Source organism: Nocardia sp. NPDC004260, assembly GCF_053603155.1.
Genome location: NZ_JBSGEZ010000027.1, coordinates 1 through 54,387 on the forward strand (window position 1 = coordinate 1; position 54,387 = coordinate 54,387).

Annotated in this window: 64 protein-coding genes, 1 tRNA gene and 1 pseudogene (1 of these 66 only partly in view); 24 read left to right on the top strand and 42 right to left on the bottom strand. The window is 67.1% G+C overall.

Annotated elements, in window-relative coordinates; translation table 11 throughout:
* The coding region (locus ACWEO7_RS17380) for a KUP/HAK/KT family potassium transporter (protein ID WP_452424406.1) at positions 1-1,143 on the top strand (1,143 nt) is incomplete at its 5' end.
* Positions 1,144-1,197: 54 nt separating this feature from the next.
* Here the strand turns inward: ACWEO7_RS17380 and ACWEO7_RS17385 are convergent.
* The gene (locus ACWEO7_RS17385) at positions 1,198-1,302 is read right to left on the bottom strand and encodes an SDR family oxidoreductase (protein ID WP_452424408.1); all 105 of its coding nucleotides are present in this window, start codon (positions 1,300-1,302) and stop codon (positions 1,198-1,200) included.
* On the opposite strand from ACWEO7_RS17385, the gene ACWEO7_RS17390 reads away from it, so the two are divergent.
* A complete protein-coding gene (locus tag ACWEO7_RS17390) occupies positions 1,301-1,651 on the top strand; it encodes a MarR family winged helix-turn-helix transcriptional regulator (RefSeq protein ID WP_452424409.1) in 351 nt (116 codons plus the stop codon). The genes ACWEO7_RS17385 and ACWEO7_RS17390 overlap by 2 nt on opposite strands.
* Before the next feature lie 202 nt (positions 1,652-1,853).
* Positions 1,854-3,710 carry a DNA/RNA non-specific endonuclease gene (locus ACWEO7_RS17395; RefSeq protein ID WP_452424411.1) on the top strand — a complete coding sequence of 619 codons (1,857 nt, stop codon included), beginning with the start codon at positions 1,854-1,856 and terminating at the stop codon, positions 3,708-3,710.
* Positions 3,711-3,721: 11 nt separating this feature from the next.
* Here ACWEO7_RS17395 and ACWEO7_RS17400 read toward each other — a convergent pair whose 3' ends face one another.
* The 3 genes from ACWEO7_RS17400 to ACWEO7_RS17410 form a co-directional block, all read right to left on the bottom strand.
* Positions 3,722-4,180 carry an SRPBCC family protein gene (locus ACWEO7_RS17400; protein ID WP_452424413.1) on the bottom strand — a complete coding sequence of 153 codons (459 nt, stop codon included), beginning with the start codon at positions 4,178-4,180 and terminating at the stop codon, positions 3,722-3,724.
* A gap of 490 nt (positions 4,181-4,670) precedes the next feature.
* On the bottom strand, positions 4,671-5,897 hold the full coding sequence (locus ACWEO7_RS17405; protein WP_452424415.1) for a cytochrome P450: 1,227 nt from the start codon (positions 5,895-5,897) through the stop codon (positions 4,671-4,673).
* A complete protein-coding gene (locus tag ACWEO7_RS17410) occupies positions 5,894-6,112 on the bottom strand; it encodes a ferredoxin (protein ID WP_452424417.1) in 219 nt (72 codons plus the stop codon). The genes ACWEO7_RS17405 and ACWEO7_RS17410 overlap by 4 nt, the downstream gene beginning before the upstream one ends.
* 455 nt (positions 6,113-6,567) lie before the next feature.
* Between ACWEO7_RS17410 and ACWEO7_RS17415 the strand changes: the two genes are divergently transcribed.
* Complete coding sequence (locus tag ACWEO7_RS17415; protein WP_452424419.1) at positions 6,568-9,729, top strand: BTAD domain-containing putative transcriptional regulator; 3,162 nt, start codon at positions 6,568-6,570, stop codon at positions 9,727-9,729.
* A 786-nt stretch (positions 9,730-10,515) separates the two neighbouring features.
* Here the strand turns inward: ACWEO7_RS17415 and ACWEO7_RS17420 are convergent.
* The 3 genes from ACWEO7_RS17420 to ACWEO7_RS17430 all read right to left on the bottom strand — a co-directional run bounded on the left by ACWEO7_RS17420 (position 10,516) and on the right by ACWEO7_RS17430 (position 13,159).
* Positions 10,516-11,277, bottom strand: coding sequence for an ABC transporter permease (locus ACWEO7_RS17420; RefSeq protein ID WP_452424421.1), 762 nt, complete (start codon positions 11,275-11,277; stop codon positions 10,516-10,518).
* Positions 11,274-12,218 (bottom strand): ATP-binding cassette domain-containing protein, encoded by a 945-nt coding sequence (locus ACWEO7_RS17425; protein WP_452424422.1) that lies wholly within the window; start codon positions 12,216-12,218, stop codon positions 11,274-11,276. Before ACWEO7_RS17425 ends, ACWEO7_RS17420 begins: the two co-directional genes overlap by 4 nt.
* 365 nt (positions 12,219-12,583) lie before the next feature.
* Positions 12,584-13,159, bottom strand: coding sequence for a dihydrofolate reductase family protein (locus tag ACWEO7_RS17430; protein ID WP_452424424.1), 576 nt, complete (start codon positions 13,157-13,159; stop codon positions 12,584-12,586).
* Between the two features lie 72 nt (positions 13,160-13,231).
* Here ACWEO7_RS17430 and ACWEO7_RS17435 point away from each other — a divergent pair, with 72 nt between their 5' ends.
* The 3 genes from ACWEO7_RS17435 (at position 13,232) to ACWEO7_RS17445 (ending at position 14,979) form a co-directional block, all read left to right on the top strand.
* On the top strand, positions 13,232-13,813 hold the full coding sequence (locus ACWEO7_RS17435) for a TetR/AcrR family transcriptional regulator (RefSeq protein ID WP_452424426.1): 582 nt from the start codon (positions 13,232-13,234) through the stop codon (positions 13,811-13,813).
* Between the two features lie 54 nt (positions 13,814-13,867).
* Entirely contained in the window at positions 13,868-14,671 is an 804-nt protein-coding gene (locus ACWEO7_RS17440; RefSeq protein ID WP_452424428.1) for an LLM class flavin-dependent oxidoreductase, read from the top strand.
* A gap of 71 nt (positions 14,672-14,742) precedes the next feature.
* Positions 14,743-14,979 carry a DUF6374 family protein gene (locus tag ACWEO7_RS17445; RefSeq protein ID WP_452424430.1) on the top strand — a complete coding sequence of 79 codons (237 nt, stop codon included), beginning with the start codon at positions 14,743-14,745 and terminating at the stop codon, positions 14,977-14,979.
* A gap of 122 nt (positions 14,980-15,101) precedes the next feature.
* Here ACWEO7_RS17445 and ACWEO7_RS17450 read toward each other — a convergent pair whose 3' ends face one another.
* Together ACWEO7_RS17450 and ACWEO7_RS17455 are read right to left on the bottom strand one after the other, a co-directional pair.
* Positions 15,102-15,761, bottom strand: a complete 660-nt coding sequence (locus ACWEO7_RS17450) for a chymotrypsin family serine protease (RefSeq protein WP_379252915.1) — start codon at positions 15,759-15,761, stop codon at positions 15,102-15,104.
* Between the two features lie 233 nt (positions 15,762-15,994).
* Entirely contained in the window at positions 15,995-16,240 is a 246-nt protein-coding gene (locus ACWEO7_RS17455; RefSeq protein ID WP_379252914.1) for a hypothetical protein, read from the bottom strand.
* Between the two features lie 614 nt (positions 16,241-16,854).
* Here ACWEO7_RS17455 and ACWEO7_RS17460 point away from each other — a divergent pair.
* From ACWEO7_RS17460 to ACWEO7_RS17480, 5 genes and pseudogenes are all read left to right on the top strand, one after another.
* Complete coding sequence (locus ACWEO7_RS17460) at positions 16,855-17,169, top strand: hypothetical protein (RefSeq protein ID WP_452424432.1); 315 nt, start codon at positions 16,855-16,857, stop codon at positions 17,167-17,169.
* A gap of 188 nt (positions 17,170-17,357) precedes the next feature.
* Positions 17,358-17,453, top strand: a pseudogene (locus ACWEO7_RS17465) (hypothetical protein); the annotation flags it as partial.
* Positions 17,454-17,505: 52 nt separating this feature from the next.
* Positions 17,506-17,763, top strand: a complete 258-nt coding sequence (locus tag ACWEO7_RS17470) for a hypothetical protein (RefSeq protein ID WP_452424566.1) — start codon at positions 17,506-17,508, stop codon at positions 17,761-17,763.
* Positions 17,764-17,857: 94 nt separating this feature from the next.
* On the top strand, positions 17,858-18,013 hold the full coding sequence (locus ACWEO7_RS17475; protein WP_452424434.1) for a hypothetical protein: 156 nt from the start codon (positions 17,858-17,860) through the stop codon (positions 18,011-18,013).
* 367 nt (positions 18,014-18,380) lie between these two features.
* Positions 18,381-20,177: a serine/threonine-protein kinase PknD gene (locus tag ACWEO7_RS17480; RefSeq protein WP_452424436.1), complete on the top strand. Its 1,797-nt coding sequence runs from the start codon at positions 18,381-18,383 to the stop codon at positions 20,175-20,177.
* Positions 20,178-20,940: 763 nt separating this feature from the next.
* Here ACWEO7_RS17480 and ACWEO7_RS17485 read toward each other — a convergent pair.
* A complete protein-coding gene (locus ACWEO7_RS17485; protein ID WP_452424438.1) occupies positions 20,941-21,663 on the bottom strand; it encodes a DUF998 domain-containing protein in 723 nt (240 codons plus the stop codon).
* Between the two features lie 574 nt (positions 21,664-22,237).
* On the opposite strand from ACWEO7_RS17485, the gene ACWEO7_RS17490 reads away from it, so the two are divergent.
* Entirely contained in the window at positions 22,238-22,927 is a 690-nt protein-coding gene (locus tag ACWEO7_RS17490; protein ID WP_452424440.1) for a hypothetical protein, read from the top strand.
* Positions 22,928-23,021: 94 nt separating this feature from the next.
* Positions 23,022-23,972, top strand: a complete 951-nt coding sequence (locus ACWEO7_RS17495) for a light-mediated development protein DET1 (RefSeq protein ID WP_452424442.1) — start codon at positions 23,022-23,024, stop codon at positions 23,970-23,972.
* A 624-nt stretch (positions 23,973-24,596) separates the two neighbouring features.
* Here the strand turns inward: ACWEO7_RS17495 and ACWEO7_RS17500 are convergent.
* The 20 genes from ACWEO7_RS17500 to ACWEO7_RS17595 are packed head-to-tail and all read right to left on the bottom strand — an operon-like array spanning position 24,597 to position 35,718.
* Positions 24,597-24,776: a hypothetical protein gene (locus tag ACWEO7_RS17500; RefSeq protein ID WP_452424444.1), complete on the bottom strand. Its 180-nt coding sequence runs from the start codon at positions 24,774-24,776 to the stop codon at positions 24,597-24,599.
* Between the two features lie 19 nt (positions 24,777-24,795).
* A complete protein-coding gene (locus ACWEO7_RS17505; protein WP_452424446.1) occupies positions 24,796-24,978 on the bottom strand; it encodes a hypothetical protein in 183 nt (60 codons plus the stop codon).
* Positions 24,975-25,895, bottom strand: coding sequence for a DUF2637 domain-containing protein (locus tag ACWEO7_RS17510; protein ID WP_452424448.1), 921 nt, complete (start codon positions 25,893-25,895; stop codon positions 24,975-24,977). Before ACWEO7_RS17510 ends, ACWEO7_RS17505 begins: the two co-directional genes overlap by 4 nt.
* 3 nt (positions 25,896-25,898) lie before the next feature.
* Positions 25,899-26,306, bottom strand: a complete 408-nt coding sequence (locus ACWEO7_RS17515) for a hypothetical protein (protein ID WP_452424450.1) — start codon at positions 26,304-26,306, stop codon at positions 25,899-25,901.
* A 29-nt stretch (positions 26,307-26,335) separates the two neighbouring features.
* Positions 26,336-27,370 (bottom strand): toprim domain-containing protein, encoded by a 1,035-nt coding sequence (locus ACWEO7_RS17520; protein WP_452424452.1) that lies wholly within the window; start codon positions 27,368-27,370, stop codon positions 26,336-26,338.
* Between the two features lie 6 nt (positions 27,371-27,376).
* Positions 27,377-27,712 (bottom strand): hypothetical protein, encoded by a 336-nt coding sequence (locus ACWEO7_RS17525; protein WP_452424454.1) that lies wholly within the window; start codon positions 27,710-27,712, stop codon positions 27,377-27,379.
* A gap of 1 nt (position 27,713) precedes the next feature.
* On the bottom strand, positions 27,714-29,219 hold the full coding sequence (locus tag ACWEO7_RS17530) for a hypothetical protein (RefSeq protein ID WP_452424455.1): 1,506 nt from the start codon (positions 29,217-29,219) through the stop codon (positions 27,714-27,716).
* A gap of 37 nt (positions 29,220-29,256) precedes the next feature.
* Positions 29,257-29,622: a hypothetical protein gene (locus tag ACWEO7_RS17535; protein WP_452424457.1), complete on the bottom strand. Its 366-nt coding sequence runs from the start codon at positions 29,620-29,622 to the stop codon at positions 29,257-29,259.
* Positions 29,623-29,645: 23 nt separating this feature from the next.
* Positions 29,646-30,254: a hypothetical protein gene (locus tag ACWEO7_RS17540; RefSeq protein ID WP_452424459.1), complete on the bottom strand. Its 609-nt coding sequence runs from the start codon at positions 30,252-30,254 to the stop codon at positions 29,646-29,648.
* Between the two features lie 34 nt (positions 30,255-30,288).
* Positions 30,289-30,435 carry a hypothetical protein gene (locus tag ACWEO7_RS17545; RefSeq protein WP_452424460.1) on the bottom strand — a complete coding sequence of 49 codons (147 nt, stop codon included), beginning with the start codon at positions 30,433-30,435 and terminating at the stop codon, positions 30,289-30,291.
* Entirely contained in the window at positions 30,432-30,680 is a 249-nt protein-coding gene (locus tag ACWEO7_RS17550; protein ID WP_452424461.1) for a hypothetical protein, read from the bottom strand. The genes ACWEO7_RS17545 and ACWEO7_RS17550 overlap by 4 nt, the downstream gene beginning before the upstream one ends.
* Before the next feature lie 51 nt (positions 30,681-30,731).
* Complete coding sequence (locus ACWEO7_RS17555) at positions 30,732-30,944, bottom strand: hypothetical protein (RefSeq protein ID WP_452424463.1); 213 nt, start codon at positions 30,942-30,944, stop codon at positions 30,732-30,734.
* Positions 30,941-32,959: a hypothetical protein gene (locus tag ACWEO7_RS17560; protein WP_452424464.1), complete on the bottom strand. Its 2,019-nt coding sequence runs from the start codon at positions 32,957-32,959 to the stop codon at positions 30,941-30,943. The genes ACWEO7_RS17555 and ACWEO7_RS17560 overlap by 4 nt, the downstream gene beginning before the upstream one ends.
* Positions 32,960-32,967: 8 nt before the next feature.
* On the bottom strand, positions 32,968-34,017 hold the full coding sequence (locus ACWEO7_RS17565; protein WP_452424466.1) for a hypothetical protein: 1,050 nt from the start codon (positions 34,015-34,017) through the stop codon (positions 32,968-32,970).
* Positions 34,014-34,424, bottom strand: coding sequence for a hypothetical protein (locus tag ACWEO7_RS17570; protein WP_452424468.1), 411 nt, complete (start codon positions 34,422-34,424; stop codon positions 34,014-34,016). Before ACWEO7_RS17570 ends, ACWEO7_RS17565 begins: the two co-directional genes overlap by 4 nt.
* Entirely contained in the window at positions 34,421-34,753 is a 333-nt protein-coding gene (locus ACWEO7_RS17575; protein ID WP_452424469.1) for a hypothetical protein, read from the bottom strand. The genes ACWEO7_RS17570 and ACWEO7_RS17575 overlap by 4 nt, the downstream gene beginning before the upstream one ends.
* On the bottom strand, positions 34,750-35,091 hold the full coding sequence (locus ACWEO7_RS17580) for a hypothetical protein (RefSeq protein WP_397280528.1): 342 nt from the start codon (positions 35,089-35,091) through the stop codon (positions 34,750-34,752). Before ACWEO7_RS17580 ends, ACWEO7_RS17575 begins: the two co-directional genes overlap by 4 nt.
* A complete protein-coding gene (locus tag ACWEO7_RS17585) occupies positions 35,088-35,243 on the bottom strand; it encodes a hypothetical protein (RefSeq protein ID WP_397280525.1) in 156 nt (51 codons plus the stop codon). The genes ACWEO7_RS17580 and ACWEO7_RS17585 overlap by 4 nt, the downstream gene beginning before the upstream one ends.
* Entirely contained in the window at positions 35,237-35,509 is a 273-nt protein-coding gene (locus ACWEO7_RS17590; protein WP_452424472.1) for a hypothetical protein, read from the bottom strand. The genes ACWEO7_RS17585 and ACWEO7_RS17590 overlap by 7 nt, the downstream gene beginning before the upstream one ends.
* Complete coding sequence (locus ACWEO7_RS17595; RefSeq protein ID WP_452424473.1) at positions 35,506-35,718, bottom strand: helix-turn-helix domain-containing protein; 213 nt, start codon at positions 35,716-35,718, stop codon at positions 35,506-35,508. Before ACWEO7_RS17595 ends, ACWEO7_RS17590 begins: the two co-directional genes overlap by 4 nt.
* A gap of 150 nt (positions 35,719-35,868) precedes the next feature.
* Here ACWEO7_RS17595 and ACWEO7_RS17600 point away from each other — a divergent pair, with 150 nt between their 5' ends.
* Entirely contained in the window at positions 35,869-36,609 is a 741-nt protein-coding gene (locus ACWEO7_RS17600) for a helix-turn-helix domain-containing protein (RefSeq protein ID WP_063049160.1), read from the top strand.
* Positions 36,610-36,615: 6 nt separating this feature from the next.
* Positions 36,616-37,086 (top strand): NUDIX hydrolase, encoded by a 471-nt coding sequence (locus ACWEO7_RS17605; RefSeq protein WP_452424475.1) that lies wholly within the window; start codon positions 36,616-36,618, stop codon positions 37,084-37,086.
* 18 nt (positions 37,087-37,104) lie between these two features.
* On the opposite strand, the gene ACWEO7_RS17610 is transcribed toward ACWEO7_RS17605, so the two are convergent.
* From ACWEO7_RS17610 to ACWEO7_RS17620, 3 genes are all read right to left on the bottom strand, one after another.
* A complete protein-coding gene (locus ACWEO7_RS17610) occupies positions 37,105-37,635 on the bottom strand; it encodes an HD domain-containing protein (RefSeq protein ID WP_452424477.1) in 531 nt (176 codons plus the stop codon).
* 65 nt (positions 37,636-37,700) lie between these two features.
* On the bottom strand, positions 37,701-38,633 hold the full coding sequence (locus ACWEO7_RS17615) for a tyrosine-type recombinase/integrase (RefSeq protein WP_452424479.1): 933 nt from the start codon (positions 38,631-38,633) through the stop codon (positions 37,701-37,703).
* A gap of 97 nt (positions 38,634-38,730) precedes the next feature.
* A tRNA-Ile gene (locus ACWEO7_RS17620) sits at positions 38,731-38,804 on the bottom strand.
* Between the two features lie 113 nt (positions 38,805-38,917).
* Here ACWEO7_RS17620 and ACWEO7_RS17625 point away from each other — a divergent pair.
* Entirely contained in the window at positions 38,918-39,346 is a 429-nt protein-coding gene (locus ACWEO7_RS17625) for a nitroreductase/quinone reductase family protein (RefSeq protein ID WP_452424480.1), read from the top strand.
* A gap of 4 nt (positions 39,347-39,350) precedes the next feature.
* Here ACWEO7_RS17625 and ACWEO7_RS17630 read toward each other — a convergent pair whose 3' ends face one another.
* Complete coding sequence (locus tag ACWEO7_RS17630) at positions 39,351-39,515, bottom strand: hypothetical protein (protein WP_452424482.1); 165 nt, start codon at positions 39,513-39,515, stop codon at positions 39,351-39,353.
* Between the two features lie 64 nt (positions 39,516-39,579).
* Positions 39,580-40,575: a zinc-binding dehydrogenase gene (locus ACWEO7_RS17635; RefSeq protein WP_452424484.1), complete on the bottom strand. Its 996-nt coding sequence runs from the start codon at positions 40,573-40,575 to the stop codon at positions 39,580-39,582.
* A 78-nt stretch (positions 40,576-40,653) separates the two neighbouring features.
* Here ACWEO7_RS17635 and ACWEO7_RS17640 point away from each other — a divergent pair, with 78 nt between their 5' ends.
* Together ACWEO7_RS17640 and ACWEO7_RS17645 are read left to right on the top strand one after the other, a co-directional pair.
* A complete protein-coding gene (locus ACWEO7_RS17640) occupies positions 40,654-40,806 on the top strand; it encodes a hypothetical protein (protein ID WP_174553193.1) in 153 nt (50 codons plus the stop codon).
* A gap of 315 nt (positions 40,807-41,121) precedes the next feature.
* The gene (locus tag ACWEO7_RS17645; RefSeq protein WP_452424486.1) at positions 41,122-41,634 is read left to right on the top strand and encodes a hypothetical protein; all 513 of its coding nucleotides are present in this window, start codon (positions 41,122-41,124) and stop codon (positions 41,632-41,634) included.
* A gap of 2 nt (positions 41,635-41,636) precedes the next feature.
* On the opposite strand, the gene ACWEO7_RS17650 is transcribed toward ACWEO7_RS17645, so the two are convergent.
* From ACWEO7_RS17650 to ACWEO7_RS17660, 3 genes are read right to left on the bottom strand one after another with little or no spacing between them, the layout of a single operon-like run.
* On the bottom strand, positions 41,637-43,418 hold the full coding sequence (locus ACWEO7_RS17650) for an SDR family oxidoreductase (protein WP_452424488.1): 1,782 nt from the start codon (positions 43,416-43,418) through the stop codon (positions 41,637-41,639).
* A gap of 29 nt (positions 43,419-43,447) precedes the next feature.
* Positions 43,448-44,515 carry a PDR/VanB family oxidoreductase gene (locus ACWEO7_RS17655; RefSeq protein ID WP_452424562.1) on the bottom strand — a complete coding sequence of 356 codons (1,068 nt, stop codon included), beginning with the start codon at positions 44,513-44,515 and terminating at the stop codon, positions 43,448-43,450.
* Between the two features lie 32 nt (positions 44,516-44,547).
* On the bottom strand, positions 44,548-45,450 hold the full coding sequence (locus ACWEO7_RS17660; protein WP_452424490.1) for a metal-dependent hydrolase: 903 nt from the start codon (positions 45,448-45,450) through the stop codon (positions 44,548-44,550).
* Between the two features lie 196 nt (positions 45,451-45,646).
* Between ACWEO7_RS17660 and ACWEO7_RS17665 the strand changes: the two genes are divergently transcribed.
* Positions 45,647-47,038, top strand: coding sequence for a WS/DGAT/MGAT family O-acyltransferase (locus tag ACWEO7_RS17665; RefSeq protein WP_452424492.1), 1,392 nt, complete (start codon positions 45,647-45,649; stop codon positions 47,036-47,038).
* Between the two features lie 46 nt (positions 47,039-47,084).
* Here the strand turns inward: ACWEO7_RS17665 and ACWEO7_RS17670 are convergent, their stop codons facing one another.
* The gene (locus ACWEO7_RS17670) at positions 47,085-47,981 is read right to left on the bottom strand and encodes an alpha/beta fold hydrolase (RefSeq protein ID WP_452424494.1); all 897 of its coding nucleotides are present in this window, start codon (positions 47,979-47,981) and stop codon (positions 47,085-47,087) included.
* A gap of 213 nt (positions 47,982-48,194) precedes the next feature.
* Between ACWEO7_RS17670 and ACWEO7_RS17675 the strand changes: the two genes are divergently transcribed.
* Complete coding sequence (locus ACWEO7_RS17675) at positions 48,195-48,935, top strand: glucose 1-dehydrogenase (RefSeq protein WP_452424496.1); 741 nt, start codon at positions 48,195-48,197, stop codon at positions 48,933-48,935.
* Position 48,936: 1 nt separating this feature from the next.
* Here ACWEO7_RS17675 and ACWEO7_RS17680 read toward each other — a convergent pair whose 3' ends face one another.
* Positions 48,937-49,938 (bottom strand): YdcF family protein, encoded by a 1,002-nt coding sequence (locus ACWEO7_RS17680; RefSeq protein WP_452424498.1) that lies wholly within the window; start codon positions 49,936-49,938, stop codon positions 48,937-48,939.
* A gap of 199 nt (positions 49,939-50,137) precedes the next feature.
* Between ACWEO7_RS17680 and ACWEO7_RS17685 the strand changes: the two genes are divergently transcribed.
* Positions 50,138-51,328: a lipase family protein gene (locus tag ACWEO7_RS17685; RefSeq protein WP_452424500.1), complete on the top strand. Its 1,191-nt coding sequence runs from the start codon at positions 50,138-50,140 to the stop codon at positions 51,326-51,328.
* Between the two features lie 77 nt (positions 51,329-51,405).
* Here the strand turns inward: ACWEO7_RS17685 and mbp1 are convergent, their stop codons facing one another.
* Complete coding sequence (gene mbp1 / locus ACWEO7_RS17690) at positions 51,406-51,657, bottom strand: microaggregate-binding protein 1 (protein WP_039804891.1); 252 nt, start codon at positions 51,655-51,657, stop codon at positions 51,406-51,408.
* Between the two features lie 227 nt (positions 51,658-51,884).
* Positions 51,885-52,271, bottom strand: a complete 387-nt coding sequence (locus ACWEO7_RS17695; RefSeq protein ID WP_452424502.1) for a hypothetical protein — start codon at positions 52,269-52,271, stop codon at positions 51,885-51,887.
* A gap of 141 nt (positions 52,272-52,412) precedes the next feature.
* Between ACWEO7_RS17695 and ACWEO7_RS17700 the strand changes: the two genes are divergently transcribed.
* Both ACWEO7_RS17700 and ACWEO7_RS17705 read left to right on the top strand, forming a co-directional pair.
* Complete coding sequence (locus ACWEO7_RS17700; RefSeq protein WP_452424503.1) at positions 52,413-53,297, top strand: SGNH/GDSL hydrolase family protein; 885 nt, start codon at positions 52,413-52,415, stop codon at positions 53,295-53,297.
* Between the two features lie 20 nt (positions 53,298-53,317).
* On the top strand, positions 53,318-54,387 hold the 5' portion of the coding sequence (locus ACWEO7_RS17705; RefSeq protein WP_452424505.1) for an acyltransferase family protein. The gene runs 184 nt beyond the window's last position; only the first 1,070 of its 1,254 coding nucleotides appear in the window; the start codon lies at positions 53,318-53,320; its stop codon lies off the right edge, out of view.

Here is a 54,387-nt window from a genome sequence, read left to right on the forward strand (position 1 = left end):
CTGGTGTTCCCGGCGTGCATCCTCAGCTATTTCGGCCAAGGCGCGCTGATCCTGGGCGACCCCGCCAACGTCAGCAGCCCGTTCTTCCTGCTCATGCCCGCCTGGGGCCGCCTGCCGCTGGTGCTACTGGCCACCGCGGCCACGGTGATCGCGTCGCAGGCGGTGATCACCGGCGCGTATTCGGTGGCATCCCAAGCCGCCCGGCTCGGCTACCTGCCCCGGCTGCGCATCGCGCACACCTCGGAGGCGACGGTCGGCCAGATCTACGTGCCGTGGATCAACTGGCTGCTGATGGTCTCGGTGCTCACCCTGGTGTTCGCCTTCCGCAGCTCGGCGGCGCTGGCCTACGCGTACGGCATGACGGTGACCGGCACGATCACCATCACCACGCTGCTGTTCTTCTACGTCGCCCGCGCCCGCTGGCACATCCCGCTGTGGCTGCTGGCCGTGGGCGCCGTCCCCCTACTGTCGGTGGACCTGCTGTTCGTCGCGGCCAACCTGACCAAGCTCGTGCACGGCGCGTGGCTGCCGCTGCTGATCGGTCTCACCGCGTTCACCATCATGACCACCTGGCAACGCGGGCGCGACATCGTCACCGCCGAACGCGAACGGCGGGAGGGGTCGCTGCGCGAGTTCGTCGACCACTTGCACGCGGGCGACCCGCCGGTACTCAGGGTCCCCGGCACGGCCGTCTTCCTCAACCGAGGCAAGCGAACCGCGCCGCTGGCCTTGCGGGCCAACGCCGAACACAACCACGTGCGCCACGCGCACGTCGTCATCATGTCGATCGAGACCGAACCCGTGCCGCGGGTTCCGGCGGACGAACGGATCAGCGTCGATTCCCTCGGCTACGCCGAAGACGGCATCATCCACGTCTGCGCCCGGTTCGGCTACATGGAGTCGCAAAACGTGCCCGGCGCGCTGGCATTGCTCGACCCCGCTGTCACCGAGGGACCGTTGCAGCTGGACCGTGCGTCCTACTTCCTGTCGAAGATCGAGCTGCGCCCCGGTACCGAGCCGACGATGGCCCAGTGGCGCAAGCGACTGTTCATCGCCACCTCCTACATCACCGCCGACGCCGCCGAGCAGTTCGGCCTCCCCCGCGAGCGCACGGTGATCATGGGCGCTCACATCGAGATCTAGGCGCTCACCCCCTGATTCCGTCTCGGACCGTCTCCGTTCCAGTACGTTCGCGGTTCAGAACGCTCCCCCACCGACGGGCACGCTCGCCCCGGTGATCCAGCGGGCCTCCTCCGACGCCAGAAAGCCGACCACGTCGGCGATGTCGTCGGGCTCGCCCATGCGGCCGAGCGGAATCGAACTGACGAGTCAGCAAGCCGAATTGCTGTGCCTGCTCGGCGCCGACCAGCCGCCGTCCTTCGGCGAGCTGGCCGCGATGCTCGGTTGCGACAAGACCAATGTGACCGGCATGGTCGACCGGCTGGAGCGGCGAGGGCTACTCGTCCGGGAGACCGACCCGCAAGACCGCCGCGTGACTCGCGCCGTTCCCACCGAACAGGGCTCGGCGGTGCGGCACAAGTTCCGCGCGGAGCTGGAGCACGAGCTGGCCCGCAGGCTTCCGGGCATCGACCGAACTCGATTGATCGGCCTCGTGACCGCGACGGCGACAGCCTTGGCCGAACATCGGTGAAAATCCAACGTCGCTGAAACCGACAGCACGCATAGGCCATACCTACTGTTTTGGTTATGCGAACTAACTTTTGCGCAGCATTGCGGCACCCGGCGTTCGAGTAGTTCGCTACTCGTGTGCGGGCACGAATGTGACCAGAGAATGGCGATAGCTGGTGCGACAACGCCGTCGACGCCACGCTCACCTCGATCACGGAGTCACCATGCCTGCCAAAAAGAATTCACCAGCCCGCCGGACGCACACCGGAAACGACGACCTTCTCGCCGCACTGCGCAAATTCATCCGCAGCAAGGGAGAGAACTTCCTCGAAGACCCGAATATCTCCTCGATCGGCATCGGCCACAAGCAAGTCGACGGAAAATCGACCGGCCAGATCGCGGTGCAGTTCACCGTGCACGAGAAGGTGTCCGAACCGGAGGCGCTGGAAGCGCTTGGCACGTCGGCGATTCCGGAGACCGTCACCGTCGACGGGATCGAGGTACCGACCGACGTGCTGCAACGCACGTTCGAACCGGCCTTCCGGCTGGTCACCGAAGTGGCCGCGCCCGAGCGGAAGTCGCGCCTCGACCCGATCGTGCCGGGAATCAGCGTCGCCCACCCGAGCACCACGGCGGGGACGATCGGTTGCGTCGTCTACGACCGGGACGACGGAACGCCGTATGTGCTGAGCAATTGGCACGTCCTCAACACCGCGGCGGGCAGGCTCGGCGACGACGTCGTGCAGCCGGGCCCGCGCGACGACAACCGGGTCGACCGCAACCGGCTCGGCAAGCTGATCCGATCCCATCTCGGCACGGCGGGCGACTGCGCCGTCGCCGACATCGAGAACCGGCGGTTCAGCGCCGCGATCATCGGCCTGGACGTCGTCCCGGACCGCCTCGGCGAACCCGAGCTCGGCGACAAGGTGATCAAGAGCGGCCGGACCACCCAAGTCACCCACGGCATGGTGCGGCGCGTCGACGTGGTCGCCAAGATCGACTATCACGGCGTTGGCACGAGAAGCATCGGCGGCTTCGAGATCGGGCCCGACCCGGACCATCCCGCGGTCGACGGCGAGATCAGCAGCGGCGGCGACTCCGGATCGGCGTGGATGTTCAAGCTCCCCGACGGCAAGACCAGCACCGTGCTTGCCGGATTGCATTTCGCCGGCGAGATGGGCGCGAACACCGACGAGCACGCGCTGGCCTGCCTGCCGCAATCGGTGTTCGAGAAGCTCGGCATCACCTTGACCCCGCCGGCCGCGGAGGAAGCCGCGGCCGTCGCCGGATACGACCCGAATTTCCTCGCGTCGCCGATTCCGGTCCCCGAGGTGGACGCCGAGGTCCGCGCCGACGTGGCGACCGCCCTGGACGGCGCCGATGTCCTGCACTACACGCATTTCTCCCTCGCGATGCGCCGCTCGCGCCGCTTCGCCATCTGGGTGGCCTGGAACATCGACGGCGGCTCGATCAAGAAGCTGTCGCGGAAGAAGATCGACTTCGTCAAGGATGCGCGGCTCGACGCGGACGCCCAGGTCGGCAACGAGTTGTACCGCGACAACCGGCTCGATCGCGGCCATCTCGCCCGCCGCGCGGACCTGCTGTGGGGCAGCCTGCCCGAAGCCAAGAAGGCCAACGAGGATTCGTTCTTCTACACCAACATCACCCCGCAGATGGACGACTTCAACCAGAGCATGCGCGACGGGATCTGGGGGCGGCTCGAGGACGCCGTCTTCGCCGACGTCACCGTCGACGACCTCAAGGTCAGCGCGTTCGGCGGCCCGGTCTTCACCGACGACGACCAGGAATTCCGCCAGGTCAGGATTCCGCGCGAGTTCTGGAAGGTCATCGCGTTCCGGGAGAACGGCGAACTGAAGGCCCGCGGCTTCCTGCTGAGCCAGAACCTGGACCAGCTGGAAGTGCTCGATCTCGACGAGTTCCGCGTCTTCCAGGTGCCGCTGACCGAGATCGAGCAGCGAGCCCGCTTCCACTTCCCGCAGGCACTGCGGGACGCGGATCTGCAACTGGCGCCGGAGGAAGTGGCCGCCCCCTTGAACTCGGTCGCGGACATCCAATGGTGAAGCGGAGCGACCTATACGGCGCGTGATTTCGGGGGCGCGGTATATCCCTCGGCGAATTCGATGAAGTTCTGCACTACGGTCTCGGCCTCCCGCCGAACACTGCGCTTGAGGAGTAGTCCGGGCAGCAAGAGCGAGGATTGCAGCTCGGTGTGATACCAGACCTGTGATCCCGCGCCGTCCTCGACGGCTTCGAACCAGCCACCGCCGCCGACGCCGACACAGCTGTCCACGACCTGCCACGACACTCGCTCCGCGGTCCAGTCGTATTCCAGCACCTGGAGATCGGACCTGCCGAGCGGAGTCTCCGCGGTGACGTAGACCCGCTGTGGACGACCAAATTCATCGCGGGTGGCCACGCGCGCATCCGAATGCGTCGACCATTCGGGAAGCATTTCGATCGCGGCGACCGCATCGAACACCCGGGCGGGATCGACGCCGACGGTGAAATGGATATCGGTTTTTACGCGCATAACTCCTCCACCCCCGGGATCAACCCGGCCGATTCTGCCCGTGCCGCTTCCCATCCGTCAATACGCGTTCGACTCGCAACCAGCATTCCCCCGCAAAGAGCGATGTCAGAGCCAAAAATAACTCGACAGCTACCTGTTGGCTATTCATGATTCCAATTGTTACCGGCGAGTATAAAAGTAGGATCGGAAGAGTTTCGCCGCAGTGCTCGTGTGCGATAAGCCGATCCAGCCGTGGCGAGGGTGTTCATTCTGTCCGTGAGCGGTATTCATGCCACCGGTCCGTCGCGGCCCGCACGGCCTCTTCGTGTTCTTTCGCATGGGCTCGAACCACCCCGCCGCCGGTGACGAGGACGACGCCGGAAATACGCTGCGCGCCTTGGCCACAACGATCCGACTCATCATGGGCATGCCCGCCCTGGCCGACAGCCGAGACGGCCATGGCTGTCGGGCAGGCCGTGCATGCGCGTTCCCACGCGCTCGGCCGACAGTTCTACCGTGCCGTCTCCGTCCAGGTGACCGGCAGTTCGTGGACGCCGTAGATATTCATGTCGGTCCGGAGTTTCACCGCACCGGCGGGGATGGCGAGCTCGAGCGTCGGGAAGCGGCGCAGCAGTCCGGCGAAACCGGCGCGCATCTCGATGCGGGCCAGTTGCTGACCGAGGCATTGGTGGACGCCGTGGCCGAAGGACAGGTGGCCGCGGGCCTTGTGGTGCAGGTCCAGGGTGTCGGGATTGTCGAAGCGCTGGGGGTCGTGGTTGGCGGCCAGCAGCGAGACGACGACGGTCGAACCCTTGCCGATCGTTTCACCGCCGAGTTCGATGTCGTCGGTGGCGTAGCGATAGAAGATGTCGGCGACCGACAGGTAGCGCATGAGTTCCTCGACGGCGTCGGGAAGCAGATCCGGGTCGGCGCGCAGTTCGGCCAGCTGCTCGGGGTGCTCCAGCAGCGCGAAGGTGCCGAGCGCGAGCATGTTCGCGGTGGTCTCGTGGCCCGCGAGCAGCAACAGGAAGGCGATGCCGGTCAGCTCCTCGATGGTGAGGTCGTCGTGGCGGGCCAGGTCGGACAGTATGTCCTCGCCGGGTTCGGCGCGCTTGCGCGTGACCAGTTCGGCCAGGTACGTCGTCATCGCGCCGTACGCGGCCATCTTCTCCTCGAGCGATTGGTCCTTGACCAAGAACTTGGCGGAGTTGACCTGGAAGGTCTCCCGGTCCGCGTAGGGCACACCGAGCAGCTCGCAGATCACCAGCGAGGGCACCGGCAGCGCGAACTCCTCGACCAGGTCGACCGGCGGGGTCAGCCGCGCCATCTGGTCCAATTGCCGCTCGGCGACGTCGATGATGTGCTCCTCGAGCTGCTTCATCCGTTTGACGGTGAACGCGCCGGTCAGCTTGCGCCGCAGCCGGGTGTGGTCCGGCGGGTCCATGGCGATGAACAAGCCCGGCACCTGCGGTGACGGTTCGGTGGCGACGGGCATGCCGGGGGTCTCGTACGGCACATGGACGATGCCGATGTCCTGGCGGGAGCTGAACCGGGTGTCGGCCATGAGCCGGCGGACCGCGTCGTAGCCGGTGACGAGCCAGCCCTCGTGACCGTCGGGGAAGATCAGGGGGCTGACCGGGCGAGCCTCGCGCAGCCGAGTGATCTCGCGGGGTGGGTCGAAGGGTCCCGCGTCGCGCTCCAGGGGGAGGCCGTGCGGGATGGGGGCCGTCTGACTCATCGGGTTTCCTCTCGCGGCGATTGTCGAACGATGGTGATCGCGCCGGACGGGCACAGCTGGGCCGCCTCGCGGACGGCCTGCTCCCACTCGGGCGCGGGTGTGAGGTCCAGCGGCGCGACCCGGCCGTCCTCCGGGTCCTGGTCGAATACTCCAGGGGCGGTCAGTGCGCACATGCCGGCGCTGACGCAGCGCTCACGGTCCACTCCGAGTTCCACCGGCTACCCCCTCTCCCAGGTGACCGGGAGAGAGCGCACACCGTGGGCAAGTGCACTGGTGCACAGCGGCGTCCGGAACACCTTCCATAGCCCTGTCATTGCTGAACTGTTCACAGGAGAACTGTCGCCGGACTGGCTGACACCGAGCTGATACCGGCCTGACACGCCGCCGACACGGCGTTCGCCCTGGTCAGGTCGAAAAGGTCGCCTTCACTACCCACCGCCCGGCACGCGCCGTTCGCGCCCGCAGCGAACGGCTCTACGGCACCGGCAGGTATCTCGACGCGCATCGCCTCCGCGTAGAGCCGATCAGTTCGCGTAGGTGCCTGCTCTCCGGCAGGCCGACATCTCAGTACGCTGCGGCCGACCGGCGTCGGTCGCCGCCATCGGAGCGGTTATCACCCCGGGGACGGGCGGCCCGGCTCACCGCCGAGCGTCCACGGCAGAATGGGCCGGTGCAGATCGGGATGCTTGGACCGCTCGAGATCCGACTAGACGACAGCGGATTGATCGAGGTACCGGGCGCTCGGTTGCGGGCGCTGTTGATCGCGCTCGCGCTCGAACCAGGTCGCGTAGTGCCGAAAGCGACGCTGGTCGACTGGATTTGGGGTGAGCAGCCGCCCGCCGACGCGGCAAACGCCTTGCAGGCACTGGTCTCCCGGCTGCGCAGGGTGCTGCCGGACGGGGCGCTCGACGGGCAGGCGGGCGGATACCGGCTGGCGGTGGAGCCCCACGCCGTCGACGCCCTGCGGTTCGAACGGCTTCTCGACCAGGCCCGCGGCGGTGACGACGCGCGACAGGCCCAGCTCCTGCGCGAGGCCGTCGAGCTGTGGCGCGGTGCGCCGATGCAAGACGTCGGAATACAGGACAGCGAGGCTTTCGACGCGGTGGTCACCCGGCTGGAGGGGCTGCGCCTCGCCGCCATGGAGGATCGGTACGAAGCGGAGGTCCGCCTCGGCCGGGGTACGGAGCTGATCACCGAGCTGACCGAGCTGGTGGCACGGCACCCGGTGCGGGAACGGCTCGTCGCCGCGCTGATGCGCGCGCTCGGTGCCGCGGGTCGTGGCGCCGAGGCGCTGATCGCGTACCAGCGCGCACGGGAGGCACTCGCCGACACGCTGGGCGTCGATCCCTCGCCGGAACTCTCCGCATTACACGTGGCGCTCCTGCGCGGTGAAGTGCGAACGGAGGAGAACCACCGCAACACGAACCTGCGGGCCGAGTTGACCGAATTCGTCGGCAGGTACGCCGATATCGCCGCCGTGCGCGAACTCATCGCGAACCATCGGCTCACGACGTTGACCGGTCCCGGTGGCTCGGGCAAGACCAGGTTGGCCCTCGAAACCGCGCGAACCATGCTCGACGACCTGCCCGACGGGGCCTGGCTGGTGGAGCTGGCGTCCCTCGGCGCGAGTGGCGACATGGCGCAATCCGCGCTCGCCGCGCTCGGACTCCGCGACGCGCTGCTCGGCGGCGCACCGAACGCGGAACCGATGGACCGGCTCGTCGCGGCGATCCGCGAGCGCGAAACGCTGTTGATCCTGGACAACTGCGAGCACGTGATCGAGTCCGCGGCGGCGTTCGCCCATCGGCTGCTCGGAGAGTGCGGGCGGCTGCGGATCCTCGCTACCAGCCGCGAACCGCTCGGCATCATGGGCGAGGCGTTATGGCAGGTCGAGCCGTTGGCGTTGCCCGCGCAGGACGCGGATCCCGGCGAGATCGAGTCCTCCCCGGCCGTGCAGCTGTTGCGGGACAGGGCCGGTGCGGTGCGTCAGGATCTCGCGGCCTATGCTCCCACCTTGTCGACCATGGCGCGCGTCTGCCGGGCCCTCGACGGCATCCCCCTGGCGATCGAACTGGCCGCGGCCAGACTGCGCACCATGTCCCTCGACCAGCTCGCCCATCGCCTCGACGATCGATTCCGCCTGCTGACCGGCGGCAGCCGCACCGCGATTCCGCAGCACCGGACGTTGCGAGCGGTGGTCGACTGGAGCTGGGAGCTGCTCACCGACTCCGAACGGGTGGTGCTGCGCAGGCTCGCGGTGTTCTCCGGCGGCGCGAGCCTGGAGGCGGCCGAGCAGGTCTGCGCGGGGCCCGAAGCCCAGGGCGAGGAGAACATGGCGGTCGAGCGGTGGGAGGTGCTCGAGCTGCTGACCGCGCTGACCGAGAAATCGCTGCTGCGCACCGTGGAGGACAGCGGGCCGCGCTTCCGGATGCTGGACACGATCAAGCAGTACGCCCGGGACCGGCTCGAGGAGTCGGGCGAATCGGATTCGGCGCGTCGAGCGCATCTGGCGTACTTCACCGAACTCGCCGACATCGCGGAGCCGCACCTGCGCCGCGCCGAGCAATTGGAGTGGCTCGCCACGCTCGAGGTCGAACACGACAACATCGCCGTCGCGATGCGTGGCGCGCTCGCGGCCGCGGACACGACCGGGGCGATGCGGCTCGCGGCGGCCGCGGGCTGGTACTGGTGGCTCGGCGGCCACAAGGCCGAGGGCATGGAGCTGATCACCGCGGCTGCCGCCACGTCCGGCGAGGTGGACGATGAGATCAGGGCCAGGGTGTACGGGCTGGTCGTGCATTTCATGAGCTCCGGGCCGAGTGACGAGCACCAAGTGGAGGAATGGATCCACAAGGCATACCTGTTCAGCCGACGCAGTCGGGGCCGATACCCGCTGCTGGCGTTCGTCGCGGCGCTGGAACACATGTTGCAAGGGCCGGACGCGTTGCTGCCCGCGTTCGAACCGCTGCTCACCGATGACGACCCTTGGGTGCGGGCGCTGTCCCGGCTCCAGCTCGGCAAGGCACGGATCGCGCTGGGACAGCAGGGACGGGAGGCGGACGAGTATCTGGAGACGGCGCTCGCCGAGTTCCGGACCATCGGCGAGCGCTGGGGAATTTCGTTCGCTCTGACCGAACTGGCGAATCGAATCGCCATGCGCGGTGAGTTCGCCGGAGCGTGCGAGCATCTCGACCAGGCGATCGCGGTGGTCACCGAGGTCGGCGCGATCGAGGATGTTTTCTTGATGCGGGCGCGGCAGGCTCAGCTGTACTGGCTGCTGGGCGACGCGGACGCGAGCGCGGCCGCCATGGCGGAGGCGCAGCGGCACGCGGATCGCTCAGCTTGGCCGAACGCACTGGCCGAACTCGCCCTGACCAGGGCGGAGCTGGCTCGTTGGAGCGACGACACCGAGCAGGCGTACCGGCAGATCGATCTCGCGACAACCCTCCTCGGCGGCGATGCCGAGCAACTCTACGTCAGGGCGCGGACCCACAACCTGCTCGGCTACCTCGCCGACGGTCTCGACGAAGCCCGCGAACACCACGACGCCGCCTTCCAGGCGGTGTCCGATGTGGGGTACGCCCCGCTGATCGCTCAGGTGCTCGTCGGGATCGCCGACCTGGCGCAGCGCGCCGACCACGATGAGCAGGCAGTGCGGCTGCTCGCGGCGAGTGCCGCGGTGCGCGGCCTGTCGGACCGTTCCCAACCGGATGCGGAACGGATCGAGCAGACAGCACGACGTCGCCTCGGCGATGTGCGGTTCACCGAGGCGACGAAGGAGGGTGCGCAGGCGAGCTGGCGTGAACTGGTCGCCACTGCGCCCGCTTGCTGAACATGGCGAAAACAGGTGTGCGACACCGACGTGGTGTCGCACACCTGTTGGACACTGTGCGCGGGACGGGCGGCGGGAGCGCAGTATCAGGCGGCCGTGGCGTGCTGGATGACAATGTTGCCGTACGAGTTGCGCGCGTACACCCGCACGATGTCCTGCTCGCCCTGCGACCGGTCGACCGGCTGCATCTGGTTGCGCACCGATCCCGTGCTGGGCGTTGGTTTCCAGCTGCACCTCGCTACTCGGGCTGATTCCGACCTGAAGCTCGCCCATGGACGTTTCCAGCCGGAGCACGCCGCGCGATGCCTCGCCGATACGGATGTCGCCTTTGGCGGTTTTCGCGGTTACCGAACCCCGCGGGCGCTCGACGGTGATGTCGCCCGCGGATATCTCCAGGTCGCATTCGCCGAGTTCGCCTGCGCCCAGCAATCGGCCCACCGCGGCGGTGCCCTTCAGTTGGGAGCCGCTGGGTACCTCGATGGTCACCTCGATCGACGGGTTGCCGCCGAACGGGGTGTAGGTCCGCCAGTCTTTCGGCGTTCTCACGGTCAAAGTGCACGCGATGAATTCGATCTGGGTTTGCGCGGCGGCGCGCACGTCACCCTTTTTGGACGCATCGGCCGGACGGACCTCCACGACGGTGTCGATACGGTCCGAGGCGATCACCGTGACCGTACCGGAGAGCACGTCGATCGTGACGGCGATCGGTTCCCGGGTCTCGAATGTCGGCATGGCTGTCTCCTGTGTGTGAATTGGTTGGTGTGTGAAATGGGCGGCTGGTCGCGACTACACGCGCTTGTTGAAAGTGGCGCGCGACCACAGGTATCCGACGACGGCGAACCCGGCGCACCAGGCGAGCGCGGCGGCCGTGTAACCACCCGAAGGGTGTCCGGCGAGAAACCCGCGCAACGCTTCGATGATCGGCGTGAAAGGCTGGTATTGCGCGAACTGCCGAATCCCCTGCCCCATCTGGTCGGCGGGCACGATCGCGCTGCTCACGAACGGCAGCATGATCAGCGGCACTACGGTCATGCCCGCGGATTCCGGAGTCTTCGCGGCCATTCCCAATGCGACCGTGAGCCAGGCGGCCGCGAACGACGTCGCCGCCATGATGCCGATCGCGCCCAGCCAGTCGAGTGCGGTCGCGGGCGGCCGGAACCCCAGCGCGAAGGCCACACCGACGACGGCCGCGATGGCCACCACATTGGTCAGTACGGTGGCCGCGACGTGGCCGGTCAGTACGGCGCCACGGGATACGCTCATGACCTTGAACCTGTTGATGACGCCTTTCGCCATATCGGAGCTCACCGATACCGCGGTGCCCGACAACCCGTAGCTGATGGCCAGCAGGATCATGCCCGGTGTCGCGTAGTCGATGTACTGTTCGCCGACATCGAACGCGTTGCCGAACACGTACACGAAGATCAGCATCATCACGACCGGCATCAGGGCCGCGTTGAAGATCGTGACCGGAGTCCGGGCGATGTGCTTGAAGTTGCGGCGCAGCATGATCGACGAATCGGCCAGCGGCGCGGAAATGGTGCTCATGGTGCGACAGCCTCCTTGGTGGCGTGACCGGTCAGGGCGAAGAAGACATCGTCGAGGTCCGGGGTGTGGACGGAGACCTCCTCGGCGTCGACCGAGTGTTCGGCGAGCCGATTCAGCAGGTCCCGCAGTGCTTTCGTCCCGCCGTCGCCGGGGACTCGCAGGGTCAGGGCCTCGTCGTCGCGGGTGGCCCCCGGCAGGATCCGCGCCGCCGCATCGACCTGCGTGACGTCGGTGAATCGGAGCCGGATGTGGCTGCCGGGCACCCGGCGCTTGAGGTCGTCAGGTGTGCCTTCGCCGACTATGCGGCCCTGGTCGAGCACCGCGATCCGGTCGGCCAGCTGATCGGCTTCCTCGAGGTACTGAGTGGTGAGGAAGATCGTCACACCGTCGTTCGTCAATTCCCGGACGATTTCCCACATGGTGCGCCGGCTGCGCGGATCCAATCCCGTTGTGGGCTCGTCCAGGAAGACGATGTCCGGCTTGGTGACCAGCGTCATCGCCAGATCCAATTTCCGGCGCATACCCCCGGAATAGGTCGACGCCTGCTTTCGCGCCGACTCCACCAAACCGAACCGTTCGAGCAATTCGGTGATCACCCGCTTGCTCTCGTGGGCCCGCAGATGGTGCAGATCCGCCATCAGCCGCAGGTTCTCCTCCCCCGTCAGCAGATCGTCCACCGCCGCGAACTGACCGGTGACGCCGATGGCCGCGCGCACTGCCTCGGCATCGGTCGCGATGTCGTGCCCGGCGACCCGCGCCGTACCTCCATCGGCCTTCGACAGCGTGGTCAGCACGTTCACCGTCGTCGTCTTACCCGCCCCGTTCGGGCCGAGTAGAGAGAAGATCGTGCCCGCACCGATATCCAAGTCGATACCATCGAGGATCGTCTTGTCCCCGTATGTCTTTCGCAGCCCAGAAGCCGCAATCGCTGAACTGTTCACAGGGATACTGTCGCGAGCCGGGCTGATACCGCCCTGACACCGGCCTGACACGTCCGCTGACACGACATCTGGCCTGGTCAGGGCCGGATCCGACGAGCAGCGGTCCGTGCACATGCAGATCGCGCGGCAAATGATTATTCGGACACCCCAGGTCGCCGATCGGGGGCTACCGCGCCCCGTACCTGCCGTGCCGGGGCCACCCGCCCTTGGAATTGGTGACCGTGCGCGAAGGCACGGGGCGAGTTACGAAGCGCTGCTGGTTGATCCGGGTCGGGAAGGTGCTGCGTTGCTTTCGCATATCGGTGCTGCCTTTCGAAATGCTCGTGAAGCCAGGGATGCCGGAACTCCGGCGGGATTGCGCCGGATCAGGCGCGGTCGAACCAGGTGACCTGCGCGCCGGTGCTGAACTCTTCGCGCTGGGTGACCTTGAATCGCGTCGGCTCGAAATTGCCCGTGAAGGCCCCGACGCCCTCGCCCGCGATCACGGGGTAGCTCTTGATGATCAGCTGATCGACCTCGCCGAGGAGCTGACCAGCCAGATTGCCACCGCCGCAGAGCCAAATATCCAGGCCCGCTTTCTTCTTCAGTTGCCGGACCAGCTCGACCGGATCGGCGTCGACGACCTCCACCTGTGGGTTGTCCACCGGTGCGAGGGTGCTGGAGAAGACGTACTGCTTCAGGTGGTTGTACGGGCTGGCACAGCCGAGCGCGAGACCCGGTTCATAGGTGCCGCGACCCATGAGGACGGTGTCCAAGGTCTTGTTCGGCGTATCGAGGGGCATGCCGACGGACTCGCGCAGAGGCGTCGGCACCGTCTCCGGGTAGCGCTCATTGATCCACGCCGTCATGTCCTCACACATCGGATAGAAGTCGAATTCCCCCTGCGGACCCGCGATGTAGCCGTCGAGGGAGACCGCCACGTAGTAGACAAGCTTTCGCATCTTAACCGCCTCAAGTGTAGTACTCTGTGCGAAGTGATTTGAACCGTAGTACTACAGATGGAGTGGTGTCAAGTGGTGCGCACGAATCCGGAACGCCGGCAGACTCTGCTGGATGCGTCGATCGAGGTCCTGGCCCGCGAAGGGGCACGTGGACTGACCTTCAGGGCGGTCGATCAGGAGGCGGGAGTGCCCGCCGGAACCGCCTCCAATTACTTCCCCAACCGGGACGCACTGCTCGTCCAGGTCGGACACCGCTATTACGAGCGACTGATCCCCAGCGACGCCGCTATGGCGAAATCCCGCGGACCACAGACCCGCGAGACCATGACCGAACTCATGACCGAGGTGGTCGACCGGGTCACCCATTTCCGCACCGGCTATCTCGCCATCCTCGAACTGCGACTGGAGGCCACCCGGCGGCCCGAACTGCAGGCGCTGCTCACCGAGCGGGTACGCGCGGATCTCGACTTCAATATCAGCAACTATCGGGAGTCGGAGCTGCCCGGCGACGAGGACGCCGTTGTGCTGCTCTACCTCGCCCTGAACTGGCTCATCCTCGAACGACTCACCCTCCCCGGCATTTTCGACGAGCAGCGGGCCGCCGAACTCGTGCGGACGATCGTGGACCGGGCAATACCCGCCCAGGCCGGGTAAACCGGAACGATCCATCAATTGTTCGAACCGACGCTCTCCGAGAGGAAGTCAGGCATGACGAGACCGTTTCGATTCGGGGTCGTCGCCCCGCTCAGGGCCGACCTGCCGACGTGGCGAGATCGCGTGCGCCGCGTCGCCGACAGCGGCTACTCCACGCTGCTGGTGCCCGACTTCCCGCAGACACAACCGGCGCCCGGCCCCATGCTGGCCACCGCCGCGGCCCTGACCGACCTGCGCGTGGGCACCTGGGTGTACGCCTCTCCGCTACGCCCGGCCTGGCTGACGGCATGGGAAGCGCACTCGCTGTCACTGCTGACCGACGGTCGCTTCGAGATGGGCATCGGCACCGGCAGACCGGGAATCGAGGACGAACTCCGCGACAAGGGACTGCCCGTCGCACCACCGAACGAGCGGCTGGCGCAGGTACGTGAGACCGTCGAAACGCTGCGCGAACTCGACGGCCCCGGCCTGCACACGCCCGTGGCGATGGCCGTACTGGGTCCAAAGGCCCGGGCGTTGGCGGCAGAGGTCGCGGACACGGTCACGTTCGCGCTGGGCGATCAGCCTCGGGGCGAAGTAGAGCGGCTGGCACACGACTTCCGCACCATCGGGAACGTCGAGCTCGCGCTCGCCGTGCCGGTCATCGGTGACACTGTCGCGCCGTACATGGCGCCACCCGACACCGACCCTGCCGCGCTTCGCGCGGCGGACGCACTGACCGTACTTCCGGACGATCCGGCGGCCGCCGCCGAGGAAATCCAGCGGCGACGCGAGGAGATCGGCTTCTCCTACTTCGTCTTCGGCGCCGACTTCGCCGACAGGTTCGCTCCGGTCGTCGCCGAACTCGCCGGACGGTAGCCGGGCGCCGAGGGATCTGCACCGACAACGCCTATCGAAAATACGTTCGACTCGAGGTAAGGTGCCTGAGCATGCCGGACCACGAGCCCACCCCCTTCGCCGAAACGCAGATCAACGAGGTGCGCAGGCAGCTGCTGGATGCGGCCGCGTTCGGCAAGCACCTGCGACCCGAACAGCTGGAGAACATGGCGGGCAAGCTGGCCGAAGGTTTGCGCGCTTACACCGAGGCCTTCACCGCCGCGACCGGACCGGTGAACCCACCCACCGACGGGCGGGCCTGCCTCGACTACCGCGGCCGTCCCCGATGACGGTCAGCTCAGGGACCGGACGGGTCCGGCCCGGCGCTCGGGGGTGCGAGGCGGTGCCTCTCGGTCGGTACGGCGTCCGGCTCGGTCGGTACGGCGTCCGGCTCGGTCGGTACGGCGTCCGGCTAGATCGGGCGGAAGCCTGCTCCGGGACCACCGCGCGCGTCGACGTCGTCGATGATGGCGGTCATCTTCGTCCCGAGCTGAGGCCCGAGGCAGGGCACCGTCACGTATGCGTTAACCATGCTGACGAGTGTCGTTCCGACCACGACCGGCCCACCGGAGTCACCAGGGACGACACATATCTGCGTCCAGGTCCACCCGGACTCCAGCACGTCTCCGTAGGTCAGTCCGCAGGTGTGGCCGGTGCTATAGCCTTCCTTGCACGCGATATCCGGGAACTGCGCAGGACCGCCCACCTGGGCGATCGTCGTGTTGCCGACGCGGCTCACCGGTACGACTTTGTCCGGTTCGAACACGATGACGGCGTAGTCCATGTCGTTGTTGGCCTGGGCGATGGTGCCGACCACGCCGGCGTCGCGATCGGCCGCCGCGGCGACGGTGGTACCCGCACCACCGCAGTGAGCCGCGGTGAATCCGACCAACCGGCCTGCGCCATCGTGCCCGATCGTGGTGAGCGTACAGATGCCCTGATCGTTGACGACGATGCCGGAGCCGCCGCCCAGCACGACCGGAGCGGCGGCGCGCACCATGCCCGCGTGCGCCCCGATCAGCGTTGCGCATGCCGCGAGCGCAGCAGCTGTTCCCGCAAGTTTCTCGAACATGCCGCATCCAATCGGTCGAAGGGGAAGATCTTCCCCCCATACCGCGCGAACAGTACTGCTGTTTACTTGAAGAACTCGCAGACCAGGCATCCGGACGTCGTCATCAATCTTGCGGGATCGAGCCTGGTCGAGTGCGCCTCCTAGGTGACGAAACGCCGACGGTCACGCCACGATCTGGCGAGGGTGCGTGACGCGCGGCGTTCGTCGTTTCCTCAGCGATGCCGTCCAGCAGATCATGCGATGCAGATCGGGAAGACGAACAGCAGCGGCGGGATGAAGCAGACCGGCCAGAAGAACGGAGCCCAGAACAAAACGGCGTCATCGGTCTGCAGTTGCCCATGCTGGGAGACATCTACGGCTGCCGGAGGGGCAGGCACAGGCGCTACGTCCGGGGACCCGGTAGCAACACCCGAACCGAAAGCGATCATTGGCACACAGGCTGCCGCAGCTGCGGCTGCGATAATCTTGTTTTTGGTCATTGTGCTTCCTTCAACTGACGGTTGGGATGCCTTCGCCCGTTGAAGGCTCCCGCTTATGACCCCTCTAACTCTTCTCTCAGGAAGCACGCAAGATCATCGTCCCACGGGTCGGAAACACTCACCCCTCGGGGTGAAACCCGAGGTGAGCACGGGTTCGCGCGCCGCGCCGGCGTCAATGACCGAAATTCGTCGGCGAGTCGACTTCGCCGACCCGATGCCCGCGGAAGACAGGTTCGAATTGCCCGGTCGGCAGCACCGAACCGGCCACGCCGGGAAACCCTCAGCGTCGAAACAGAGGCGTTTCCCTTGTCCCGCCGGATCACTTGCGATTCCCGGTCTTCCGCGGTCGGGAGCAGGCGACCGCGCCCAGGACAGGCCGGATGTCGTTGAGGCATGGGTATCGATGGGACGCACCGGCAATCTCGCCACGCCGGAGCAGCTTTCGATCCTCGGCGGCGAGTGGAACGCCGGCAAAGCATCTGCCCCACACCCGGCTGCGACACACCAGCTTCGTCGAATCGACGTGTCCACCGCGTCTGAATACGTACCGAGCCAGCAAAAATAGGGGCTCGCCCGCCTGGCTACGATCACCCCAACGTTCTGAGAGGAAAATCATGACCAAGCCCTTCGCCGCTGTGCTCGCTGCGGCCGCCGCCACTCTGCTCTTCCTGCCCGCTGCACCCGCGCAAGCCCAGTCCCCTTTCTGCGCCAAGGCCATCGAGCTGATCAACCTCGCGATCGACACGAGCGGCGGCACCATGGACACGGCGACGGCGACCGCGCTGTCCGACCGACTGGGCGGCCTGGCCCTTTTGGCCCAAGGCGCGGAGAAGGACGTCATCACCGCCTACGCCGACGCACTGGTAGATGACAACGTCACCGACCTCGACCCTTACACCGACGATCTCAACCGCGTCTGCGCCGCCTGACCGCAAATCACCTGAACCCCTCAGCATCGAATCTGAGGGATCTTGCGCTGTGCCCATGCGTTTCATTCAGCGCCCAATCCGTCGCGGCTTCCGCGTCGTCAGCCGGGAGTGAGCTACGTTCTCGGGCAAACGATTTCGCCGTCCTCAGGCGTCCACACCCGGGCTGGGCCGGAGTTGTGGAACCTGGGGTGCTGTTGCGCGCCGCCCGGGAGGCGGCGGGAATCTCGCTGCGCGGGATGGCCGAGCGGACCTTCTACAGCAGAACGTACTTGGGGCTGATCGAGACGGGCGGAACTACTAACCGCGCGCGGAGAAACTCCCGAGGCACAACGCGCCATGGCCGCCGCCGACGCCGCGACGGAAACGGCGGACGGCGTCGAACCGCCCGAGGCGATGCACTGGTGGACTCCCGGGTTCGGCGCCGTGCAGCGCGGCGGGGTTCTTGCACTGCTCGGACGCCATTCCGAAGCGGTGCGTGAGGCGACACAGGGACTGGCGACCATGCCTGCGACCATGCCCCATGAGCACCGGCGGACGGAGTGGCTGGCATCGGCGCTGCGCCGAGTCGACCCGGACCTGACCGGCGACGCCTGACCCGGCGGTGCCGACCGGCATGATGCCGCCCGCGCTACTTCGGCATCGATGGGGGCATGCTCGGGTTCTCCCGGCCGATCTGACCGTGCGATCCATGACACCCACCTTCTGGCCGGTCGTGCTCGGCCTGTTGGCGCTGCTGGTGCTGATCTCCGCGCGAGGTGTGCCGTTCGTGATCGCCATCAAGGTGCGCAGGACGCGCCCGCTCGCGGCGTCGTGCGTGGTGCTGGACCCGAACTGCTGCCGCTGACCGCTGATCGTTGGCAGGTTTGCCTCGGTGTCGGGTGTTGACCCGCGGAGCGGGCTCGTCAGTAACGTTTGTTCATGTTCGAGGACAGTTCGCGGTTCGCTGCCCGGGCGGCGGCGAGTTCTTCGTCGCCTCCCTCGAGGCGAGTGGTGAGCTCGAGCGTGCGTCGCTACGGCTCCGAGTAGACTGAACTCGCGACAGGTTGTTGGCGGATTTCTGGGAACGATCCGCGCGCTGGTGGACGCGTACCAACGCCCACTCTCGACTGTCTGGCCTGGCTGAATCAACCAGTGCGGGCCACCCGCTCGGGCACGGGTCGGAATGAAATCGAGTACATCGGTTGCCAGTCGGGTGGTCATGGGACGGCACGATGGATGACACGTTACTGGGTGACGGGGACGCCACTCAGCCGGCGGAGGCGTTCGGACGCTATCGGCTCCTGTCGCTGCTGGGTCAGGGCGGCATGGGCCAGGTGTGGCGGGCGCACGATTCGCTGACCAACCGGGTGGTGGCGCTGAAGGTATTGCCCGAGCGCTTCAACGACGACGAGCAGCTGCGCGAGCGGTTCCGCCGGGAATGCCGGGCGGTGGCGCAGTTGACCGAGCCGCATGTGATCCCCATCCACGACTTCGGCGACATCGACGGTCGGCTCTATCTGAATATGCGCCTGATCGAGGGCACCGACCTGCGCACGGTGATCACACGAGAAGGGGCGTTGTCGCCGCGGCGAGCAGTGGCGATCATCGCCCAGGTGGCCGGCGCGCTGCAGGCCGCCCACGACGCCGGGCTGGTCCACCGCGATGTCAAACCCTCCAACGTCCTGCTAGGGAGCGATGAGTTCGCCTCCCTGATCGACTTCGGGATCGCCCACGCCACTGACGACCGTACGCTGACCTCGATCGGCGAGACCATCGGCACCGCCGCCTACATGGCGCCGGAGGAGATCAGCGCAGGAGTCAAGGCCGATGCCCGAGTGGACGTGTACGCGTTGACGTGCGTGCTGTACGAGTGCCTCACCGGCCGACCGCCGTTTACGAGCGAATCGGGCATGCAGGGTGTGATCGCCCATCACCTCTACACCCCGCCACCGCGTCCCAGCGCCACCACACCCGATGTACCGACTGCGTTCGATGCGGTTATCGCCAAAGGAATGGCCAAAAACCCCGACGATCGCTACCAGACCGCGCGCGAACTGGCCGCGGCGGCCTACGCCGCGGTGGACGATTCCGCGGTCGGCACCACCGGGGGCGTGGCCGCGCGACAAGGGCGGCGAATCAGATTGTCGCCCAAGACCGTCATAGTGCTCGCCGCCGCCGCGGTCACGGTGGTGGCCGCCGTAGCAGTCGTCGTCGGTGTTCAACGGGAATCAGGCGGCGGTGGCAACTCGCCGACACCTATCGCCCCGGATTACTCGTCGCAGATTGCGCTGCCGTTTACCGGCGTCAGCCTGCCCACCGGTGTGGCGGTCGACAATGCGGGCAACGTATACGTTGCCGACATGGGTAACGACCGGGTGGTGAAATTGGCGACGGGCGCATCGGCGCCGACCGCGCTGCCGTTCACCGGCCTGAAGAATCCGCAGGATGTGGCGGTCGACAATGCGGGCAACGTATTCGTCACCGACACGAGCAACAATCGGGTGGTGAAACTCGCGGCGGGCGCATCGGCGCCGACCGCGCTGCCGTTCACCGGCCTGAAGAATCCCCAAGGTGTCGCGGTCGACAATGCGGGAGACGTCTACGTCGCCGACCGGGGCAATAATCGGGTGCTGAGGTTGACGGCGGGCGCTTCGGCACCGATCACGTTGCCGTTCAACGGACTTCAAGATCCCCAGGGCTTGGCGGTCGACACGACCGGCAACGTATACGTCACCGAATTGGGTACCGAACGGGTGTTGAGCTTGGCGCCGGGCGCGTCGGCACCGACCACGCTGCCGTTCACCGGGCTTCAAGATCCTCAAGGCGTGGCGGTCGACACGACCGGAGACGTCTACGTTGTCGACTGGGGTAACGAATGGGTGGTGAGGTTGACGGCGGGCGCGTCGACGCCCACCACGCTGCCGTTCACCGGGCTCAAAAATCCCCAGGGGGTGGCGGTCGACACGGCGGACAACGTTTACGTCACCGACCTGGGGCCCAATCCGGTGGTGAAACTCCCGGTCGGCTGAACCCCCGTTCCGACATGGCCGCCGGAGCGCTGTTCTGGATCAACTCGGCTGTCGAATCAAGTGTTTCCGCAGATCAAAGCTCATTTGTGGGGCGGGCGGGGCTCGAACCCGCGACCAATGGATTATGAGATCAAACACTCCAACCTGTGTGCTGACCAGCAGAGACAGTGCTCAGTGATGAGCAAATCCTAAAAATACATTGCTGTCGGTTGTCGTTCGCAGCGAACCGGTCCAGAGCCCGGAACCTACCCAGCTGAATATTGGGGCCGAAGACGTTCCGCCAGGTCCCGGAGATGAGGTGGACAGCTGTCCCCGACCGTGCCGGTGGCAGACGCCTGGGCCTCAAAGAGAGCAACCGCGGCCGCAGTTGTGGTGTTAGCCGCGTACAAGAAGTCAGCTACGATGTTCGACAAGTCGGTGGGACTATGCAGGTAATTGGTCGTCCATTTATCTTACGTGGTTCTGGTTCACTTCGGGTGCGCTGGATTCTCGGGGCTGACTCAACCACCCGCCCGCCGTTCGCGTCGAAGAGTTCTCCTGGGGCGTTCCAGAACCTGAACCGAGCTCGAGCCACCTTCACGTCGGACAACACCACACCAATCAGCAGCGCCCCGTCTGCCCCCTCCCCGGAACCAGTAGAGGCCCCGGTTTGACATCACCCTACATCAAACGACGCGTCGTCAGTGGTCCACTCACGTTCGCCTTCACGGCCGGTACCTGCTCTGTCTAATGGAGTGCTTGCTCGAACGCTCACCACCGCGACTCATTCACTGCAGCAGCTCATCGAGGAAGCCGGAGTCCTGTGTACCGCAGTGCCTGGCCGTTCGTTCGGTCGCGCAATTCGGTACAAATGCACCGCTAGCGCGGTGACCCAGACCCACATAGAGATGCCCGGCACGAGGAAGAGCGTGTACTTTACGGAAGTGCTGACTCCGACTGCGGCGAGGAGGCCATAGGCTCCCAGCGACACCGGGACGGCTACCAGAGAGAACAGGACCCAGTTTCGGCGTCCCTGAGCCGCGAACCATCCCGCTATCACCAAGCTTGCCGCGACGAGAGCGGCGGAGCTGATCGAACGTGAGGCCATTTGGGCAATGCCGTGCCAGGTCGTAGAATGCGACATCGTACCGGGCGGAAAGCCAACTGCCGGGTCAGCCGGGAACAGGCCACTGGCGATGTAAGCCAACCCATAGAGCCCCAGCAGAGGCGAAGCCCACAACACGCCGCGACCCTGCCGCAACATTCGGCCCACAGCCATTGCGAAGAGCAGCATCAAGACTCCGGCCGTCACATAGTTGGTTCGATGGATCCAGCCGAGATCCCCGGTTGTCAGGAGATTGTAGCGGTGTTGTGACGGATCGAAACCGTCACGGGTCAGAGCTTGGATCGCGGTCAGCGTGATATAGATCGGACCCGCCAAGATACCGCAAACCAGCAACGCACCAGTCCGCCCTGTCAGCGCTGACATCTTCTGTTCGATCATCATTTCTCCTTCCGCGGGGCTTCACGCAGACCTGAACTCGCTCGCAGCCGTTGCGATGAACTGGTCGACTGCGGCGGCAGCGGGCATGGCCGCTCCAGGCATTGTGGAAATCGTCCTCATCTGATCATGCTTGCCGAACTGCGAATGATCATCCCGCAGGCGTAGGCACTTCGCGCTGCTACCAATGTGGTCGCCGTCTGCTGCGGGCGCCGCAGACTACGCAAAAATACTGCGTCTGCGGTAGGCAGAAGATCATTCATGTGCAGGTGTCACCGGATGCCACTACGGTTAAGATGCACGGATTCGCATCCCGCCGAAGGGGCCGTGGCGGATGGGCGCGCGGCGAAGTCGGCAGGCCCTGGCAAGGTTCGGGGGCCTACCGCGCCTGAGCACACGCCGGTGAGCAGGTCCGAGAGCAACGCCCCCGTTACTTTCTCGTGGGTCCGAGCCAGGGCCTCGGTCGCCGGGCCCGGTATGACTTCTTGCCCCTGTCTTTCGCATGATCCGGGGGGTGTCCCTATGGTTTTCGTCAACCGGATCTTTCGGCTGATCGGTGAGTGCTTGTTCGGATAGAAGGGTGGTGTGGATCGGGAGACGACGGCTGGCTGGTATCGACATTTCGCTGCCCGAGGTCTCGAAGTCGTTTCTCGTCGCCAAACGAGCTCCTGAGCCGAGACTGTGGACGGTATCCAATGGAGATATCGAGGATCGCACAACCATAGGAACAGCCTGGATAGGTGATAGGCAAGCGTTCCGCTACTTCAGTGGCCTCTACCATGACGAACTGGCACAGGTCACCAAGAACAAGGAGGCTCGGCTCATCTGGGCGATGCAGTCAGTCGTGGGCATGGATCAGATCGAAACAGTTGGTGGCTACATGGTTCGTGTCACCGGCGACAGATCAAACCCATTCCGATTCTTCGGAGACCCAATGGGCACCGGCCCCTGGCTAACGAACGCTCTCCTTTCCAGGTCAGGTGATGGAAAGGCCTCCCTCGCGATCACGGTGCCGCCGGGCGGCGACCCCACACAGCACTGGAGGATCCCAATTCCCGGCGTGGCCCCCACATTCAGCGCCTTGGCCCAGTTCATACCCGAGATCGGCAAAGCCTGGCTACACACACATGAGGAACCCTGGTCTGATCCGATCCTGGTAGCGGCTACGTCGGTCGAAGAGCTGATCGAGACCGCGCGGGAAACTCACCAGCAGTTTCTGAAGATGCCGGATGCGCCGTTCCTACAGGATCTTCTCGGGATTGAGCGCTAGCTGTGCTGTCTCGTGAGGTTGGTGCCACCGCCAGTCCATCCACCCAACTGGTGTTCGAGCCGAACTCGCTTCATACCCGTGCCAGAATTCTTGCGTGGATGAACGAGAGCCGATCACCTTCGTCGATGCGGTGACGCGCGACGGCAGCAGCGAAGCGGAACGAATCCTGCTTCATTCACGTGAGGGTTCCAAGGTGTATGTCAGACTGGCGGACCCGTGTGATTCGACACCGGAGCCTGTCCCCCTCTACGAGGGTGACGAACTGATTGTGATGGAGGCGATCTCCCATATCAGCCTCCACCAGACACCTGAAGACAGCGAGGGGTTCCTGCTGTCGCAACGGGTGGCGCCGATTCGTCGGGAAGCGGCCACGGTGTATGCCCGGCCCTTGAAGTTCGGGGAAGCCGACGACGGACGCCGAGTGCATCTGTGTCCAGGCGAACAGGTCGTCATCGAGCCTCAGGTCGAGCTGGAATACATCGATGACTGGGAAGGGGCCGGCATCAGTGGCTATGTCCCGCTGACGCCGGTGCTTTTCACCTGGATGGCCATTGTCCCGCAATCCTCGGAGGGGCGTGCCCGGTACCTTCTCGCAGCCGCTCGCCGGCTCGACCTCGCCCACACTCTTTTTCAGCGTGTGGACGAACTGCGGCAGAGCGAGCCCGAGGGCGCGCCTGCGGTTCGGCGGGCGGTGTTCGAATTGATCGGTGCGACGGAGCTGGCGTTCGTATCGCTCGGTCGCGCCGTCGACATGTGTGCCAACGCGCCGACGGCCATAGCCGCGACGGTTCCGGTCCCACCGGAGATCTCTTCCCGATGTTTGGCAGTGAATACGATCCGCAATGCTTACGAGCACATCGAGGACCGGGCACTGGGCAACGTCCGCGGACAACCACACCCCGACGCCACAACAATCTTCAATCACGACCGCGTAGTCCGGGACGGCATCATCGCGTACGGCAGCTACCAGATCGACCTGGCCACAGACGTGCCCGAGCTGATCGCCGCCGCACGAAAGTACCTGAAGGATGTCGCCGGGAACTGAGCGCCTTGATGGCCGTGCCTTAACCGTTCGTGTCCGGCTGCGCCGACTCTCCTCTTGTGGTCATCTCCCCGTTCCCCCGTCGTGCCGTACGCGCCGGACTCGCGTGCCCTAAACCGCCACCTGCGCATCTCGACTCTGCCCCAGCACTGAGCGCGCCCTAGCGCGCGAACACGCCACCTCCGGTGGCGCAGCTCTAGACGTAACTTCTGCACCCGACGTAACCACCCTCTCAACCCCTTTCTCTTGTGGTCCTCCCTTCTCTTGTGGTCTCCCCTCCTTTCTGGTCCTTCCCTTGCTTTTATGTTTTGTGTTGTCTCCTGCCCTGCCCGGCCGACACTCTCTGACAGCGAAGCGTTAGAGAGTGTCGGCCGGGCAGGGCAGGAGATGGCGCAAAACACCCCAGGTCAAACGCCAGTTTGACCTGGGCATGCCGGGACAGTGCCGGGACTTGATAGATCCCGGCACTGTCCCGGCAAAGTCCCGTCAATATCCCGGCACTGTCCCGGCAGTACGGCGGTCCGGACACAGCCGAAGGCCCGTCAGGCGGGCTGACGGGCCTTCGGCTATTCAGGTGCGATTCGAGCGAGTCTGAGGTGCTGAAGTTTTGGCAACCTCCGCTGGGTTCTATTGATCGTCCTCTTCGGTTGCGCTGACAGTCCGAGCGCTGAGCGCCGGACGAACGCCGGACTCGATCGTGATGTCGATGAGTTCGAAACCTGCCACAACAAACCTGATGCGCGTGAACCGTGAACTGTCCGGCTCTGGCGGCGGCTCGTACGTCACTGGCTTCGAGATGATCTTCATGTCAGGGTTCCCCTCTCCCTCAAGACACTGGGACGGCGTCAGCTACGGCAATCTCACCGTATGCGCGAACGCCCAAGCTGTTGCGGTTTGTGTAGATACGTTCGCCGAGCCGGATGTCGAATCCGGCGGCGGTGAGCATCGCGGCCACTGCGGCGACGGCGTCCGCGTCGCCGGACAGTCGGAGGTTGACCACGCTGGTCACTGGTGGGCTCCTTCCTGGATGTGTTCCTGGGCCGCGGTGAGGGTGCGGGTCACCGAGGACGAGCTGAGGCTGACGTGTTCGGCGATGCGCGCGTGCGACCAGTTATGCTCGTGTCGCAGGCGAAGGATCTCGGTCACCTTCTCTGGGTCACGCCGCCCGGACGGGTCCGCGCTGCACAGCAATTCGGCGACCCGCGCCCACCGGTCGACCTCCGCACCGGGCGCCGGTGCGTGATGCGTAGGGGAGTTAATCGCGGTCTGCTCGGCGGTGCGCAGCTCCGGGGGCGATTGTTGCGCGGTGAGTTCGGTCGAGGTGGACCGGGTTTCGGTGTGAACCTCGCGCACCGAGACGGTGCGTACTGGCTCGGGCCGCTGCACTGGTTCCGGCTTGGTGCGCACTGCCGGTTCGGTGCTGGTGTGGTCGGTGCGTGCGAGCACGAGCAGGGCGACGGTGGCCTGTCCGATGGCGCCGTCGATGATGAGGGGGAACAGCCATGCCAGGTGTTCGCTCATCCCGACCTGAATCGACAGCTCGCGCAGGGCGTCGAACGACAGCCGGAAAGCGCCGACTGCGATAGCGGCGGTAAGTGCGACAACAGCCCAGTAGGCCAGGCGTGCCTTGTTCTGGGCGCGCACGAGCAGCCCGACGCCGTGGGTTGCTGCGAGCAACGCGATCGGCGGGAAACTGGCGACGAATGCCGCGACCGGCTGCTTGCCGTCCGGTGCGTTGATCCATGCGTGCACGAGGTTGCCCGCGATCGACATCGCCGCGACCAACAGCAACTCGCCCCAGAAGAACCGGATCGCCGACACCTGCTCGCGGGTCCGTGCAGCGGCCTGTGCACCGTCTGGTGCGCTGCGGTGCGCAGCAGGATCGCTGCTGCGCACCACGTCCGCACCGGAGCTGAGTCCGGTCACGGCTCACGCACCCTTGCTCGCGGCGGCCGGGGTGTAGACGGCGGTGAACAGCCGCGCCCGCGAGTACTCGGGATCGGGTCCGGTGTAGGTGACCGACAGGGTCGCACCGATCTCGAAGTCCTCGCTGCCCGCGTTCTCCAGTGCCAGCCCGATGGCCTGTTCCATGCGCCAGGACACGTACAGGTTGCGCGGTCCGGCGCCGGTGTCGAGGGTGACGACGGTCTGCATGACCGGCTGGCCGTCCTCGTCGAGTTCGACCTCACCGGGCGCGCCGCCGAACTTCAGCTTGGGTTCCTCGACGGCGGCGATGATGCGGCCGTAGACGGTGGTGCCGGGCTTGCTGGTCTTGGTGAACGCCGACGCGGGGCGGGCGGCACGGCGGAAACGCTGTCCGAAGGTGTTGGTGCTCATGATGGATGGGGTCCTTCCTGTTGTGGTGTTCAGCGGGCGCGGGTCCGGTCGGGCCGGCCGCGGCTGGTCGTGGGGTGCAGGTCGTGGATGCTGCGCGGGGATCGGGGCCGGTCGAGGTAGGCGACCGGTTCCAGTTCGTCGAGGTCGTGTCCGGCGTCGAGGTGGTCGCAGAGGTCCTTGCCGTCGCGGGCCTGTAACACCCGGACTTCGCCGACGCGGTCGGCGAGGGATTCGGCGACCTGGGCGGCGTGGCGGTAGCCGGGCCGGTCGCGGTCGGCGACCACGATCACCCGGCCAGCGCCACGCAGCCAGCGCGCGTGGTCGTCGGTCCACTTCCCCGCGCCCATCGCGTTGCACGTCGCGAGCTGCCCGGCCTGGCGGGCTCGCTGCACGTCCTTCTCGCCCTCGCACACGTACAGCTCACGGCCGGTGTCGAGCGCTTCGCGCACGTCGGCGAGCTGCCACGGCAGCGGAGCGAAACCGGTGTTGACCCACTCGGTTCCGGTCCAGCGCCGTTGGTAGAAGCTCTTGGCGTGCCCGTGCTCGTGCGGGGTGTGCAGCCGCACCACCGCGCCCTCGACACGACCACCCGGCCACCGGTAGACGTAGGTGTCCACCGCTTCGGGCTCCCCGATCTGCGCACCCAGATCCCGCTTGGCGGGCAGCGGGAACCGAGCCGCCAGAATGGCTTTCTCGACCGGCGAGGCGACGGTCACCGGGCGGGCGGGCCGCCCGGTGACCGTGTGCGGGCGACGAGCAGAACCCTGCTGGTTGGTGCGCTCGGGCAGCCGGTCCCACAGGTCGCGCACCCGCAACCCGATGCGGTCGAGCACGTCCTGGTCGTCGCAGCGGGCCCAGCAGCGCACCATCGTCTTGCCCTGCCGCGGGTCATACCGCACACCCAGGCTGGGGTTGTGGTGGTGGCCGTCGCCCTCGTGCACCGGGCACAGGTAGTTCGTCCACTGCTGCGGCTCCCGCGGCCACTTGGCCGGACCCACCCGGCGAATCAACGCCGCAGTGACCACCTCGTACGAACGGCCCTGCGGCGATGTCGGTTCGGTCATCGTTCGTCACCGCCCCCGCTCGATCTCGGGCCGCTGAGCGGCGGCGAGGATGCGGGCCTGCTCGATACTGCGCCGCTGCACCCCATCCAACGAATCGGCGCCCGGCGAAGACAGCATCCGCCGCACGGCACTCGGCGAGCGCGACCACAAGTCGTGCACGTCCTTCAGGTACTTCCACTCCCCCGGATGCGGCCCGTTGCGCCACCCCTGATCGATAACTTCTTGCTGGGCGTAGAGGCTGTAGATTTCCACCTCGCAGGCGCCCGGCCGGTCCCGCAGCCGCGACAGCCGCGCGACTTCGGCGAACGCTTCGCGCATCGCTTCCTCGTGCTCGCGTTCCATGTCAACGGCTCCGCTCGATACCGTTGCGACCGTTGCTATTCCGCTCCGGACCGGGCCAAGACTGCGTGTCCGGCCCAGCCTGCTCGCGGCCGGTCCCGGTGAGGTCACGCAGGTAGCTGGCCCGCTTGCCCACCGGGCCGGTGTCGCCGGATTGCCGCCCCGCCTCCGCGGTCGGCGCCGCGCCGTTGCCGGTGCTGCGCTGGCGGTTGCCGTAGCGCTCGTGTTCGGGCGTGGACTGCACGAGTTTGCGTACCGCTTCGTCGCGTTCCTGCTTGAACTGGTCACGCTCCGCGGCCAACTGCTCGACACCCGGCCGGTCCCGCAACTCGCCGATCTCGGCAGCCAGGCGCAGATTGCGGTTCTTCAACGCCTCGATGTGCCCTTCAGCAGTATCGAGTTTGCGGCGGATCTCGTCGCGGTCGGCGGTGACCGAATCCAGGCCGCGTTGCAGCAGCCGGACCCGGTTTTCCAGCCTGTCCCGGTCGGCGGCCATGTCGTTCAACTGGCGCTCCACCTGCTCCAGCCGGTCAACACCGGCGGTTTCGGGTGGGCGTTCGCGGTCAGTGTTCTCCCGCTGCCAGGCGGGCTGCTCGGCCTGCTCGCGGTGAACCTTCCCGGACAACGTCCGCTTCCGCAACACGGCCTCCCGTGCGGCGAGCTGGTCGGCGACGGTCTCGGGACGGCCGGAGTCGACATACTGCTTTGCGGCGTTGAGGGTGTCGCTGGTCTCGACCGCCAGGGTGGTGCCGTCCGACCACGACGTGCCGCTGATGTTGCGCTGCAACCAGCTGGTGGCGCTGTGCTCGGTGGCAAACGAGCGGGATTCGGTCAGCTTCCCGCCGTCCGGGTCGGTCCACGTCATTTCCGCGGTGTAGCGGTGACGGTGGTCCTGGGCCGCGTCGATACGCGCCAGCAGCGACTCCTCGGCGTTGGCGCGGCGCGCGGCGTCCAGGCTTTGCTGCCAGCCCTGCTCACGCTCCACCTCGGCACGCTGGCGGGCATTGACCGTCTCACGAGCGACGTGGGCGCGGTAGCGCAGCGCGTCGATACCACGGACCTTGTGCGCTTTGGCGAAGAGGTTGCCGACCTTGAAATGCGGGAAGATCGTCGCCGAATCTAACCCGTCGAGGGCTATGCCCTGCTCGGTGCGGGTCAGGTGCTCGTTGCCGATGAAGCCGCGGGCCAGGCGGTTGCGGTGCTCAGCCAGCGCGTGAGCGTCGCGGGCGCGCCGCTCATGGTCCACGCGCGGGTCGTTCGCGCGGGCGGCGACCGCTTGCACGTGTACGCGGTAGCGGTCGATCGCCTGGCTGGTCCAGGTCAGCTGATGCTTGCGCATCACCTCGGCCTCGCGGCGCTGCTGGCGCAGCGTCCGGCTGATCTCCTTGCGGATCTTGCGACGCTCCAGGAAGTTGCGGGCCTGGGCGTGCAGCCGGGTCAGTTCCGGCAGCGATCGCGCGAACTTGCGGGCCTCGGCGATCATCTCGTCCTCAGGGCTACGGTCGGTCATTGCGGTGATTCCTCTCAGTCGTGGGTGTTTTCGGTGGTCATCGGGTTCGCTCGACGCGGTTGCGTCGGCGGTCGAGTTCGTCGGCGGCGGCGTCGGTGAGCTTGAGGCGGGTCGCGTACCGGCCGCGGGCGCGGGTCAGCCAGATGTCGGCGGCGTCCAACTTCTCGTCGGCCATCGCCAGCGCGGTTTCCGCGCGGAAGGTGGCTTCGACGGGGTCGAGCGGGTCACCCAGGTTGTCGACCGCCAACGCGTCGGGGTGCCGACGCAGGGCGGCGTACTCGCGCCGGATATCGCTGATCTCGCGACGCAGCTGGAACAGCCGGTCGTCGACGTTGTGCAGGCGCTCGTACAGATCGGCTGGCGCGGTGCGGATCGGGTCATCGGGGGTTCGGCTGGTGCTCAACGGTTTTCCTTTCTTGTGGTTGGTTACTGGGCCGGGGTGGTGCGGTTGGTCTCGTGCTTGGTGCGGGCGCGGTCGATGCGTTCGACCAGGGCGCGCAGCAGCCCGGCGATGGCGGTCGCGACGGCGGCGACGGCGTGGCTGATACCGGCGGTGACGGTGCTGATGGCCTGCGGCAGGGGCGGGCGGTGGGCGGCGTTCCACCACAGGTAGGCCACCCACGCGCCGCCGTAGACGGCCAGCGGACCGACCACCAGCGGCCCCTCGCCCCACCCGGCGGTTACGGCCGCACCGACCACAACGGCGGAAGCCGCCGCGGTGCGCCGCGCAGTCTGCGCCCGTGACCGCGCCGGGACCGGCGCCACCGCGGCAGTGGCCTGCTCAGTGGGTTCGTCGTCGAGGTCGGGCACGACGGTCAGCGCGGCCCGGCGCACCGGCCCGGTGTCGGCGGCGGGCCGTTCGGTCTGTGCAGGTGTCGTGGTCGGGACGGTGTCGAGGTCGGCGATACCGGCCAACCAGTCCTCGACTTCGTCGGCGAACAGTTCACCCGCGATCGCGGGATCAGTCGGCGCCGCAGCGGGGTCGGGCCGCCGCTGGTCGTCGTCGTTGTCGTCGTGGGGTCGGATGATGCGCATGGGTTGCCTTTCAGTCGGTTCGGATCGATGGGGTTCAGGCGGGGACAGTGATGTGGGAGTGGAGTTGGCGGCCGATGTGGGCGGTGTAGGCGGGTGGGATCGCCTGGCACAGCTCGTCGCCGGTCATCCAGTCGATGCCCAGCGCTTGGGGGCCGACGTAACGGCCGACGTCACCGGTCACCGAGACGTGCCAGCCTTCGGCCCAGCGCTGGCGCCGCTGCCGGGTCGCGGTGCGGATGACGTGGCGGGATGCTCCGGCGGGACCAGCGGCACACTGGACTCGAACCGGCGGTGCCGGTAGGTCCGCAGCCCGAACATGCCGCCGCACAGCACGATCGAGCGCTTCTTGTCCAGCGGGGCGGCCATCACGTTCTCGATGACGAATGGCCTCCCCACCTCGGTGAGGGCGGCTCGGGCGGCGGCCACGAGGTCGGGGTAGGTCTTGCCCGGACGCCGTGCGTGCAGTGGCGTGTATTTCTAGCAGGGCGGGCTGGCGGCGATGGCGTCGAAACTGTGCCCGTACCGGCGCACGAACTCCAGCGCGTCGCCCTGGTGGAACTCGAACGGGTATCGCGGCTGCGGTTCGATATCCACGCCCACCACGTCGAATCCCGCGCGGTGGTAGCCCATGCTCGCCCCTCCGGCCTTGCAGAACAGATCGAGCAGCTTCGGGCGTCTCCGCGCGGTCACGCCGCACCACCTGCGGCCGCGGCGGTGGTGGTGACGGTTTCGGTCTCGGTCTCGGCAGCAGTGGTGCCGGGCAGGGGGCGCACGGTGGCGGGGTCGACGGGCACGACATACCCGAACTGGGCGCGTCCGGCCTTGGCGTAGACGAACTGGCCGGTGTCGAACTGGCGGACGCGGTCGGGGTCGACCAGCCACTTCTCACCGACCGACACCTGTCCTTCGTCGCCGGTGCGCTGGCCCTTGATCAGGTGCCGCGACGGCAGCATGTGCCGGACCGACCCGAAGTGCTTGCACAGCTCTCCGGCGTTCTCGACGTAGCCCAGCAGCACCCCACCCGCGCAGGACTTCAAGATCCGGTCGAGCGCCCACTGATCCCCGGCGACACCCTCGGGGCTCTGGGCGGCGAACAGCACGCTCACGCCTTGGGAGCGGCCCCGCTCGCACACCTCTTCCAGCCCGATCGAGCCCTGACCGGTGGTGAGCGCGCTCAGCTCGTCGATGATCAGGGTGACGCTGCGACGCTGGTCCTTGGCGGTGCGGGCAGCGCGCTGCATCAGCATCCGCAGGATGGCGGCGACCTGGGCGCGGGCGGCGTCCTTGTCCAGGCCCGGCACGGTCACATACAGCACGTCGAGGTCGTCGAGGTCGACACCGCCGTCGAACACCATCCGCCCGTCCTCACCCTGGAGGCTGTCGAACAGGTTGGATGCCTTGATCAGCATGTCGGCGAGCTGGTCGACCTTCTCCGACTGGAGGGCTTCGACCATCCGCTTCACGTCCGGGGCGTTGCCCCACAGATCCAGCAGCGTCTCGGGAGTCAAGCGCTGCAGGAACTCCCGGCTCGACCGGGGCGGCCCGCCCGGGGCATCGACGACGAGGGAGACGATGCGGCGGCGCAGCTCGTCGAAGTGCTGGCCTTCCGACGTCGACGCCTGTCCGGCGTTGAGCATGTCGCCGAGCACGGCGCGCTGGTCGCGGGCGCGCATCGCCCACACATTCAGGCGGGCGCCGTGGGGAACCTCGGCGATGCGGTCGGCGGCGATACCGCGGCGCTGGGCGATCTCGCGCAACTCGTGGCCCAAGACCTTGTCGTCGTTGCCGCCCTTGCAGGACACGACCACCAGCAGCGGGCGTGGGTGCTTGCCCCGCATGCCCGGCACGTCCTTCCACCGCTGCCAGGCGTTCCACTCGTATTCGAGCATCCCGACCGCGTAACGCTTGAGCAGCTCCGTCTTGCCCGAACCGGTCGTGCCGAACGCGGCCATCTGGCGGCGCGCTTCCTTGTGCGGCACCACCATCCACGCCTGATGCCGCGCGGTCAGCTCCGACCACACACCGAGAGGATGCGCCGAGCGCCGATCCGCCAGCGGCCCCAGCACGATCCCGTCCGTTGTGGTGAACGGGGCACCGACCGACCGCGCCGCGCGGGCGGCTCCGGCGAACTGGCGTGCGGCCAGCGCCGCCTGCACCCGCTCGGTGCGGCCCAGGTTCTTCAACCCAACCGTGTTGGTCTTATGCACGAACGACGCCCACCAGTACGTCGCCGCCAGCGCGGCCACCGGGGCACCGAGCACGACCATCGTGCGCAGCCCGCCCAGGTCGCCGTCGGCGACCCGCGCCGCGCCCGACCACAACAGGGAGGCGGGGGTGATCCAGGATCCGCCGGCCATCGCCGACGCCGCGGGCAGCAGCAGAGAGCCGATCGCGAAGTTGCGCAACCGGTGCGGCGCCAACGGCCAGCGCGCCGCGACGGCCACGATCATGACCAGCATCGCCACGATCACGACACCGCACACCGTCGCTGTCGAGGCCGCGTCACCGACCGCGGACAAGTCCAGCGTCGGCAGATCCCAGCCTTCGACGTGGCGAACCGGCGGCGCCTGCGGCACCAGCGGGCCGCTACCCGCGCCCGGCTGCACTAGCGGGGCGGTCTGCTCCGGCGATGCGGGTACCTGCGAGGCACCGAAGGGGCCGCAATCGTGGGGGGTGAGAATCGGCTGGCAGTTCGGATTGCTCATGATGCTTCCTACTGGGAGAGATGAATGAGGTTGCGGCGCCGACGATTCGGGCTCGCCGCCTTGCTGGCCTCGCGCAATTGCGCGTACTTCTCGAGCCACGCGGCCCATTCCGCGTCGAAATCGCTGACCACCAGATGCAGTTCCAGCCGTCCGAACTCGTGGTCTGGCAGTCGATCCGAAGCGGCGTTGACGTTGTCGCGGACCGCTCGGGACCGGCACAGGTAGAGCACGCCGACCATCGGTTCGACGTCGCTGTCACGGGCGGCGCGGATCGCGCCCCGCAACGCGATGTCCATGTGTTCCGGCTGCTTCTTGGACAGCTCGACCTCCAGCGCCCACCAGCCGTGGACACCCTCCCGAGCACCAAGGAACCGGCCGTCGTGGATGTGGGTGCGCCCCAGTTGCGGCTCGCGGCCGGTCGACACCGGCACCGGGGTCTTCGACCGCGGTCCGCCCTCGGCGGACTGCACACGGTGGCGCAGCACCCGCTCTGACACCCACAGCTGCGGATCGGAACCGACCAGCATCACCCGTGCCTGCGCCACTGCCCGGTAGTGCTCGGCCAATGCCAACCGCGGACGCCAATCACTGGGCCGCCAACCCAAGAAGCGGGCCGCGGTCACGCGGGTGGGCACCACCCATTTCTCACCCGCCTGAACCTCTTCCGGCTCGTACACGTCGCCGTCGCGGACGAGGTCGGCGACCAGCGCGTACACGTGGTTGCGCTCCATCCCCAGGAACCAGCCCAAGGTGTCCCGCTGCATCCCGTTCATCTCCGACAACGCCGCCAACACCGATGTCTTCCGCGCTGTCGACCGCTGCGGCCGGTCGGGGATGAGAGCCTGAACGGTGGTGCGAGGCAGCCCAACTCGACGCCCGATCTCGGCCTGGCTGAGCCCGCGACCGTGCAATCGCGTGACCTCCCCGAGCGCCACCTCCACCCGGCGGGCACGGATGCCCAGGGTGCGGGCGATCTTCTGGTAGCCCATTCCCGAGGCGCGCAACGCGGTGATGGACTCGTCGAGATCCGCACCGTGACTCTCCTTGTTGTGGTTCATCGGGTTCGCTCCCTTCCCTGCCGCGAGCCGCGGCTGTGACCGGCCCCGCGGCGGCGCTCGGCGATATCGGTGCGGGCCTGCGCGATGAACTCACGCATCTCCGTCGCATCCACCCCTCGCCGCTCCGCAGCCATCGCCGAGCGCGTCCACCGCGCCAGCTGCAATGCCTCCAGCTGCGCCTCACTCGAAACTCGTTTCGGCACCGCTGATTCCGCGTCGTACAGGTGCGCCTTCAGCGGTCCTCGCGCACCACCCCGAGCACGCAGCACCTGCGCCTCGTACTCACCACCAGGGCTCTTGCCCTCCCGGGCCAGCTGGCGGCGCGTCCGCAGATGCTGCGGCGCCAACCCCCACGGCCAGGTCGGGACACCGAACCGCTTGCCATCCGGATCGTGAAAACGGCTCATCGCGAACGCTCGATCCCGCGGGAACGCTCCCGCCGCAGACGGTCCCGATCAGCCGCGAGCTGGGCGCGGATCTTCGCCGCCAACGCCGGACCATGGCGGTAGTCGAGCAACCGGTCCCACACCGCAGTCCGCTCGGCGTGAACCTGCGCCTGATGCTCACCGACGTGCTGCGCCCTCGACATCTCGAAGTCGTTGTCGCGGTATCCCTTCGCCTCCGACACATCGCCAGCGGAGAACACCATGTCGGCCAGCACACCGTGAACGAGATCCAAGCGGGCCTTCTCGGCCTCCAGCTCCGCCCGCTCGCGGCGGCGGTCCTGTGCGCTCACCGTGCCGCCCCCTCGGGCAGCTGCGACCGCGGCACACACGACCCCGCCGGTTCCGCCGGAACCCCGGCGTCCACCGGGCGGCAGATGTTCGGCGACGGCACATAGTGCTGCTGATCGATCCACGCCGCCGTGCACCCGCCCATCCCGATGAGCAGCAACACACCGAACGCGGCCAGCCGAACCACCGGCGGCAACAGCCCCAGCGGCGCGAACACCGCACCCGTGCCGGTGAACTCCGGCCCGGCCATCGAATGCAACGGGTTGTGACCACCACGGCGGTCGAAATGCGTGACCGTGTACCCCTGAACAGGCTGGTCCTGCCGCCACGGCGCGCTCATCGCCGGACCTTCCATCGCCGCGACGTCCGCCAGAACGCGATCACGCCCAGAGACATCACCGTGAAACCGACAACCTCAGGCGCCGTCAGCACGAGGTAGCCGACCGCGATGGCGGCAACCGCCAGACCGAACGTCCGCGCCCGCATCAGCACTCACCGCCCTTGCGGTCTCGACCGCGACGGCGGCGGACCTGCGCAGACTTCAACGCGAGCCGCGTGTAATGAGCCTTCCGAGCCTGATCAGCGCGGTACGCGCGCTCCTCCGGGCTCAACAGCCCATCCGGGTCGACAATGCGGTCGAACTTGCTCGCCATCGCCGCCCGCGCCTTCGCGGTGCGCGCTGCGCGATCGGAAGTTTTCGCCCCGGACTCGTGCGCGGCGATCCGCGCCTGCAATGTCCGCTCGACCGGGGTGCTCATGCCACACCGCCGTGGATGACGGTCGCGGCGGGCCGAATCAGCGCCAGCAGCTCGTCACGCTCGACCCGCAGCAGGCGTCCGTTCACCCTGAATCCGTTGAGATCACCGGCCGCGATCCAGTTTCGAATCGTCTTCGTGTCGACGTCGACGAGCGCCGCCGCGGTCTTGAGGCTGATCAGATTCCGGGCCTCAGTAGAAGCCTTGTCCATCAATGCCCGCTCCTTCGAAAAGTGGGAAATACGTTGCAGTTCCACACTTTTCGCCGAAACTTCGGGCGTAAGCACCGCATAGGTGGACTTGTCCAGACGTCTCAGGTACCGTTGAAGAAGTCCCTAGACGTCCCTGAAATTGGAGGCGAAATGGCGAACGAACGCCTTCGCAATGCGATGCAGCAGGCTGGCCTCGACATCCCGGACGTCGCGGACAAGGTCGGCGTGGAGCCAAAGACCGTCGAACGGTGGATCACGAAGGGCCGCGTGCCCTACCCAAAGCACCGGCATGCCGTCGCCGCGCTGGTCGGAGAAACCGAGAACTACTTGTGGCCGGACGCTCTCGCGCCAGAACGGAAGGTCGAGGTTGCACAATCGGAAGTCCTGACGGTCTACCCACACCGCAGTGCAATTCCAAGTGACCTGTGGAAGCGGCTGCTGTCGAGCACGAGCGAACAACTCGACGTCCTCGTGCTCGCGGGCTTGTTCCTTGCCGAGGAGCCCGAATTCACACGAACCCTGCGCAAGAAGACACGCGACGGGCTGAAGGTTCGACTGCTGTTCGGTCGCCCGACCGCGGCGGAAGCCGACAAGCGGAGCGCCGAGGAACGCCTGGCGGCAGGCACCGTGCCCTCGCGTATCAACAACGCACTCGCACTGATCGAGCCGCTGGCCGAGATCGAGGGCGTCGAGCTTCGATACCACGACACGACGCTCTACAACTCGGTGTTCCGATTCGACAACGAGATGATCGTCAACATGCATGTCTACGGGCTGCCGGGCGCGCACGCCCCCGCGCTTCATCTGCGCCAGTTGCCCGCTGGCGACATGTTCGAGACGTATATGACCAGCTTCGAGCACGTATGGTCGAACGCGACCCCCGAAAGGTGATCGTTCATGGCCCGGATCGATTATTTCCACGACCCTGACGCACCCACGCCGAACAGCATCAAGGTCGCCGTTAGTGCATTTGTGCGCGATTCACAGGGCAGAATCCTGATGATCCACCGCACCGACAATGATCACTATTCGATCCCTGGGGGCGGGCTCGAAGCGGGCGAGACGGTCACACAGGCGCTCGTACGAGAGGTCAAAGAGGAAACCGGGATCGATGTGCAGGTGACCGACCTCATCGGAATATTCTCGAATCCGGAGCACGTCATCGCATACGACGATGGTGAAGTCCGTCAGGAGTTCTCGATCTGCTTTCGCGCCGACCCAATCGGAGGCGAACTCCGAACTAGTTCGGAGTCGAAGGAAGTCAGATGGGTTGCACCTAGCGATGTTTCGTCTCTGGACGTCCATCCATCGATCGCGCTTCGTATCGAGCGGGGCCTGACTCCTTCAGCGCGGCCGTATTACACGTGACAGACGACGAACAGCCGACTATTCACGCAACAGCTTCTCGGTACGGTCAACTGCTTCGATCAGCTCAGGCGTGGCCTCAGCCAACGACCTGGATACGACATGATCCGGGCCGTAGCGTTCGCGGACCTCGGCAATGCGACTGAGCACATCCGTCGTCTCACCGGTTGGGGTCGTCATGATATCCGCCCACCACAGCGCGTCGCGGAGTGCTGTCTGCTCATCCGGCCAGCTGATCTCGATATTGCGGTTGCGAGCCTCGACACAAGCACACGAATGGTTGGCGACGAGAGCGCACAATCGCTCCGGCGCGCCCTCACGCCGCAGGAACTCGGCGCCATCAACCGGGTGAAATCCGGTCCTACGGATCGACGGTGCGTAGCCAATGTCATGCAGCCACGCCGCAGCCAACAATAGGTCGCCGTCGTCAACCACATCGACGGCCTGCCGAGCAAGCCGAGCAACGCCTTGGACGTGCTGCCACCGCCGAGACATGCCGACGAGATTGTCCCGTGCCAGCTGCGCAGCCCACGCAACGAAGTCATCGGTCATACAGGCAACCGTATCGCCTTGCCGCATGACCTGCTGTTGCCCCCGACTGCGCCGTCCAGATGGCCCTACAGCTTGTCTCCCAGTCGCGCACGCCGATGCGCCGACTTCGCGCGACTGTCGGCCACCGCGGCACCGTATCGTGCGAGCATCTGACGCGACCGCCATCCGGCAAGCATCATGAGATCTTGCTCCTGTCCGCCGCTGTCGAGCCAGGTATGCGCGAAGAAGTGACGGAGCTGATGAGGATGCAGACGTTCGATGCCGGCCGCGTCGCATCGCCGCTCGAGCATCTGGCGGATACCGGAATCGGTCATCACTCCGCGGTAACCAAGCCAAAGAGCTGGATTGTCGTTCTTCGCGCCCGGATGCTTCGCACGCACTCGGAGGTATCTCCGCAGCGCCGTTCGGGTCTTGTCGCCGAACGGACACGACCGCGGTCGGCCGCCCTTGCCGATCACCAGCACTGTGTTCTCGTTGAAGTCGAGCGAGTCCACCTCGAGCGGCGCGAGTTCGCCGCACCGCATCCCGGTATCGGCGAACAACCGGATGATGGCGTTATCGCGGCGATCGGCGAAATCGGCACCATCGCACTCTGCGAGCAGAGCTTTCACCGCGTCCATACTCGGCACGGGCACCTGCTGGTCGGGGACCGCGGGCGGGCTCATCTTGCCGAACGGATTCGCGTCGATGATCTCTTCGGCCGCGAGGTATTTGAAGAACTGTTGCAGCGATCGGTACTGGCCGCGTGCGTACTCCGGCGACAGTGGCTCACCGGTGCGCCGATTGGGCCGCGTGAGCAGGTCTTCGATGTAGCCGCCTATGTGAGCGCGGGTGATGTCCGGCGCCGTTGTCGGCAGCTCGCGTTCCTGAAGGTAGTCGGCGAAGTACCGGATTCGGGTGAGGTAGCCGTCGATGGTCTGCTTGCTCCGGTTCTTGCGACGCAGCTCCGTCGCGAAGTCCTCCGCAAGCTCTCGGATGTCGTCTAGATCCAGCCCCATGTCCGGATTCTACCGGCAAAATACATTGCTGTCGGAGCACTGTTCTGGATCAACTCGGCTGTCGATTTCAACATTTCCGCAGATCAGAGGGCATTTGTGGGGCGGGCGGGGCTCGAACCCGCGACCAATGGATTATGAGTCCACGGCTCTAACCGACTGAGCTACCGCCCCGTGCCGCGGGGAACCGCGAGCGTTGGGGATGCTACCGGGTCCGGTGGGGTGCGGACCAGTCGGCTGGGGATGACCTAGGGTGAGTGGGTCGGAAACTTACTGGAGGGTCAGGTATGGCCGGTCTGTTCACGAAGGTGCTGAAGGCGCATCAGTGGGTGTACGAGAACAGCGGTGGGCTGGTGGGGCATCGGCTGCTGCTGGGGAATCCGACGCTGCTGCTGCGGACGGTGGGGCGCAAGTCGGGCGAGGAACGGACCTCGGCGCTGACGTACGCGCGCGACGGTGCGGACTATCTGGTGACGGCGTCCAACGGCGGATCGCCGCGGCCGCCGGGATGGCTGGCGAACGTGAAGGCCCGACCGGAGTGCGAAATCCAGGTCGGTCGGCGGAAACTGACGGTGCGGGCCCGGGCGACGCTGCCGGATGATCCCGAGTACGCGCGGCGGTGGGCGCTCGTCGACGAGGTGAACAAGGGTCGATACAGCGCCTATCAAAAGCTGACCAAGCGGCCCATCGCGGTCGTGGTGCTGACCCCGGCGTAGCAGGTCAGCCCTCGCGGTAGTCCTCGTCCCATTCGTCCTCGTAGTCCTCGGCGTCGTCATGGTCGTCCCATGGCTCGGCTTCCTTCGGCGGCCTGCTGGCGAACTGGACGACAGCTACCACGAAGCCGAGGACCACGATGACGATTGCGACGACGAGCACAGTTTCCACCCCGGCACCCTAGCGCCGTCGCGGGGGCAGCGCACTACGTCGATTGTCCAGTTCGCCGGTTTGTTCACACTGTTAACAAAGTGCGCCCGAGCGCCGCCCTCGACTCGATGGCGGCATGCGCCCGGTCGGCCTGATCGAGCGGGAAGGTCTGACCGATGACGACCTCGAGGCGGCCCGCGACGACCTCATCCTGAGCGCGCCGGGCGATCGCCTGCCAATCGATGTTCGCGCCGGTGATGTCGAACAGCCCGTAGACGCTGATGCCGCGCACCGCGGCGCTTTCCTGGTTCAGTACGGCGAATTGGCCTGCGGCGGCTCCGTATCCGAAAAAACGCCCGCCATCTGCGGCTACCGTGAGCGCAGCCTCGCCGAGCGCGCCGCCCGCCCCGTCGAATACCACGTGCGCACCCGCTCCCCCGGTCGCGGCGCGCGCCTTCTCCGCCCAGTCGGGCGCGGAGTAGTCGACCACCGCGCTCGCGCCGAGCCGCTCGGCGAGTTGCAGCTTGGCGGCGCCACGCGCGGCGGCGACGACGTGCGCGCCCGCCGCACGGGCGAGCTGGATCAGCAGTACACCGAGCCCACCGGCCGCGGCGGTGATCAGGACCCATTCCCCCGGCTGGACGGCGGCATGGTCGAACACCGCGAGCGCGGTTCGACCGTCGTGGGCCAGCGCGACCGCCTGCGTCGCGGTCAGCCCGTCCGGCAACGCGACCAGCGTATTCGCCTTGGCCAGCGCTTTCTCGGCATATCCGCCGATCGGCAGGCCCCCGCCGATGCCGCTGGCCGCGGTGGGCGTCGACACCCGCGTGCCGATCCAGGACGGATCGACGCCGGAACCGACCGACGCCACCACCCCGGCGACCGCGCCGCCGGGCACATAGGGCAGCTCGATCGCGAAGAAGTCGGTTCCCCAATCGCTACGCAACTTGGTGTCCAGGAACATCACATCAGCGGCGGCCACGTCGACGACCACCTCCCCCGGTCCGGCCACCGGATCCGGTAGCTCGCGCACCACGAGCACTTCCGGTCCACCGAACTCACCGGCTTGCACAGCCCGCATGTCACACACCCTTCGTCGTTCCTTGCCGTCTTCGGACGAAGATCAGCATGGAACCTGAAGTCATGTTGAGGTCAAATCGTGCGTCAGGAACCGCCGCCGCAGCTGGAACTGCTGCCACCACCACAACTGGAGCTGCTCCCACCGCCGCAGCTGGAACTGCTGCCGCCACCACAGCTGGAACTGCTCCCACCGCCGCAACCGCTTCCCCCGCCGCAACTGCTGCCGTGGTGATGATGGCCGTGGTGGTGCTGATGCCCGCCGCCACAGCCGCTCGGCTGGTCGGACCCGCCGATCAAACCGGCTCCGCCGGCCGCCCAGAACGGATCTGTGGAACCCCCCTCGTAATATCCGCCGCTTCGGGACCCGCCACGCCACGCACCATACGGCGGCGGCTGATAGCGGTTGCGCTGCGAACGGATGATGGCGACCACGGCGATGATCGGAGCCGCCACGAGAAGCAGCACCATCAACAGGATGATCAGAAAGATGAGTGCGCTCATGTCAGAACGGTAGCCGCACATCGGCGCGCACGTACAGTGAACTGTGGTGAACTTCAGGTTCCGTCGAAACCCGGTGCGCGAGGTCGACCTGGCGACCGTACGCGCCGCTGTCGACGCGCTGGAACTGCCCGAGGCCGTCTACAAGACCTGTCCTTGGCAGCCACGGGAATTGGTGGACAAGGGATTGCACCAGTGGCTGCTCTGCTGCGGCGTGGCCATGCGTGACGACCAGGTGATCGGCATGCCGTCACACGCGGTCGACGAGGCATGGCACGGATTCATTCTGTGCACCACGCGCTACGCCGATTTCTGCGCAAGGGCTTACGGCCGCTTCCTGCACCACTTCCCGGAAGGCGCGGGGCCGCCGAACCCCGCGCACGGATCCATGGACGAACAGCTCGGCCGCACCGTGGTCGCGTGGTCGTTCGTGGCGGCTCCCGGCGAGGAGTGCGTGCTGTGGAATCTGGACCGGCGGGTCGGTGTCGAGCACCCGTGGGGCATCGACGCCGATCGGGTCGTGGCCGTCGAGGCGGAGTTGGCCCGCACTCTCGCCTCCTGATCTCAGGTCAGCTTCACCCGCGCCGCCAGGAATCGGACGACGCCGGGCGCGAACCGGCCGAAGTGGTACTGCAAGTGGGCTTCCGGCGTCACCGGCACGATGCCGCGATCCCGCTGCACCGCGCGCACGATCCGCTCGGCCACCTTCTCCGGCCCGTATCGCCGCATCCGGTACAGGTTGTCGTAACGCTCCTGCTTGCGCTTCTCCTCCTCCGCGCTGACGCCGGAGAACCGAGTTCGCCGCACGATGTCGGTGTGCACGATGCCGGGGCAGATGGTGTGCACCGAGATGCCGCGACCGGCGACTTCCGCTCGCAAGCAGTCGGAGAACATGAACACCGCCGACTTGCTGGTGGCGTAGGCGCTGAACCCCTGCTGCGGACTGTAGGCCGCCATGCTCGACAGGTTCACGATGTGTCCACCGAGACCGCGCTCGGCCATGGCCGGACCGAACGAGCGGCAGCCGTTCACCACGCCGCCGAGGTTGATCCGCAGTACCCGGTCGAATTCCTCCGCCGACGTCTCGAAGAATCCACCGGCCTGACCGATCCCCGCGTTGTTGATCAGGATGTCCGGGACGCCGTGGGTCGCCAGCACCGCCTCGGCGTGCGCGCGCATCGCGCCTTCATCGGCGACGTCGAGCGGATAGGCGTGCGCCACACCGTGTTCGGCGGCGATCAGCTCGGCGGTCTCCTTCGCCGCCACCGGATCGATGTCGGAGACGACGATCTCCGCGCCGCGACGGGCCAAGGCGAGCGCGGTCGCACGCCCGATGCCGCTGCCACCGCCGGTGACGACCACCAGCTGATCGTCGAACGGCCGCACGGTCCGGCCCACCTCGGCGCGGCGCAGGGTCCGGGGCGCCGCCGAGCCGCCGAGCGTGTCGATCAGTTCGGTGGTCGCGGTGGCCAGCAACTCCGGGTGGGAGAACGGCATCCAGTGCCCGGCGGGGACGTCCCGCCGCCACAGTCGCTCGGTCCACTTGTGTTCGTCGTCGAATCCGGCTGGTCGCACGGCGACGTCGCGTCCGGCGACGATCAGCTGCACCGGCACCTCGGTGCGCCGCTCGCGTGGGGCGAGCATGCGCTGCACGATGTTCGCGCGGTAGATCAGCAGGCCGTCGACGATGTCGGCGCGAAAGGTGGGGCCGAGACGCACGTTCGACGGCGCGGTCTCGTTCATCAGCGCGACGACCCGCCGCCAGACGCGTTCGGTCCCCACCAGTCCGAGGGTGGCGCGCGGCAGCCCGGGGGTCATGAAGAAGAAGGTGTAAGCCGAGGACAGCAGTTGGGTGAACGGCTGCCACACGTTGCGCGGTGTCGGACGCGTCAGCCGGTCGCGGATCCATTTGCCGACGTGGTCCAGGTTCGGTCCCGAGACGGAGGTGAACGACGCGATCCGGGCCGCCGCGCCGGGCTCGCACACCGCTTCCCATACCTGCACCGAACCCCAGTCGTGGGCGAGCACATGTACGGGCCGACCGGGGCTGACCGCGTCGGCGACCGCGTAGAAGTCCGCGGCCAGCCGGTCGAGCCGGAAGTCGGCGGTGCGCCGGGTGCGGGTGGAGCGCCCGTGCCCGCGGGTGTCGTAGGCGACGACGTGGAACCGCCGAGCCAGTCGCGGCACGACGGCGTCCCACAGGTGATGGGTGTCGGGCCAACCATGCACCAGCACAACGGTTTCCGCGGCCGGGTCGCCGTATTCGTAGACCGCGAGGTCGAATTCACCGCTGCGCACGGTGCGTTCGACCGCGGGGAATTCGGCGATTTCGGTGGTGGTCATCAAGATTCTCCTTGGCCGACCGGCGGGTCGGATCACAGATCGAGCACGAGGCGGCCACCGTCGGCGCGCGAGACGCAGACGAGCATCGCGCCCGCCTCGCGCTCGGCGTCGGTGAGCACGCTGTCGCGATGGTCGGGTTCGCCGGCCAGTACCCGGACCTTGCAGGTGCGGCAGAATCCTTGCCTGCACGAGTACGGGCGGTCGGGCCGGGAAGCGAGGATGGCGTCGAGCGCGGTGCGGCCCGCGGCGACCTCGACGACCTGCCCCGTGGAAGCGAATTCGATCTCGAACGGCTTACCGTTCACGATCGGCGGTGGCGAGAACCGCTCGAAATGCAGTTCCACCTGGGGGATTTCCCGCACCGCATCGGCAATGACGGTGATCATCGGCACCGGACCGCAGCAATAGACGGCGGTGTCGGGTCCGACGCCGGGCAGCAGGGCGCCCGCATCGGGGAGACCGTGTTCGTCGTCGGTGCGGACCACGACGCGGTCGCCGAATCCCGCCAACTCGTCGAGGAAGGGCAAGGTATCCCGGCTGCGCCCCGTGTACACCATCGACCACTCGATACCCAGCCGGTGCGCCAACCCGACCATGGGCAGGATCGGCGTGACGCCGATGCCGCCCGCCACGAAATGCAAACGCACAGCCGGAGATCCGTGGCCGGGCACGGCGAACGGGAAGGCGTTGCGCGGACCGCGCACCACGATCGCCGAACCCACCGGGAGGCAGTCGTGCACCTCGACAGATCCACCGCCGCCGTCGGGGATCCGGCGCACCGCCACCCGGTAGGCGCGGACGTCCGCGGGGTCGCCGCACAGCGAGTACTGCCGCAAACGGCCGGAAGGCAGCTCGAGGTCGAGATGCGCGCCGGGACGCCAGGGCGGCAACGCGCGCCGATCCGGGGCGGCCAGCCGCAGGCTCACCACGTCTTGGTCGTGTGCCTCGATCCGCCGCTCGGTGACCACCAGCGCGAGCCGCCGATCGTCCGTCTTCGGACGCGGATCGCGCCGATTGATCAGAGCGGTCCAGCGCAGTCGGGCCGACGCCACCGCGTCGAGCACCCGCACGGTGCGGTCACGCTCGCGTCTGCCGAACAGGTCCGCGGGCAGTTGGGCGGGAACCGGCGACCTCACGAGGCCATCGCCCGCGCCGCCGGGGACTTGGCCAGATAGGCCACCGCCTGAGCGGTGGAGCCGACCGTCTCCGGGTCGTAGCCGGGCCTGAATGTGCTCAACGCACTCCACAGCAGCGAGGGGACGCCGGGCAACGCCCCGCGCCACATCGCACCGAAGACCCGCGCCAGCAGCCGCGGATAGCCGTGGTCGGGCAGGTCGCGGTCCTGGTGGACGAGGAACTTGGTGCCGCGCACCACCAACGTCAGGAAGATCGGGAACACCAGCAGCATGAGGGCCGCGCGCCGCACGTATCCGGCCCCGAAGTACACGGCCACGTCGTGCGCGACGTGCCGGTGCTCGACCTCCTCCGCCCCGTGCCAGCGGAAGAGGTCCGCCATGCGCGGGTCGGCGCCGAACCGCTCCAGATCCGCGTTGAGCACCCAGTCGCCGAGGTAGGCGAAGAAGTGCTCCAGGCACGCTATGAAGGCCAGCCGCTCCACCATCACCTGCCGTCCGGCGACGCCTTCGACATCTCTCGGCCCGAGCGTGCGGCGGAACAGATACTCGGCATGCCGCAGATAGGGCTCGGGATCGATGCCGTGCGCGGCGAGCACCTCGTGCAACACCTTGTCGTGCGTCTCGGCGTGCATCGATTCCTGACCGACGAACCCGAGCATCGCCTCCCGCAGCCGCTCGTCCCGCACGTACGGCAGCGCCTCGGCGTACGCGGCGCAGAACATGCGCTCCCCTTCGGGCAGCAGGAGATTCAGCGAGTTGATCAGATGCGAGGCGATGGGCTCGGCGGGCATCCAGCGCAGCGGCGTGTCCGACCAGTCGAAGCGCACGTTGCGGGCGTGCAGCGCCACGGCGCCCGGGTCGGTGTCGGGCCGCCGGCCGGCCCTGCGAAGTAGCTTCATCGATACTCCTCGATCCTCACGCGCCCGCGTCGCCGCGCGATTCCTACATATCTGTAGCAAGGATCATACACATATATAGAACTTCCGGTAACACACAAAAGCGTCACGTGCCGCTGTACGGTGACACCACCCGCGACAGTCGTCACACCTGCCGCTTCCGGCCCAAAATTAGAACGTGTTCTAGTAGGCTTTGGCTATGGAACGATTGACCGGATTGGATGCCAGCTTTCTCTACTTGGAAACCGGGACCCAGCATCTGCACGTCTGCGCGCTGCTGATCCTCGACCCGTCGTCGGGCGGCTACTCGTTCGACGGCTTCAAAGCCGAGCTGGCTCGGCGACTTCCCCTTATTCCGCAGATGCGCCGCCGCGTGTACGAGGTGCCGTTGAACCTCGACCATCCCGTGTGGGTGGAGGACGAGAATTTCGACCTCGACTACCACCTCCGCCGCATCGCGATCGCGGCGCCGGCCGGACGCCGCGAGCTGGCCGAACTCGTCGGGGACATCGCCAGCCGCCCCATGGATCGCGACCGCCCGTTGTGGGAGATGTCCGTGGTGGAGGGTCTCGATGACGGGAAGGTCGCGGTGATCTGCAAATACCACCACGCCGCCGTGGACGGCGTCACCGGAGCCGACCTGATGATGCACCTGTGCGATCTGGAGCCGGGCGCCGCCAAGGAGGTACCCGACAAGGAGTGGCGCCCCGAGCCGAAACCGAATGACTGGCAATTACTGGCCGAGGCGGTAGTGAAGTTCCCGACCCGAGCGGGCATCGTCGGGATGCTGCCGAAAACGGTCGGCGTAGTCGCCGGTTTCGCGCAGCGCCGTCGCCAGAACAAGACGGGCATGGCCATCCCGTTCTCCGCTCCACGCACGCCGTTCAATCTCGCCATCACCCCGCACCGCGCCGTCGCGTTCACCGAGACCGAACTCGACGCCGTCAAGGAGATCCGCTCCGCGTTCGGCGTCAAGGTGAACGACGTGGTGCTGACCGTCGTCGCCGGTGCGCTGCGCACCTATCTGGCCGGGCGCGACGAGTTGCCGGACCGCTCGCTCATCGCGTCCGTACCCGTGTCCGTGCACGAGTCGACCCGGCACAAGGCTGGGATCAACAAGGTGTCCACGCTGTTCGCGCGGCTGGGCACCGACCTCGCCGACCCGGTGGAACGCCTGCGCGAGGTGGCCGAGGCCAACCGGGGAGCCAAGGAAGAGCACGAGGTGATGGGCGCCGACTTCCTGCAGGACTGGTCCCAATACGCCCCGCCGAACACCTTCCGGCTCGCCGCACGGATGTACTCCTCGCTCAAGCTGGCGGAGAAGCACCCGGTGGTGCACAACTTGGTGGTGTCCAACGTGCCCGGTCCGCCGATGCCGCTGTACTTCCTCGGCATCCGGGTGGACGGGATGTACCCCTTCGGACCGGTGTTCCACGGCGCGGGCCTGACGGTGACCGTACTGTCGAACAACGACAAGCTGAACTTCGGCTTCATCGCCTGCAAGGAACTGGTGCCCGACATCGCCGCGCTGGCCGACGCCGTTCCCGGCGTGGTCGCCGAATTGCTCGCCGCGGCACGCACGTCGGGCTGAGCGCCGGGTCCCGGTCCGCCACCGCCGCCGGACGGGACCTGCCGATTCACATCTTCGCGGCGACGGCCGCACAGGCTTCGAGCAGCACCGGTACGAAACGATCGGCTTCCAGCACACAGGACGCGTGCCCGGCCGCGACCAGATGCTTGCTCGCCCCCGGAATCATCGTCGCCAACTCCCTCTGCCGATAGACGGGAATCGCGTGATCTCGGGTCGTGATCACCACCGCCGTCGGCATCGTCAACTCCGGCAACCACGCGGTCGCGTCGAAGCGCCCCACCGCGGCGAGCACCTGGGTGAGCGCCCACCCACTGGTGCTGCGGAACTCGCCGAGCGCCCAGCGATCCAACCGTCCCGGCGCCCACGTGATCTCGGGAAGCTCGGGCAGACGGCCCGCGAACTTCTCGGCGCGACGGTAGGAGTATTGCTCCACAGCGGCGGCGACAGCGCCGAACGTCCGGTGAAAAGCGTGCTCACGCCATTTCTCGCGGAACCGATAGGGCGTCGCGCACAGCACAAGCCCGCTCACTCGGTCCGGATGGCGATGTCCCGCCAGCAGGCTTACGATTCCGCCCAGGGAAAACCCTGCGCAGATGGCTCGGTCGATCTCCAACGCGTCGAGCACGGCCGCCACGTCGTCGGCGCAGTCCTCCAGGGTGAACCGCTCGGAGCGGATGCCGCGCCCGTGCCACCGCTGGTCGAACAGGATGACCCGGTACCGCCGGGCCAGTTCCGCCAGCGACGGGAACCAGGTGAGGTACGCGGTGCAGGCGGTGGCGTGCAGGAGCACCAGCGCGGGCGCGTGCTCGGGCCCCGGGATGTCGACCACGTAGGTCCGGCCTCGACCCGCCAGCTCGACCAGGCGGCCACCGGGCACCTCGGCGATGTCCGGCACCCGCAAACGTCCGCCGAACCGCGTCACGCTTCGGCCGGGGTTCGTCATAGCGCACCTCCCGAGTGGTCACACCTGGGTCATTTTAGAACACGTTTCACATGTGCGGCGCACGGGAATGGCGCCGACGGCCCGCTCACCGGGACACGTGGTCGATCACGCTGTCACCGGCGACCGCCTGGGCTACTGTCTCGGCACGCGTCGACATCAGGCGCATTTTCTGTAACGTGTTACAGGCAGATTCGAGAGACGGAGGTACCCCGGATGGGGCGGTTGACCGGCAAGGTGGCGTTGATCAGCGGCGGAGCGCGTGGCATGGGCGCGGCGCACGCCAAGGCCCTGGTCGCCGAGGACGCGCGCGTGGTGCTGGGCGACGTGCTCGACAACGAGGGCGCCGCGGTCGCCGCGGAACTCGGCGACAACGCCGCCTACGTCCACCTGGACGTGCGCGAGCCGGAAGACTGGCGCAAAGCCGTCGGCGCGGCGGTGGAGCGCTTCGGGTCGCTGAGTGTCCTGGTGAACAACGCGGGCATCGTGAACGGCAACCTGCTCGTCGCGTTCGAATTGGCCGAATGGCAACGGATCATCGACATCAACCTCACCGGCACATTCCTCGGGATGCAGGCCGCGACGCCCGCGATGATCGATGCCGGCGGCGGCTCGATCATCAACATCTCCTCCGTCGAAGGCATGCGCGGCAGCCCCGGCCTGCACGGCTACACGGCCACCAAGTTCGCCGTGCGCGGGCTCACCAAATCCACCGCGCTCGAGCTGGCGCAGTACAAGATCCGCGTGAATTCCGTGCACCCCGGCTTGATCCGTACACCGATGACCGAGAACATCCCGGAGGACTTCCTCCAGATCCCGCTCGGCCGCGGCGCCGACCCGTCGGAGGTCTCCGCCCTGGTGACGTTCCTGGCCAGCGACGAATCGTCGTACTCGACCGGCGCCGAGTTCGTGGTGGACGGCGGTCTCACCGTAGGCGTTCCGCACAAGAGCTTCTGAGTCACCCGCGGGTGGCCAGCAGAGCGAGCGGCGGAAGCGACACCAGCGCCACTGCCACGATCGCGTTGCTCCACTTGTAGGCCACCAGCAGCGCGGCGAACTCGCGCAGGAAGGCGCTCGGCAAGTAGTAGAAGGCGGTCTTGGCGCCCGTCACCTCGGCGTCGAGGTCGAGGCGGCGGGCCAGGATCGCCGTGCGCAACATGTGAAAGTTGCTCGTGACCAGCACCATGCGCGTAGTGGGACCGCGCTCGCCGAGCAGCCGTTTGGTGAAGAGCAGATTCTCCTCGGTCGTTCCCGACCGGTCTTCCAGCACGACGCGGTCTTCCGGCACGCCCCGGTCGATCAAGTAATCACCCATGGCCGAGGCCTCGGAGACCTCCTCGTCGTCTCCCCTACCGCCACTGGCGATCAGCAGTGGGGCGCGCCCCGCACCGGCTTCGTCACGGTAGACCTCGATCGCCCGATCCAGGCGCGCGGCCAGCAGCGGCGGCACCGCACCGTCGACCAGCCCGGCGCCGTGCACGACGATCGCGTCCATCCCGGGACGGTAGGGCAACAGTCCGTAGCACAGGGAATACAACAGGAACGCCGCGAACAGAAATCCGACGTAGCTGATCGTCATCGTCAGCGACGCCAGCAGCACTACCAGCCAGATGTTTTCGGTCAGCAGTGCCAGGACGAGCACCACGTACGGCGTCAACAGGGCGATACCGAGTCCGAGCGGCAACAGATTCGGAAGACGCCAACCCTCACGGCGCACCAACTGCGCGCCGTTGGCGATCGACAACCCGGCCAGCACCAGCACCAGCAGCGGTGACAGCAGCACCACCAGCGGCGCGAGCACCACCGTGCGATCGCCCTCGATGATCCGGCCGACCACCCACGCGCCGACGAACCCCAGCCCCAGAAGCAGGAACACCCCGTGGCCCAGACGCCTGCGGTCCCTGCCGAATCGCACCGCGAACACACCGAGCAGGACCACGCCGACGACCAGCAAAAGCACCGGGTCACGGTAGCCGACGGGCGCGCGGCGCGCCCCTCCGTCGACGAGCGGCGCGGCGACCTGGGCTTTTTCCCGATCGTCCCCTACAGTGTGCAGGTCCGGGCATCGGTCGCAAGCGACCGGTGTCCGGCTGCATTCGGCTTCAGCACACCAGCGTTACTGAACAGCACGTTGTGATGAAGGGGAGTCGACGAAAACCATGCTTCGATTATTCATCGCCACCGCAGCGGCCGCCCTCTGCGGGATCACACCGCAGGCCGCGGCGCAACCGATCTACCCCGCACCGGATCCGGATCCGTTCTACGCCGCTCCGGCCGGACTGGACCACGCCGCGCCGGGTGACGTCCTCGCCGTCCGCCCGATGCCCGCACTACCGATGTTTCCCGGCTCGACGGTCACGATGATCAAATTCCGCTCCACCAACTCCACGGGCGAGCCGATCGCGGCCACCACCACCGTGCTGACGCCGCAGAATCCCACCCCCGGTCGGCCACTGCTGTCCTATCAGCACATCATCAACGCACTCGGCACCCAGTGCACGGTGTCGCGCGTGCTCTACACCAGCGACCCCAACCTGTCGATCCGCGAAGCGCCCGCGCTCAATGCTCTCTTGCTGCGCGGCTGGTCGGTCGCTCTCCCCGACCACCTCGGACCCACCAGTGCCTACGGCGCCGCCAAACTCGGCGGCATGATCACGCTGGACGGCATCCGCGCCGCGCGGCGGGTCGCCGAACTCGGATTGGCGGACAGCCCGGTCGGCCTGCTCGGGTATTCCGGTGGAGGCATGGCGAGCGCGTGGGCGGCCGCGCTGGCGCCGAGCTACGCGCCGGAACTGCCGCTCGTCGGGGTCGCCGCGGGCGGGGTGCCGATGAATCTGGTCAAGATGATCGAGGGACTCGGCTACGCGCCGCACGCGGTGTTCGGTCTCGCTTTCGCCGCCGCCCTCGGGCTGGAGCGTGAGTACCCGACGCGGCTGCCGGTGAGCGATCAGCTGAATTCGCTCGGGTTGTCGGTCCGCAATCGGATCGCCAACAGTTGCACCAACGACATCCTGCTGGTCGGCGCAGGCCGCGGCATCGTGGACGTCGCGGCCTCGAACTCGCTGGCCGACGACAAGCGCGCACGCGAGGTGCTCGAGGAGAACAGCCTGGAACTCTACGAAGACATCCCGGCCACGCCGAGCTACCAATGGCGTGCGGAGCAGGACACTCTCATTCCGGTGGATTCGGTCGACGCTACGGTGCGGCGGTATTGCGCCGCGGGTGCGCGAGTGCAATACGAGAAATTCCCGAGCCCGGACCATCTGTCCGCCGCGGTGCTCGGCATACCGTCCGCGCTCAATTGGCTGGAAGCGCGCTTCAAAGGCGTTCCCGCGCCGAGTAATTGCTGAGATCGGCCCGGCGGTAGTTCACCGCCGGGCCGGTGACGGGCCGTTCCGCCAAACGGCCACATCGAATCTCGCGGAAGCTAGGCGTCCTTGCCGCTCTCGTACGCGCTCTGCCGGGCCTCATCGAGATCCGCTTCCGCACGGGCCTTCTCGGCCTCGGCTTCCTTCTGCGCCGCCTCGCGCTGCGATTCGGCCTTGTCCTGCTGTGCGCGACCCTCTTTCTTCAGGTCCTCGTCACCGGTGACGACGCCAGCGGCTTCCTTCGCCTTCCCCTTGGCGTCCTCGACGACACCTTCGACAGCTTCCAGGGGTCCGCTCCGATGCTCGGGCATCACATACCTCCCATATTCCTTGTCGGCTGACATGGGTCGCATACCCGTGTCCGGCGGAGCCAATCACCTTGTGAGCGCCGCCACGGGCCGCCATTACTTGTGTCCGCGACCGCGACGCGAATAGCCGTACGAACCGCTGCCCGGAGCCCGCGAATTCCCGCGCGTGCGCCGCCGAATCGAATCGCGCACGCTCGCCACCATTCTTCCGGCATGCGTCAGCGCGGAGGTCAGTACCCGGAACGCGGCTCGAAACCGGGGTCGGGAAGGGAGGGCGGCTCCGCGGGCTGCTGCGGCGCGGGTCTGGGCTGCGGCGCGGCGGGCTGCGGCTGTGGGACGCGCACGCCGGCAGGGGGCTCGGCCAAGGGTTCCGGCACGTCGGGTTCCGGCAGAGCCGCCCCCGAAACAGGAGTCTCCGGAGGCGCCGAAGCGATCGGCTCCGGAGCGATCGGCGACACCGGCGCGGGCGCCGCGGCGGAAGTCGGACTCGTGGCCGACGTCGACGCTGCCGGTGCGGCGGGCGCCGACTCCGACGGCTGCGCGCATCCGCCGATCGCGAGCGCGACGATGCCCAACACGAGCGGCAACCGACGGGATTCGGATCGGAGAGTAGGCACGAGGCAACGCTAGTGCCGGCACGGCGCCCACGGCAGTCGGCCGTTCGACCGACAGCGGCGGGCGGCGGCCCGACGCGATACTGGAACCTCCTGTGCCGTCGAAAGATTGGGTGTGCGATGAGATCCGTCCGAGGTAGGTCGATGGCCACCGCGGCGCTAGTAGCGATCTCGTTGCTCGCCCTGCCCTCTTGCACGACCGCCACGGCCGATCCGGCCGGCGCCGCGACGCTGGTCGTCCTCGGCGACTCGTTCACCGCCACCGCGCCTGTCCTCGGCCATGCCGACGACGGGTGCGCTCGGTCACCGAACTCTTGGCCGAACAAACTCGCCATATCGACAAGGCTCTCCGGCACCGCCGGATTCGTAGACGTGTCCTGCAACGGCGGCACGATCGACACCGGGAACGGCTGGACGCTCGTGCATCAGACGCGAAAGGCCCACGCGCAGGGCGCGTTCGGACCCGATACACGTGCCGTCCTGATCCAAGCAGGCCTGAACGACATCTGGGGTGCGTCGACCGGGACCGCGTTTCCCTCGACCGACTGCCTTCTCGACATCGTCGAGGGGTGCGGGCTCGACGCGGCGGAGCGGAACCGGCTGCCCGATTACCGCGCGGTGACCGGCGCGACCTACGCGGACCGCGTACGCGAGGTCGTCACGTTCGTGCGTTACTACGCCCCGAACGCGCGGGTGGCGCTCGTCGGATACCCGGAGATTTTCCCCCCGGGGCAGCCCGCGGCATGCATGGATCTCGCCGTGGTCGGACGGGTCGTCCAGCCGCGCGCGGAAGGCTACATCACTTATCTCGATCGCCTGCAGGACGCGCAACGTGCCGCCGCGGAGCTGCTCGGCATCGAGTTCGTCGACGTGCGCGCGATCACCGCGGGGCACGCCAGTTGCTCGGAGGAACCGTGGATCAGCGGGCTCGCCGGCGCGGACTCGCCATTCGACGGCGCCCCGGTGCATCCCAACGCGCAGGGCAACGGTGCCGTCGCCGTGCAGGTGCGCCAGCGGTTCGGGCTCTGAGCGCGACGCACGGCCCGCCCATGCCGTCCGACTACCGCCCGGCCGTTGAGCTGCCCGCGCTCACCGGTGCGAGGTGGTGGGCGGCTTTCGCCGTCTTCGTCCTGCACGCCTTGGTCTTCATCCCGGCCTATCCGTTCCAGAAGTCGGAGCTGTTCCGCACCATTCACACTTTTGCTCCGATGCAGCAGGGCGCTGCGGGGGTGACCTTCTTCTTCGTACTGTCCGGCTTCGTCATCTACTGGTCGTTTCGCAAAGGTATGCCGGTGCGGTTGTTCTATCGCCGCCGAATTCTGAAGATCTACCCGACCCATCTGGTCGCCGCGCTGGTGTTCGTCGTCGCGGCAGGCGTCCCGCTCGGCCGTGCGGTGGTGTGGGCGCCGAACGTTCTGCTCGTGCACACCTGGGTGCGCAAGTGGACCACGCTGGGCGGGCTCAACGTCCCGTCCTGGTCGCTGTGCGCGGAGTTGCTGTTCTACTTCAGCTTTCCCCTGACCTACCCGATGGTCGCGCGTATTCCGCGACGCGGGCTGTGGTGGGCGGTGGCGGCGCTGCTGGTCGCGATCCTGGCGCTGCACACCGGTTTCTACCTGTGGGCTGACGGCCCCAAGGGCATCGCCAACACCTTCGCGCCAAGGCTGCTGCGCGGCGATGTGTCGCCCGAGTTCGAAATTCACGCCTCACCACAATGGTTCGCGCAGCGCGATATTGCGATCCCGACGTCCTATTGGCTCAGTTACCTTTTCCCGGCGTCACGACTGCCGGAGTTCTACCTCGGAGTCATCGCCGCCCGTCTCGTCGCCGAAGGGCTCTGGCGCAATACGCGGCTGACCACACCGCTGACAGCGCTGGTCCTCGTCTATGGCGCCACCTGGTTCGTCCCGGTGAACTACAAGATGTCCGCCCTGCTGGTGGCGCCGATGACGGCGGTGATAGCCACCTCGGCCGCCCGGGACCTGGCGGGAATCTCCGGCCTCGATGCCACACGGCCGCTGGTCTGGCTCGGTGACATCTCCTACGCGTTCTACATGATCCAGTTCCCGGTCATGGTGATCGTCACCCGGCTGTTCATCGGCGGGCACCGGTACTCGAT

Excerpts from the sequence above, each read along its gene's own strand:
- ACWEO7_RS17395 (WP_452424411.1), top strand. The coding sequence starts at position 1,854 with ATGCCTGCCAAAAAGAATTCACCAGCCCGCCGGACGCACACCGGAAAC.
- ACWEO7_RS17470 (WP_452424566.1), top strand. The coding sequence starts at position 17,506 with ATGGCCGCCGCCGACGCCGCGACGGAAACGGCGGACGGCGTCGAACCG.
- ACWEO7_RS17500 (WP_452424444.1), bottom strand. The coding sequence starts at position 24,776 with ATGAAGATCATCTCGAAGCCAGTGACGTACGAGCCGCCGCCAGAGCCG.
- ACWEO7_RS17660 (WP_452424490.1), bottom strand. The coding sequence starts at position 45,450 with ATGAAGCTACTTCGCAGGGCCGGCCGGCGGCCCGACACCGACCCGGGC.
- ACWEO7_RS17675 (WP_452424496.1), top strand. The coding sequence starts at position 48,195 with ATGGGGCGGTTGACCGGCAAGGTGGCGTTGATCAGCGGCGGAGCGCGT.
- ACWEO7_RS17590 (WP_452424472.1), bottom strand. The coding sequence starts at position 35,509 with ATGAGCACCCCGGTCGAGCGGACATTGCAGGCGCGGATCGCCGCGCAC.
- ACWEO7_RS17450 (WP_379252915.1), bottom strand. The coding sequence starts at position 15,761 with ATGTTCGAGAAACTTGCGGGAACAGCTGCTGCGCTCGCGGCATGCGCA.
- ACWEO7_RS17530 (WP_452424455.1), bottom strand. The coding sequence starts at position 29,219 with ATGACCGACCGTAGCCCTGAGGACGAGATGATCGCCGAGGCCCGCAAG.
- ACWEO7_RS17670 (WP_452424494.1), bottom strand. The coding sequence starts at position 47,981 with ATGACGAACCCCGGCCGAAGCGTGACGCGGTTCGGCGGACGTTTGCGG.
- ACWEO7_RS17400 (WP_452424413.1), bottom strand. The coding sequence starts at position 4,180 with ATGCGCGTAAAAACCGATATCCATTTCACCGTCGGCGTCGATCCCGCC.
- ACWEO7_RS17665 (WP_452424492.1), top strand. The coding sequence starts at position 45,647 with ATGGAACGATTGACCGGATTGGATGCCAGCTTTCTCTACTTGGAAACC.
- ACWEO7_RS17480 (WP_452424436.1), top strand. The coding sequence starts at position 18,381 with ATGGATGACACGTTACTGGGTGACGGGGACGCCACTCAGCCGGCGGAG.
- mbp1 (WP_039804891.1), bottom strand. The coding sequence starts at position 51,657 with ATGCCCGAGCATCGGAGCGGACCCCTGGAAGCTGTCGAAGGTGTCGTC.
- ACWEO7_RS17455 (WP_379252914.1), bottom strand. The coding sequence starts at position 16,240 with ATGACCAAAAACAAGATTATCGCAGCCGCAGCTGCGGCAGCCTGTGTG.
- ACWEO7_RS17405 (WP_452424415.1), bottom strand. The coding sequence starts at position 5,897 with ATGAGTCAGACGGCCCCCATCCCGCACGGCCTCCCCCTGGAGCGCGAC.
- ACWEO7_RS17445 (WP_452424430.1), top strand. The coding sequence starts at position 14,743 with ATGCCGGACCACGAGCCCACCCCCTTCGCCGAAACGCAGATCAACGAG.
- ACWEO7_RS17515 (WP_452424450.1), bottom strand. The coding sequence starts at position 26,306 with ATGAGCACCAACACCTTCGGACAGCGTTTCCGCCGTGCCGCCCGCCCC.
- ACWEO7_RS17625 (WP_452424480.1), top strand. The coding sequence starts at position 38,918 with ATGGCCGGTCTGTTCACGAAGGTGCTGAAGGCGCATCAGTGGGTGTAC.
- ACWEO7_RS17430 (WP_452424424.1), bottom strand. The coding sequence starts at position 13,159 with ATGCGAAAGCTTGTCTACTACGTGGCGGTCTCCCTCGACGGCTACATC.
- ACWEO7_RS17635 (WP_452424484.1), bottom strand. The coding sequence starts at position 40,575 with ATGCGGGCTGTGCAAGCCGGTGAGTTCGGTGGACCGGAAGTGCTCGTG.
- ACWEO7_RS17595 (WP_452424473.1), bottom strand. The coding sequence starts at position 35,718 with ATGGACAAGGCTTCTACTGAGGCCCGGAATCTGATCAGCCTCAAGACC.
- ACWEO7_RS17685 (WP_452424500.1), top strand. The coding sequence starts at position 50,138 with ATGCTTCGATTATTCATCGCCACCGCAGCGGCCGCCCTCTGCGGGATC.
- ACWEO7_RS17570 (WP_452424468.1), bottom strand. The coding sequence starts at position 34,424 with ATGAGCCGTTTTCACGATCCGGATGGCAAGCGGTTCGGTGTCCCGACC.
- ACWEO7_RS17520 (WP_452424452.1), bottom strand. The coding sequence starts at position 27,370 with ATGACCGAACCGACATCGCCGCAGGGCCGTTCGTACGAGGTGGTCACT.
- ACWEO7_RS17420 (WP_452424421.1), bottom strand. The coding sequence starts at position 11,277 with ATGAGCACCATTTCCGCGCCGCTGGCCGATTCGTCGATCATGCTGCGC.
- ACWEO7_RS17580 (WP_397280528.1), bottom strand. The coding sequence starts at position 35,091 with ATGAGCGCGCCGTGGCGGCAGGACCAGCCTGTTCAGGGGTACACGGTC.
- ACWEO7_RS17610 (WP_452424477.1), bottom strand. The coding sequence starts at position 37,635 with ATGACCGATGACTTCGTTGCGTGGGCTGCGCAGCTGGCACGGGACAAT.
- ACWEO7_RS17560 (WP_452424464.1), bottom strand. The coding sequence starts at position 32,959 with ATGAGCAATCCGAACTGCCAGCCGATTCTCACCCCCCACGATTGCGGC.
- ACWEO7_RS17600 (WP_063049160.1), top strand. The coding sequence starts at position 35,869 with ATGGCGAACGAACGCCTTCGCAATGCGATGCAGCAGGCTGGCCTCGAC.
- ACWEO7_RS17385 (WP_452424408.1), bottom strand. The coding sequence starts at position 1,302 with ATGGGCGAGCCCGACGACATCGCCGACGTGGTCGGCTTTCTGGCGTCG.
- ACWEO7_RS17475 (WP_452424434.1), top strand. The coding sequence starts at position 17,858 with ATGACACCCACCTTCTGGCCGGTCGTGCTCGGCCTGTTGGCGCTGCTG.
- ACWEO7_RS17700 (WP_452424503.1), top strand. The coding sequence starts at position 52,413 with ATGGCCACCGCGGCGCTAGTAGCGATCTCGTTGCTCGCCCTGCCCTCT.
- ACWEO7_RS17440 (WP_452424428.1), top strand. The coding sequence starts at position 13,868 with ATGACGAGACCGTTTCGATTCGGGGTCGTCGCCCCGCTCAGGGCCGAC.
- ACWEO7_RS17615 (WP_452424479.1), bottom strand. The coding sequence starts at position 38,633 with ATGGGGCTGGATCTAGACGACATCCGAGAGCTTGCGGAGGACTTCGCG.
- ACWEO7_RS17485 (WP_452424438.1), bottom strand. The coding sequence starts at position 21,663 with ATGATGATCGAACAGAAGATGTCAGCGCTGACAGGGCGGACTGGTGCG.
- ACWEO7_RS17540 (WP_452424459.1), bottom strand. The coding sequence starts at position 30,254 with ATGCGCATCATCCGACCCCACGACGACAACGACGACGACCAGCGGCGG.
- ACWEO7_RS17390 (WP_452424409.1), top strand. The coding sequence starts at position 1,301 with ATGCGGCCGAGCGGAATCGAACTGACGAGTCAGCAAGCCGAATTGCTG.
- ACWEO7_RS17460 (WP_452424432.1), top strand. The coding sequence starts at position 16,855 with ATGACCAAGCCCTTCGCCGCTGTGCTCGCTGCGGCCGCCGCCACTCTG.
- ACWEO7_RS17525 (WP_452424454.1), bottom strand. The coding sequence starts at position 27,712 with ATGGAACGCGAGCACGAGGAAGCGATGCGCGAAGCGTTCGCCGAAGTC.
- ACWEO7_RS17565 (WP_452424466.1), bottom strand. The coding sequence starts at position 34,017 with ATGAACCACAACAAGGAGAGTCACGGTGCGGATCTCGACGAGTCCATC.
- ACWEO7_RS17605 (WP_452424475.1), top strand. The coding sequence starts at position 36,616 with ATGGCCCGGATCGATTATTTCCACGACCCTGACGCACCCACGCCGAAC.